Annotated in this window: 61 protein-coding genes and 1 tRNA gene (2 of these 62 only partly in view); 33 read left to right on the forward strand and 29 right to left on the reverse strand. The window is 68.1% G+C overall.

Going from position 1 to position 54,240, the window contains the following annotated elements; translation table 11 throughout:
• Positions 1 to 78, forward strand: partial view of a prephenate/arogenate dehydrogenase family protein gene (locus H1343_RS15475; protein ID WP_185983726.1) — the 3' end only. The gene continues 870 nt to the left of window position 1, outside the view; 78 of the gene's 948 nt are visible here — the last part of the coding sequence; its start codon lies off the left edge, out of view; its stop codon occupies positions 76 to 78.
• Between the two features lie 2 nt (positions 79 to 80).
• Here the strand turns inward: H1343_RS15475 and H1343_RS15480 are convergent, their stop codons facing one another.
• Positions 81 to 1,106: a DUF2125 domain-containing protein gene (locus H1343_RS15480; protein WP_185983727.1), complete on the reverse strand. Its 1,026-nt coding sequence runs from the start codon at positions 1,104 to 1,106 to the stop codon at positions 81 to 83.
• Positions 1,107 to 1,178: 72 nt separating this feature from the next.
• On the opposite strand from H1343_RS15480, the gene H1343_RS15485 reads away from it, so the two are divergent.
• Positions 1,179 to 1,691 carry a gamma-glutamylcyclotransferase gene (locus tag H1343_RS15485; RefSeq protein WP_185983728.1) on the forward strand — a complete coding sequence of 171 codons (513 nt, stop codon included), beginning with the start codon at positions 1,179 to 1,181 and terminating at the stop codon, positions 1,689 to 1,691.
• Between the two features lie 3 nt (positions 1,692 to 1,694).
• Here the strand turns inward: H1343_RS15485 and H1343_RS15490 are convergent, their stop codons facing one another.
• From H1343_RS15490 to ftsE, 4 genes are all read right to left on the reverse strand, one after another.
• Positions 1,695 to 2,468: a lysophospholipid acyltransferase family protein gene (locus H1343_RS15490; RefSeq protein ID WP_185983729.1), complete on the reverse strand. Its 774-nt coding sequence runs from the start codon at positions 2,466 to 2,468 to the stop codon at positions 1,695 to 1,697.
• 105 nt (positions 2,469 to 2,573) lie between these two features.
• Positions 2,574 to 3,278 carry a YdcF family protein gene (locus tag H1343_RS15495; protein WP_185983730.1) on the reverse strand — a complete coding sequence of 235 codons (705 nt, stop codon included), beginning with the start codon at positions 3,276 to 3,278 and terminating at the stop codon, positions 2,574 to 2,576.
• An 89-nt stretch (positions 3,279 to 3,367) separates the two neighbouring features.
• Positions 3,368 to 4,363 carry a cell division protein FtsX gene (locus H1343_RS15500; RefSeq protein ID WP_185983731.1) on the reverse strand — a complete coding sequence of 332 codons (996 nt, stop codon included), beginning with the start codon at positions 4,361 to 4,363 and terminating at the stop codon, positions 3,368 to 3,370.
• On the reverse strand, positions 4,356 to 5,015 hold the full coding sequence (gene ftsE, locus H1343_RS15505) for a cell division ATP-binding protein FtsE (RefSeq protein WP_185983732.1): 660 nt from the start codon (positions 5,013 to 5,015) through the stop codon (positions 4,356 to 4,358). Before ftsE ends, H1343_RS15500 begins: the two co-directional genes overlap by 8 nt.
• Positions 5,016 to 5,238: 223 nt before the next feature.
• On the opposite strand from ftsE, the gene H1343_RS15510 reads away from it, so the two are divergent.
• The 3 genes from H1343_RS15510 (at position 5,239) to H1343_RS15520 (ending at position 6,568) form a co-directional block, all read left to right on the forward strand.
• On the forward strand, positions 5,239 to 5,490 hold the full coding sequence (locus H1343_RS15510) for a hypothetical protein (RefSeq protein WP_185983733.1): 252 nt from the start codon (positions 5,239 to 5,241) through the stop codon (positions 5,488 to 5,490).
• Positions 5,491 to 5,508: 18 nt separating this feature from the next.
• A complete protein-coding gene (gene hpt / locus H1343_RS15515) occupies positions 5,509 to 6,051 on the forward strand; it encodes a hypoxanthine phosphoribosyltransferase (protein WP_185983734.1) in 543 nt (180 codons plus the stop codon).
• 73 nt (positions 6,052 to 6,124) lie between these two features.
• The gene (locus tag H1343_RS15520; protein WP_185983735.1) at positions 6,125 to 6,568 is read left to right on the forward strand and encodes a response regulator; all 444 of its coding nucleotides are present in this window, start codon (positions 6,125 to 6,127) and stop codon (positions 6,566 to 6,568) included.
• Positions 6,569 to 6,574: 6 nt separating this feature from the next.
• Here H1343_RS15520 and tam read toward each other — a convergent pair whose 3' ends face one another.
• The 5 genes from tam to argH all read right to left on the reverse strand — a co-directional run bounded on the left by tam (position 6,575) and on the right by argH (position 13,197).
• Complete coding sequence (gene tam / locus H1343_RS15525; protein ID WP_185983736.1) at positions 6,575 to 7,366, reverse strand: trans-aconitate 2-methyltransferase; 792 nt, start codon at positions 7,364 to 7,366, stop codon at positions 6,575 to 6,577.
• Positions 7,367 to 7,517: 151 nt separating this feature from the next.
• Entirely contained in the window at positions 7,518 to 10,067 is a 2,550-nt protein-coding gene (locus H1343_RS15530; RefSeq protein WP_185983737.1) for a TIGR02302 family protein, read from the reverse strand.
• Positions 10,068 to 10,153: 86 nt separating this feature from the next.
• Positions 10,154 to 11,416 carry a diaminopimelate decarboxylase gene (gene lysA / locus H1343_RS15535; RefSeq protein ID WP_185983738.1) on the reverse strand — a complete coding sequence of 421 codons (1,263 nt, stop codon included), beginning with the start codon at positions 11,414 to 11,416 and terminating at the stop codon, positions 10,154 to 10,156.
• A 40-nt stretch (positions 11,417 to 11,456) separates the two neighbouring features.
• Positions 11,457 to 11,696, reverse strand: a complete 240-nt coding sequence (locus H1343_RS15540) for a hypothetical protein (RefSeq protein WP_185983739.1) — start codon at positions 11,694 to 11,696, stop codon at positions 11,457 to 11,459.
• A gap of 88 nt (positions 11,697 to 11,784) precedes the next feature.
• A complete protein-coding gene (gene argH, locus H1343_RS15545) occupies positions 11,785 to 13,197 on the reverse strand; it encodes an argininosuccinate lyase (protein WP_246333154.1) in 1,413 nt (470 codons plus the stop codon).
• Positions 13,198 to 13,224: 27 nt separating this feature from the next.
• On the opposite strand from argH, the gene tlpA reads away from it, so the two are divergent.
• The gene (tlpA, locus tag H1343_RS15550) at positions 13,225 to 13,890 is read left to right on the forward strand and encodes a thiol:disulfide interchange protein TlpA (RefSeq protein ID WP_185983740.1); all 666 of its coding nucleotides are present in this window, start codon (positions 13,225 to 13,227) and stop codon (positions 13,888 to 13,890) included.
• Between the two features lie 26 nt (positions 13,891 to 13,916).
• Positions 13,917 to 14,387 carry a hypothetical protein gene (locus H1343_RS15555; protein ID WP_185983741.1) on the forward strand — a complete coding sequence of 157 codons (471 nt, stop codon included), beginning with the start codon at positions 13,917 to 13,919 and terminating at the stop codon, positions 14,385 to 14,387.
• A 6-nt stretch (positions 14,388 to 14,393) separates the two neighbouring features.
• Here the strand turns inward: H1343_RS15555 and H1343_RS15560 are convergent, their stop codons facing one another.
• The 8 genes from H1343_RS15560 to H1343_RS15595 all read right to left on the reverse strand — a co-directional run bounded on the left by H1343_RS15560 (position 14,394) and on the right by H1343_RS15595 (position 20,862).
• The gene (locus H1343_RS15560; protein ID WP_185983742.1) at positions 14,394 to 15,896 is read right to left on the reverse strand and encodes a putative bifunctional diguanylate cyclase/phosphodiesterase; all 1,503 of its coding nucleotides are present in this window, start codon (positions 15,894 to 15,896) and stop codon (positions 14,394 to 14,396) included.
• A gap of 133 nt (positions 15,897 to 16,029) precedes the next feature.
• A complete protein-coding gene (locus H1343_RS15565; protein WP_185983743.1) occupies positions 16,030 to 16,776 on the reverse strand; it encodes a L,D-transpeptidase in 747 nt (248 codons plus the stop codon).
• A 54-nt stretch (positions 16,777 to 16,830) separates the two neighbouring features.
• Positions 16,831 to 17,187: a hypothetical protein gene (locus H1343_RS15570; protein ID WP_185983744.1), complete on the reverse strand. Its 357-nt coding sequence runs from the start codon at positions 17,185 to 17,187 to the stop codon at positions 16,831 to 16,833.
• Between the two features lie 36 nt (positions 17,188 to 17,223).
• Positions 17,224 to 18,102: a 3-hydroxybutyryl-CoA dehydrogenase gene (locus H1343_RS15575; RefSeq protein WP_185983745.1), complete on the reverse strand. Its 879-nt coding sequence runs from the start codon at positions 18,100 to 18,102 to the stop codon at positions 17,224 to 17,226.
• 72 nt (positions 18,103 to 18,174) lie between these two features.
• Positions 18,175 to 19,104 carry an electron transfer flavoprotein subunit alpha/FixB family protein gene (locus tag H1343_RS15580; protein ID WP_185983746.1) on the reverse strand — a complete coding sequence of 310 codons (930 nt, stop codon included), beginning with the start codon at positions 19,102 to 19,104 and terminating at the stop codon, positions 18,175 to 18,177.
• A gap of 24 nt (positions 19,105 to 19,128) precedes the next feature.
• Positions 19,129 to 19,878 carry an electron transfer flavoprotein subunit beta/FixA family protein gene (locus tag H1343_RS15585; RefSeq protein ID WP_185983747.1) on the reverse strand — a complete coding sequence of 250 codons (750 nt, stop codon included), beginning with the start codon at positions 19,876 to 19,878 and terminating at the stop codon, positions 19,129 to 19,131.
• Between the two features lie 207 nt (positions 19,879 to 20,085).
• Positions 20,086 to 20,652 carry a cob(I)yrinic acid a,c-diamide adenosyltransferase gene (locus H1343_RS15590; protein WP_185983748.1) on the reverse strand — a complete coding sequence of 189 codons (567 nt, stop codon included), beginning with the start codon at positions 20,650 to 20,652 and terminating at the stop codon, positions 20,086 to 20,088.
• A gap of 21 nt (positions 20,653 to 20,673) precedes the next feature.
• Complete coding sequence (locus tag H1343_RS15595; protein WP_185983749.1) at positions 20,674 to 20,862, reverse strand: twin transmembrane helix small protein; 189 nt, start codon at positions 20,860 to 20,862, stop codon at positions 20,674 to 20,676.
• Between the two features lie 213 nt (positions 20,863 to 21,075).
• On the opposite strand from H1343_RS15595, the gene H1343_RS15600 reads away from it, so the two are divergent.
• Positions 21,076 to 22,041, forward strand: coding sequence for an AEC family transporter (locus H1343_RS15600; protein ID WP_185983750.1), 966 nt, complete (start codon positions 21,076 to 21,078; stop codon positions 22,039 to 22,041).
• A gap of 3 nt (positions 22,042 to 22,044) precedes the next feature.
• Here H1343_RS15600 and gluQRS read toward each other — a convergent pair whose 3' ends face one another.
• Positions 22,045 to 22,926: a tRNA glutamyl-Q(34) synthetase GluQRS gene (gene gluQRS / locus H1343_RS15605; RefSeq protein WP_185983751.1), complete on the reverse strand. Its 882-nt coding sequence runs from the start codon at positions 22,924 to 22,926 to the stop codon at positions 22,045 to 22,047.
• A gap of 58 nt (positions 22,927 to 22,984) precedes the next feature.
• On the opposite strand from gluQRS, the gene H1343_RS15610 reads away from it, so the two are divergent.
• Together H1343_RS15610 and H1343_RS15615 are read left to right on the forward strand one after the other, a co-directional pair.
• Positions 22,985 to 23,710, forward strand: coding sequence for a DNA-3-methyladenine glycosylase family protein (locus H1343_RS15610; RefSeq protein WP_185983752.1), 726 nt, complete (start codon positions 22,985 to 22,987; stop codon positions 23,708 to 23,710).
• Between the two features lie 95 nt (positions 23,711 to 23,805).
• A complete protein-coding gene (locus H1343_RS15615) occupies positions 23,806 to 24,366 on the forward strand; it encodes an HNH endonuclease (RefSeq protein ID WP_185983753.1) in 561 nt (186 codons plus the stop codon).
• A gap of 15 nt (positions 24,367 to 24,381) precedes the next feature.
• Here H1343_RS15615 and H1343_RS15620 read toward each other — a convergent pair whose 3' ends face one another.
• Positions 24,382 to 24,918, reverse strand: a complete 537-nt coding sequence (locus H1343_RS15620; RefSeq protein WP_185983754.1) for a disulfide bond formation protein B — start codon at positions 24,916 to 24,918, stop codon at positions 24,382 to 24,384.
• A 96-nt stretch (positions 24,919 to 25,014) separates the two neighbouring features.
• Entirely contained in the window at positions 25,015 to 25,737 is a 723-nt protein-coding gene (locus H1343_RS15625) for a superoxide dismutase (protein ID WP_185983755.1), read from the reverse strand.
• A 144-nt stretch (positions 25,738 to 25,881) separates the two neighbouring features.
• Here H1343_RS15625 and H1343_RS15630 point away from each other — a divergent pair, with 144 nt between their 5' ends.
• The 3 genes from H1343_RS15630 (at position 25,882) to H1343_RS15640 (ending at position 27,454) form a co-directional block, all read left to right on the forward strand.
• Positions 25,882 to 26,295, forward strand: a complete 414-nt coding sequence (locus H1343_RS15630; protein WP_185983756.1) for a hypothetical protein — start codon at positions 25,882 to 25,884, stop codon at positions 26,293 to 26,295.
• 68 nt (positions 26,296 to 26,363) lie between these two features.
• Positions 26,364 to 26,843: a copper chaperone PCu(A)C gene (locus H1343_RS15635; protein ID WP_246333155.1), complete on the forward strand. Its 480-nt coding sequence runs from the start codon at positions 26,364 to 26,366 to the stop codon at positions 26,841 to 26,843.
• The gene (locus H1343_RS15640) at positions 26,843 to 27,454 is read left to right on the forward strand and encodes an SCO family protein (protein WP_185983758.1); all 612 of its coding nucleotides are present in this window, start codon (positions 26,843 to 26,845) and stop codon (positions 27,452 to 27,454) included. Before H1343_RS15635 ends, H1343_RS15640 begins: the two co-directional genes overlap by 1 nt.
• Positions 27,455 to 27,458: 4 nt before the next feature.
• Here the strand turns inward: H1343_RS15640 and H1343_RS15645 are convergent, their stop codons facing one another.
• Entirely contained in the window at positions 27,459 to 28,202 is a 744-nt protein-coding gene (locus H1343_RS15645; RefSeq protein ID WP_185983759.1) for a sulfite exporter TauE/SafE family protein, read from the reverse strand.
• Between the two features lie 110 nt (positions 28,203 to 28,312).
• On the opposite strand from H1343_RS15645, the gene H1343_RS15650 reads away from it, so the two are divergent.
• Entirely contained in the window at positions 28,313 to 29,233 is a 921-nt protein-coding gene (locus H1343_RS15650; protein WP_185983760.1) for a LysR family transcriptional regulator, read from the forward strand.
• A gap of 32 nt (positions 29,234 to 29,265) precedes the next feature.
• Positions 29,266 to 29,349, forward strand: a tRNA-Leu gene (locus H1343_RS15655).
• An 88-nt stretch (positions 29,350 to 29,437) separates the two neighbouring features.
• Here H1343_RS15655 and H1343_RS15660 read toward each other — a convergent pair.
• From H1343_RS15660 to H1343_RS15685, 6 genes are all read right to left on the reverse strand, one after another.
• Entirely contained in the window at positions 29,438 to 30,124 is a 687-nt protein-coding gene (locus H1343_RS15660) for a class I SAM-dependent methyltransferase (RefSeq protein ID WP_185983761.1), read from the reverse strand.
• Positions 30,125 to 30,128: 4 nt separating this feature from the next.
• On the reverse strand, positions 30,129 to 31,016 hold the full coding sequence (locus H1343_RS15665; protein ID WP_185983762.1) for an NAD(P)/FAD-dependent oxidoreductase: 888 nt from the start codon (positions 31,014 to 31,016) through the stop codon (positions 30,129 to 30,131).
• A 101-nt stretch (positions 31,017 to 31,117) separates the two neighbouring features.
• Positions 31,118 to 31,588 (reverse strand): Rrf2 family transcriptional regulator, encoded by a 471-nt coding sequence (locus H1343_RS15670; protein WP_185983763.1) that lies wholly within the window; start codon positions 31,586 to 31,588, stop codon positions 31,118 to 31,120.
• Between the two features lie 31 nt (positions 31,589 to 31,619).
• Positions 31,620 to 32,747, reverse strand: coding sequence for a class II histone deacetylase (locus H1343_RS15675; protein WP_185983764.1), 1,128 nt, complete (start codon positions 32,745 to 32,747; stop codon positions 31,620 to 31,622).
• Positions 32,748 to 32,807: 60 nt separating this feature from the next.
• A complete protein-coding gene (locus H1343_RS15680) occupies positions 32,808 to 33,593 on the reverse strand; it encodes an SDR family oxidoreductase (protein WP_185983765.1) in 786 nt (261 codons plus the stop codon).
• A 4-nt stretch (positions 33,594 to 33,597) separates the two neighbouring features.
• On the reverse strand, positions 33,598 to 34,542 hold the full coding sequence (locus H1343_RS15685; protein WP_185983766.1) for a dihydrodipicolinate synthase family protein: 945 nt from the start codon (positions 34,540 to 34,542) through the stop codon (positions 33,598 to 33,600).
• A gap of 299 nt (positions 34,543 to 34,841) precedes the next feature.
• On the opposite strand from H1343_RS15685, the gene H1343_RS15690 reads away from it, so the two are divergent.
• From H1343_RS15690 to H1343_RS15730, 9 genes are read left to right on the forward strand one after another with little or no spacing between them, the layout of a single operon-like run.
• Complete coding sequence (locus H1343_RS15690; protein ID WP_210270047.1) at positions 34,842 to 35,696, forward strand: transporter substrate-binding domain-containing protein; 855 nt, start codon at positions 34,842 to 34,844, stop codon at positions 35,694 to 35,696.
• Positions 35,697 to 35,718: 22 nt separating this feature from the next.
• On the forward strand, positions 35,719 to 36,471 hold the full coding sequence (locus H1343_RS15695) for an amino acid ABC transporter ATP-binding protein (protein ID WP_185983767.1): 753 nt from the start codon (positions 35,719 to 35,721) through the stop codon (positions 36,469 to 36,471).
• A gap of 4 nt (positions 36,472 to 36,475) precedes the next feature.
• Positions 36,476 to 37,147, forward strand: a complete 672-nt coding sequence (locus H1343_RS15700) for an amino acid ABC transporter permease (protein ID WP_185983768.1) — start codon at positions 36,476 to 36,478, stop codon at positions 37,145 to 37,147.
• Positions 37,148 to 37,159: 12 nt separating this feature from the next.
• On the forward strand, positions 37,160 to 37,825 hold the full coding sequence (locus H1343_RS15705) for an amino acid ABC transporter permease (RefSeq protein WP_185983769.1): 666 nt from the start codon (positions 37,160 to 37,162) through the stop codon (positions 37,823 to 37,825).
• Positions 37,826 to 37,860: 35 nt separating this feature from the next.
• Complete coding sequence (locus H1343_RS15710; RefSeq protein WP_185983770.1) at positions 37,861 to 38,787, forward strand: N-carbamoyl-D-amino-acid hydrolase; 927 nt, start codon at positions 37,861 to 37,863, stop codon at positions 38,785 to 38,787.
• 22 nt (positions 38,788 to 38,809) lie between these two features.
• Positions 38,810 to 40,273 carry a dihydropyrimidinase gene (gene hydA / locus H1343_RS15715; protein WP_185983771.1) on the forward strand — a complete coding sequence of 488 codons (1,464 nt, stop codon included), beginning with the start codon at positions 38,810 to 38,812 and terminating at the stop codon, positions 40,271 to 40,273.
• Positions 40,270 to 40,953, forward strand: a complete 684-nt coding sequence (locus tag H1343_RS15720) for an aspartate/glutamate racemase family protein (protein WP_185983772.1) — start codon at positions 40,270 to 40,272, stop codon at positions 40,951 to 40,953. The genes hydA and H1343_RS15720 overlap by 4 nt, the downstream gene beginning before the upstream one ends.
• Complete coding sequence (locus H1343_RS15725) at positions 40,950 to 41,909, forward strand: LysR family transcriptional regulator (RefSeq protein WP_210270048.1); 960 nt, start codon at positions 40,950 to 40,952, stop codon at positions 41,907 to 41,909. Before H1343_RS15720 ends, H1343_RS15725 begins: the two co-directional genes overlap by 4 nt.
• 20 nt (positions 41,910 to 41,929) lie before the next feature.
• Positions 41,930 to 42,571 (forward strand): flavin reductase family protein, encoded by a 642-nt coding sequence (locus H1343_RS15730; protein WP_185985710.1) that lies wholly within the window; start codon positions 41,930 to 41,932, stop codon positions 42,569 to 42,571.
• A gap of 17 nt (positions 42,572 to 42,588) precedes the next feature.
• On the opposite strand, the gene H1343_RS15735 is transcribed toward H1343_RS15730, so the two are convergent.
• Positions 42,589 to 43,134 carry a cupin domain-containing protein gene (locus H1343_RS15735; protein WP_246333635.1) on the reverse strand — a complete coding sequence of 182 codons (546 nt, stop codon included), beginning with the start codon at positions 43,132 to 43,134 and terminating at the stop codon, positions 42,589 to 42,591.
• A gap of 254 nt (positions 43,135 to 43,388) precedes the next feature.
• Between H1343_RS15735 and H1343_RS15740 the strand changes: the two genes are divergently transcribed.
• The 9 genes from H1343_RS15740 to H1343_RS15780 all read left to right on the forward strand — a co-directional run.
• Entirely contained in the window at positions 43,389 to 45,035 is a 1,647-nt protein-coding gene (locus H1343_RS15740) for an amidohydrolase (RefSeq protein WP_185983773.1), read from the forward strand.
• A gap of 11 nt (positions 45,036 to 45,046) precedes the next feature.
• Positions 45,047 to 45,988 (forward strand): ABC transporter permease, encoded by a 942-nt coding sequence (locus H1343_RS15745; protein ID WP_185983774.1) that lies wholly within the window; start codon positions 45,047 to 45,049, stop codon positions 45,986 to 45,988.
• Positions 45,985 to 46,875: an ABC transporter permease gene (locus tag H1343_RS15750; protein ID WP_185983775.1), complete on the forward strand. Its 891-nt coding sequence runs from the start codon at positions 45,985 to 45,987 to the stop codon at positions 46,873 to 46,875. Before H1343_RS15745 ends, H1343_RS15750 begins: the two co-directional genes overlap by 4 nt.
• 49 nt (positions 46,876 to 46,924) lie before the next feature.
• The gene (locus H1343_RS15755; protein WP_210270049.1) at positions 46,925 to 48,523 is read left to right on the forward strand and encodes an ABC transporter substrate-binding protein; all 1,599 of its coding nucleotides are present in this window, start codon (positions 46,925 to 46,927) and stop codon (positions 48,521 to 48,523) included.
• Positions 48,524 to 48,593: 70 nt separating this feature from the next.
• The gene (locus tag H1343_RS15760) at positions 48,594 to 50,039 is read left to right on the forward strand and encodes an amidohydrolase family protein (protein ID WP_185983776.1); all 1,446 of its coding nucleotides are present in this window, start codon (positions 48,594 to 48,596) and stop codon (positions 50,037 to 50,039) included.
• Positions 50,036 to 51,016, forward strand: a complete 981-nt coding sequence (locus H1343_RS15765) for an ABC transporter ATP-binding protein (RefSeq protein ID WP_185983777.1) — start codon at positions 50,036 to 50,038, stop codon at positions 51,014 to 51,016. Before H1343_RS15760 ends, H1343_RS15765 begins: the two co-directional genes overlap by 4 nt.
• Entirely contained in the window at positions 51,013 to 52,107 is a 1,095-nt protein-coding gene (locus tag H1343_RS15770; RefSeq protein WP_185983778.1) for an ABC transporter ATP-binding protein, read from the forward strand. The genes H1343_RS15765 and H1343_RS15770 overlap by 4 nt, the downstream gene beginning before the upstream one ends.
• Before the next feature lie 49 nt (positions 52,108 to 52,156).
• Positions 52,157 to 53,704: an acetolactate synthase large subunit gene (locus H1343_RS15775; RefSeq protein ID WP_185983779.1), complete on the forward strand. Its 1,548-nt coding sequence runs from the start codon at positions 52,157 to 52,159 to the stop codon at positions 53,702 to 53,704.
• A 64-nt stretch (positions 53,705 to 53,768) separates the two neighbouring features.
• On the forward strand, positions 53,769 to 54,240 hold the start of the coding sequence (locus H1343_RS15780; protein WP_185983780.1) for an aspartate aminotransferase family protein. It continues 917 nt past the right edge of the window; the window shows 472 of its 1,389 coding nt (coding positions 1–472); its start codon is at positions 53,769 to 53,771; its stop codon lies beyond the right edge, outside the window.

Consider the following 54,240-nt stretch of genomic DNA (forward strand, 5'->3'; position numbering starts at 1 on the left):
GCCGGCCAGGACACGGCGGAAGCCAATTTCGGCCGCCAGCCGCCACGCAAGGACGCCTGGAACGAACCCGGCGAATAGGATCAGATCGGCGGGATGCGCCCGAGCGGGATGAAGCCGAGCTGCGCGCGCCCGTTCTGAACCTGGATCTCGACGATCGTGCGCCCGTCCTCCTGGCGACCGACGAGGTTGAGTGCCCCCACAAGCGTTCCCGCGATCGCCTCCGAGCCGGGAATCAGCCGCCCGACGAGCGCGGCGATGGCTTCCGGCTGCCCGAGGGAAAGCGTGAAGTCGCCCGAGATTTCCCCCGTGTCCGCGATCGAGAAGGGCCCGCTCGCCTCGGCGACGGCGCCGCCCGGGACCACCAGATAAAGCGAATGCACCGTGCCCGAACGGCCCCGTAGCGCCGTTTCGATCCGCCCGCCCGGCAGGCCGTCGGAGAGCCACGAGGCCGCGCCCGCGACCGTCATGTTCGCGGAAGCGGTGAAGGTCGGCAGTTCGCCGATGCCGGGCGTCGTCACCGTGACCCCCCAATCCTCGACGTAAAGGTCGAGATCGTCGCCGTTGCGGCGCGAATGAATCTCCAGCGCGTCGGAGCGTGCGAACTCCGCACCCGCGCCGCCCTCGGGCGTGCGCAGCGCCATCGACGGGGCCTCGATGGCGACGGAGAGCTGCGAGAGCCCGTCGTTTTCGAAGCGCGCCGAGGCCTGGCCGAGCGTCCAGTCGAGAAGGAGCGGCGGCAGGTCCGGCGCGTCGACCGCCACCGGTGCGGTGAACTCGCCGACGATATGGCGCGGATCGTAGACCTGCGCCGCGGTGCGCAGCGAACCGCCGCTGGCGCGCACGCCACTCTCTGGCGCATCCACCGCGACGGTGTCGCAGGCGAGGCCGATGCGGAACGGATAGCCGAAGACCTCGCGATTCTCGCAGGTGACCGCGACACCGTCGCCCGCGGCCGCCTCGATGGCCGCGACGACACGCCGGTCGAGTTCGCCGGCGAGATAGTACCATGCCACCGTGAGCGCGGCGGCGAGCAGCACGACGACGAGGATGACGCCGATGAAGACGCGACTTGCGCCCGAGCGCCGCTTGGTGCTTGACCCTGCCATCCTGTTGCCCTTTCCCGGCGGTTCGTCACGAGCGACCGTGTTGACCAGCAGAGCCCGAGGAACACAAGCTTCATGACCGATCTATGGGTGTTCGGATACGGATCGCTGATCTGGCGCCCCGGCTTCGAATACGAGGAGCGGGCCAAGGCGCGCCTGTCCGGCTACCACCGCTCCCTGTGCGTGCGCTCCCACGTCCATCGCGGCACGCCGGAGCGTCCCGGCCTCGTCTTCGGGCTGGATCGCGGCGGCTCCTGCGTCGGCATGGCGTTCCGTGTGGCGGGAGCGAGAGCCGAAGAGACGATCGACTATCTGCGCGGGCGCGAGCTCGTCACCCATGTCTATCGTGAAACGACGCTGCCGGTTCGCCTTCTCGACGGACGCGGCGTCAGGGCGCTGGTCTACATCGTTGATCGCGGCCATGCGCAATATGCCGGGCGTCTCTCGGCGAGCGACGCAGCGGCGATGGTGGCGCGCTCGCACGGGCAGTCCGGGTCGAACGACGAGTACGTCACCGCCGCACTGACCGAGATTCATCGAATGGGGCTTAAAGACCGCTGGCTGGAGGATGTCGTCGCCAGGCTTTGACGTTCAGCCCTCTGCAAGGCGGTCGCGCACGAGTTCGCTCATCGGCAGATCCGGTCTTTCCGCGTAGGCTTGGCGCATCAGATCGTTCGAGCCGGCCTCGATCTCCTCGCGCAGTTGCGCGATGAAGGGCTCGCGCGGCAGGCCTGGCCCGATCGCCGGCATGAAGCGGGCGCGGATGGTGCCCGGTTCGCGCTTGAAGGCCTTGCGGGGCCAGAAAAGACCCGAATTGACGGCCACGGGCACGATCGTCAGGTCGAGCTGCGAATAAAGGTAGTGGACGCCCGGTCGGTAGTTCGGCGCGGCGCCCGGCGCCACGCGGGTGCCTTCGGGGAAGATGACGATGTGCCGTCCCTGCTCAACGGCTGCGTGCACGGAACCTAGAAGCGAGGGCAGCACTGCGCCGCGCTTGGAACGGTCTACCGGGATCATTCGCATCCGCTTGGCGTACCAGCCGAAGATCGGGATCGCCATCAACTCCTTCTTCAGGATGAAGGCCGGCCTCGTCAGTTCCGGGATGAGCGCGAACGTCTCCCAGAAGGACTGGTGCTTGGAAGCGATGATCGCCCCGCCCGCCGGGATGTTCTCCTGCCCGCCGATTTCCGTGCGCGTACCGGCGACGACGCGCAGGATCCACAGGCTGGAGCGCGCCCAGTTGCTAACGATACGCCAGCAGACCCGCTCGGGGACGACGAAGAACACCGGCAGAAAGAACAGCATCTGGCCGACGAGATTGGCGTAGAAGGCCAGATGGAATGCGAGCGATCGCAGGATGATCATGCCGGTCGTGCTTGTCTCCGCAGTGAAGGCGGGCCGAAGGGCCGCCCCCGCGAGGGCGCCTTCTACAGCATTGGCCGGCAAACCGGAATCGCTTTTCCGGGCGGCCTACGGTTCCGGCGTGCCTGCATGCCCCGCGCTGCTGTGCTGGGCGATCTGGCGCGCGCGCATATGGGCATAGTCGACGCCGAGCGCGATCCGCGCCTTCACCGCCAGCACCTTGGCATATTCGGTGGCCAGAAGCCGCAGCCCTAGTCGCGTCGGGGCACCGTCCGGCCGCCACAGCTTCTCCAGCGAGACCGGATAGGGCACCACGGCCGGCGCGTCCGGCACGCTCGCCAGCTCGATCATCGAGCGCGGCATGTGATAGTCGGAGGTCACGAGGATGAGGCGCCGCAGCCCATGCTCGCGCGCCCAACTCACCGTCGCCTCTGCGTTGCCGACCGTATCGAGCGCGGCGTAGTCGAGATCGACGCAGCACTCGAAGAGAGCCGGATCGGCAGAGGTCAGGCGCGAGAGGCTCAGCGGGCCGGTGCCCGGATTGACTCCGCTGATGAGGAGCCGCTGGCCCTCGCCGCGCTCCAGAAGACGAACGGCGCGCTCCACGCGTTGCGATCCGCCGGTTAGGACGACGATCCCGTCCGCCCCGCTGATCGAGGCCGGGGTGCTGAGCGCCGCCACCTCCTGTGCGAAGCGCATGAAGCCGCCGGCGAGATAAGCGCCGCCGGCCACGAGCACCAGAAGGGCGAGTACAAGGGCGAGCTTCGCGCGCCCGCGCCTCTTCCCGCCTGTCTTGCCGCCACTCTTGCGCATTTGCCGTTTCGTCCAGACCCGTGCTGCCGAAGGCGCCCTTTCGCATGCCGAGGATGCCCCGGCCTTGAACGGGCGAGCCGAAGGTTCGTTCATCGCTCCACAGGCGACAGCATGTCGATGGCCGCAAGCTGGCGCATCACCGTCAGGCGCGAGGTCAGCGCCGTCACGAGCCCGATCGCGAGAACCAGCGCGAAGATCGAGAGATAGCCTGTCCAGCCAACAGCGAAGGAGCCGAAAAGCGCGGTGATCTGGTCGGCCTGCGGCGTCGCGCTGTTAGCGCTCGCCCACCAGCCGACGCCGGCGAAGACGAGGAGCGCCGCCGCACCGCCCGCGAGCGAGCCGGCGAGCCCGAGCCGCAGGAAATGGCGCTGGAACTCGCCCGCGATGAACCCCGAGCGTGCGCCGACGAAATGCAGCACCTCGATGATCTGCCGGTTGCCGGACATCGCGCCACGCGTGGCGAAGACGACCGTCAGGATCGTCGCCACGAGGACCAGCGAGAGGATCGCGACGCCGGCCACCACCGTGGCGCGCGCCATCGAGACGAGCCGCGAAATCCAGGCGCGGTGATCGTCGAGGCTCGCCTGCGGCACCGCGTTCTCGATGTCGGCACGAAGGGCCGCGAAGTCGGGCGGCGCCTCCTCGTCGATCCCGAGGATCAGGAGCCGAGGCACCGGGAGTTCCGACAGGTCCGTGCCGGCGCCGAGCCAGGGCTCGAGGAGGCGGCTCGTCGCGTCGTCACCAAGGACATCGACCGAGACGACGCCCGGCATCCCGGAGAGCCGATCGCGCAGGAGCGCAAGGGCCCCCGCCATGTCGAAGCCCTCCTCCGGCTCGACCTGCACGGTGATCTCGCGCGAAATCTCGCTCTCCCAGTCGGACGCCGTGTCGGAGACGAGGATGACGGCGCCGAGCGTCAGGGCGGCGAGGAAGGTCATGATGGCGATCACCGTCATCAGCGCGCGGCCCGCGACGTTGCCGGGCGGCACGATCGGCGTCAGCCGCCGGCGCTCGGCGCGGCGCTCGAGGATCGCTGCAAGACGCGCAGGAAGGCGCGCGCGAAGGCGTGCGGCGAGCTCAGTCATAGATCTGAAGCCGCCCGTCGGCGAGGATGAGCCGGCGCGCCTCCACCTGATCCATCAGGGCGAGGTCGTGCGTGGCGATGACGACGGCAGTACCGGTGCGGTTCAGCTCCATGAACAGGCGTAGAAGGCGGCGGGCGAGCGGCGGATCGACATTGCCGGTCGGCTCATCGGCGAGGAGAATGTCGGGCCGGTCGATCAGCGCGCGGGCGATCGCGGCGCGCTGCTTCTCGCCGCCCGAAAGAACGACCGGCGGCGCGTTCATGCGCTCGCCCAGGCCCACCCAGCGGATGAGGTCCACGACGTCCTGGCGGTAGGTGGTCTCCTCGAGGCCGCGCACGCGCAGCGGCAGCGCGACGTTCTCGTAGGTGGAGAGATGGTCGAGCAGGCGGAAGTCCTGGAAGACGACACCGATGCGCCGGCGAATGGCCGGCAGATCGGTGCGCGAGAGCGTCGAGGCGTCCTTGCCGAGCACGGTGATGAGGCCGCGCGTCGGCTTGATCGCGAGGAACAGCATGCGCAGGAGGCTCGTCTTGCCGGCGCCCGAAGGCCCCGTCAGGAACTGGAAGGACTGGCGCCCGATCTCGAAGGACAGGTCTCGCAACACTTCCGGGCCCATGTCGTAGCGCAGGCCGACATTCTCGAATCGAATCACAGCCGTCCCCCGGCCACAGTACCGCGCTCCCGTCCGATGCCGCGCCCGTCGCGGCCCACCCTGATGGATACGCCTTTGTGTCGCTTTGATGCCCGCGTCCCGTCAACCAAAGCCCTTGCCGGGTCTTCGCATGGGCTTCATCCTTCGTTAACCATGAAGACCTTACCCATTCCTGAACAGGCAGACAGAGGCCTGGACAGGCAGAGAATGAAAGGACGGCCGCATGACGCATCCGGCGGATTTTGAGCGACGGACCATGCGACGCAGCGCACCGCGCGGCCTCATCATCGAGGGCGTAGCCCATTCTGACCGCCGCCCGTCCGGCATTGACAGTGCTGCGCCGGCGCCGCTCACCGACCTTGCCGCGCGCGCCAACACGCGCCCCTACCAGTCGCTCCTCGACGATGCGGTGCGCCTCGCGCGCCGCTGCGGGCCGGACGCCGCCTCGCTCCTGCGCGCGCTGCCCTCCTCCTGACGCCGGTATCCTGACCCCATGATCACCGTGCGCGGCCGCAGCATCGAGACGCTCTATTCGCGCGAGGAGATCGCAGAGACAGTCTCGCGCCTTGCGGCCGAGATCGCCAGGACGGCGCGAGAGGACATCCTCGTCGTCGCCGTCCTCAAGGGCTCCTTCGTCTTCGCCGCGGACCTGATCCGCGCCATGCACGCGGTCGGCCTTGCGCCAGAGGTCGAGTTCATCTCGCTGTCGAGCTACGGGGCGGGCACGGAGGGTGGCGAGGTTCGCATCCTGCGCGACGTGGAGAGCGACGTTTCGGGCCGCCAGGTGCTTCTCGTCGACGACATCCTCGAATCGGGCCGCACGCTGCTCTTTGCGCGCGACCTGATGCTGGAGCGCGGTGCCGCCCGCGCCGAGGTCGCCGTCCTTCTCGACAAGGCGATGCGCCGCAAGGCGAAGATCGAGGCCGACCATGTCGGCTTTGACTGCCCGGATCATTTCGTCGTCGGCTACGGCATGGATGTCGGCCACGCCTTCCGGGAACTGCCTTTCGTCGGCCGGGTGATCGACGGCGTGTAAAGCTCCGCGAAAGGATTGGCGGTCAGACTGGCGACAGGCCGGCTCTTTATGCTGGCCGAAGGAGTTTGAGGCGATGGCCAGGATTCTCGTTGCGGAGGACGATGCAGGCGTGCGGCTTCTGACCGCGCGGGCCTTACGCCTCGACGGGCATCAGGTGGACGTCGCCGAGGACGGCGAGGACGCGCTCGAGCGCATCGTCGAGGCTGACGGCGCCTACGATCTGGTCCTGTCCGATATCCGCATGCCGGCCATGACCGGCATCGAGCTCGCCCATGCCGCCCATGCCGGCTTCCCCGGCCTGCCAGTGCTCCTCATGACGGGCTTTGCCGAGCAGCGCGAGGCGGCTGACGATCTTGTCTCGATCATCTGCGGCGTCGTCGATAAGCCATTCACGGTCGCCGACATCCGCCTTCGTGTCGCGCAGGCGCTCCTGTCCGCTGCGAACCGGCCGCACCCGCAGGGTGAGCCGCGCTCCGAGGCCAGCCCCCAGCCCGAGCGGCTTCGCCGCTACGGCTGATCCTGATCAGGCAGGCTGGCGCGCGACGAAGAACAGCCGCGGAAAGGCCAGAAGACGCTTGCCGTCGGCCCGCTCGGGATAGCCCGTTTCCATCGCCTGCGTGTAGCGCTCAAGGAAAAGCGGCTTCAGATCGTCCGGCAACGGGTCGACGAAGGGCTTGAGCCCTGTCGAGCGGAACCAGTCGGTGATCGCGGCGGCGTCCGTCATCGGGTGCTGGTAGTGCGTCATCCAGATCTCGACGGCAGCGCCCGCACCGGCCAGCCAATCATAATATTGCGCCAGCGGGGCGATGGGCTCGCGCGCTTCGCCCGCGCCGGTCAGATGCTTCGCGAAAGGGGCTTCGCGGGCGATATCATGCATCGCGGTCTGGCTCGGATCGGCGAGGTTGTCGGGCACCTGCGCCGCGAGCAGGCCGCCCGGCACAACGGCATCGAGAAGGCGCGGGATCAGCGTCTCGTGGCCGCGCACCCATTGCAGCGCGGCGTTGGAATAGACGAGGTCGAAGGGCCGTGCGGGCCGGAAGTCGGCAATGTCGGCCGTCTCGAAGCGCGCGCCCGGCACGCGGCGCCGCGCCTCCTCCAGCATGGCCGGAGACAGATCGAAGCCGGTGATCTCAGCCTTCGGAAAGCGCTCAACCAGAAGCTCGGTCGAATTACCGGGCCCGCAACCGAGATCGGCGATGCGCAACGCCTCGCCCTCGGGGCGACCGGGAAAGCTGCACCGCGCGAGGAGATCGCGCGCGGGGCGCGTCCGCTCGTCCTCGAAGCGAGTGTAGAGCGTGGGGTTCCAGTCGGCCATCGGCGTCGTTCCTCCATCGGACGCCGCCTGCATAACGCGCTCCGCACGCCTTGTCAGGGCGTGCGGAGCAGGCACTTCAACACTTTGGATCTGCGCATCAGGCTTTCCGAAAACCGATGACGGTCTTCGGGCCGATGCTGGGCGCGCCTTGTCAGGGCGTGCGCAGGAGGCGTTCGAGATAGTCGCGCTCGAGCTGCGGCGAGAGGCTGTCGCCCAGCCGCTCACGAATCTCGTCGAGAATGCGTCGAGCGCGCTGGACGTCGATCTCATCCGGAACTTCGACGTCCTGCCCGAAGTCGGGACCCTGCGTCTGACGCTGGCGGCCGAGCGGGTCACGCCCGGAATTGCGCTGGCCGGGGCCGAAGCCGGGTCCCGGCTGGCCCATGCCGGGCTGCGGCTGGCCGCCCTGCCCCTCGCCCATCGCCTGCTGGAGCTGCTGCATCATCTCGCCGGCACCGCGACGAAGCGCCTCCATCGCCTGCCCCTGCCGTCCGACGGCCTCGCCGTCCTGCCCTTCGCCGAGCGCCTCGGCGGCGCCACCCATCGCCTCGCCGGCCTCGCCGAGCCCTTCGCTCGGCTCCAGCCCCATACCTTCCATCGCCTCCTGCAGCGCCTGCAGGCGCTCCTGCAAAGCGTTCTGCTCGCCCTGCAGGCCTTCCATCGCCTCGCGCAGTTCCTCCTCGGTCATGGTCGAGGGCTCTCCTGGCGAGCCGGGCATGCCCTCCTCACCCATCTGGCGGCGCGCCTGCTCGCGGCCGAGCGCGAAGGTCTGGTCCATCAGCTCCTGCTGGCGCTGGAGCATCTCGCCCAGCTCGTTCATCTGGCGCTGGGCCTCGCTCTCGCCCTGCTGTTGCTGGCCGCCGCCCTGCTGCTGCATAGCCTGAAGGTTGTTCATCATCGACTGAAGTTCGGAGAGGAGCTGCTGCGCCGCCTCGCGCGAGCCCGAGCGCGCAAGGTCCTCGATCCGGTCGAGCATGCGGTCGAGGTCCTGCGGGCGCAGCTCCTGCGCGTCGCCCATCTGCATCTGGTTCTGCGGCGGCGCATTGCGCATCGCCTCGGCCATCGCCTGCATGAACTCCTGCATGGCGGCGCGAAGCTCGTCCATCAGTTCGGCGATCTCCTCCTCGGAAGCGCCATCACGAAGCGCTTCGGCAAGGTTCTCCTGCGCATCGCGCAGCCGCCGCTCGGCGAGCGAGAGATTGCCGTCCTCGATGCCAAGCGCGATTTCCCAGAGGAAATCCACCGCCGACAAAAGTGCCGCGTCGTCGTAGGCGCCCGCGATGCGCTCGCGCACCGCGCGAAGGGCGAGATAGTCGCCGGAGCGCTCGATGAAGCGATCACCGTGGAGCGTGACGGCGTCGAGCATGTCGACGACGCGTGGCGCGGCGTTGGCGTCGAGCGCGAGAATGCGGCGCTGCTCCACGACGGCGCGCGCGAGCGGGTTGGTGAAACGCCGCTCCGGCAGCGTCATTTCCAACGGATCGGACGCGCTCTCGCGGCCTGCGTCGTCCCGCGCGTGGAGCGTCATCGCCACACGCGCCCCGGCGTAGGGACTCTCGACGAGGTTGACGGTGGTCCGCCCGCGCGCCTCGCCCCGTGCACGGCGCGGCAGCGTCAGATCGAAGGCGGGCGCGGCGACGAGCGGGCGCGCATCGCCCGGCCCCTGGCCCGGAATGGATATCGTGGCACGGGCCTGCGCCACGCCGTAATCGTCGGTGACGACGAAGGGAATTTCGAGAGCGCCGTTGCGGGCCTCGGCCGGCTCGCCGTCGAACTCGATCGTCGGCGCAAGATCAGGCACGACGGCAAATTCCCACGCTCCGAGATCGCGCAGCCGCGTCCCAAGCGTGACGATGCCGCTCGCCTCCAGCGGCAGCTCGTACTCCGCCGCCCCCTCGGCGATGGCTTCCTCGCCCTCGCCGCTCGGCGCGATCTCGCGTTGGGGCTCGCCGCTGGAGGGCGTGAAGAGGAGGCTGGCGCCCGCGCGGTCCGAGATGCGCACGGACACGACGCTGCCCTCAGGCACCTGATGCGGCCCCGGCGCCGACGCGCCCGCTTCCGTCAGGTAGACCGGGGCGCGGCCGGTGTAGCCAGGCGGCGTCACCCACGCATCGACGCGGGCGGAAGCGACCTGAACGGCTTCCGGCGCGCGGAATGCATCGGCGATCCGGCCGCCGTTCGGGCCATGTGAGAAGGCGAAGGCCGTGACGAGGAGCATGGCGACGAGCGCGCGCAGCCCCTTCGGGTCCAGCCGTTCGGTATGCCCGGACGGCCGACCGCCGCGCAGGGCACGCAGTCGTTCGGCCATACGGCGCTGGTGCGCACGCCACAGGGCCGCCGCCATTGGGTCCGCGCCGAGCTGACGCTCGTCCTGCACGGCGAGCGGCTGATGGGCGAGATGGCTCTCGGCCTCCACGCGGGCGGTGATCTCCCCGCGCGTCGGCAGGACGATCCGGCCGAACCGCCAGACGATGAAGGCGAGCGCGGCGACGAAGACCCCGAGGATCGCAAAACGCACCAGGCCTGGAACGGCCGCGAAGATGCCGAACCAGGAGACGGCTAAAAAAAGCGCGGCCAGACCGGCGATGTAGAAGAGCGGCGGCCAGCAGCGTTCGGCGAGGATCGACAGGAAGGCGGTGGCGCGCACGCGGCGCAGCCGCATGCCGTTCATCCCGCCGCCGGGCGCCGCGCTGTCTGCCATGAGGTCGCCGATCCGCTTCAAGTCGCCACGAACCTTACCGGCTTTTGCGGCGAAGGCGAGACGGGGTGCCCCACCTCACCGTTTCGTCAAAGCCAGGGCGGCAGCTTGTCGAGGGCGATGAGCTCCTCGATCGTCTGGCGCGGACGCACGGCGAAGAAGGCATCGTCCTTGACCATCACCTCGGCGATCAGCGGCCGGGAGTTGTAGGTGCCGGACTGCACCGCGCCATAGGCACCCGCGGAGGCGACGGCGATCAGATCACCGGCCTTCAACGGCGGCAGCGCCCTGTCCTTGGCCAGATAGTCGCCGCTCTCGCAGACCGGCCCGACGACGTCGGCGACGACGCGCGCTGGCTCGGCCGCTTCCACAACCGGGCGGATGTCGTGCCAGGCTTCATAAAGCGTCGGGCGGATGAGATCGTTCATCGCGGCATCCACGATCACGAAGGTGCGGCCCGCCTCCTCCTTCACGTAGAGGACGCGCGAGACGAGGATGCCGGCGTTCGCCGCGATGAGGCGGCCCGGCTCGAAGACGACCTTGCAGCCGAGGTCGCGCACGTGCCGCTTGACGATCTGCGCATAGGCCGGCGGTTCGGGCGGCGCGTCCATGTCTGAGCGATAGGGCACGCCGAGGCCCCCGCCGAGATCCACGTGGTCGATGCGGTGCCCGGCCGCGCGAAGCCGGCCGACCAGCTCGGCGAGCTTGGCGAAGGCGAGATCGAAGGGCTCCAGATCGGTGATCTGCGAGCCGATATGCATGTCGATGCCCGTCACTGCGATGCCCGGCAGCGCCGCGCCCCGCGCATAGATCTCCTCGGCGCGCGCGAAGGCGACGCCGAACTTGTCGCCCTTCTTGCCGGTCGAGATCTTGGCGTGCGTGCGCGCGTCGACATCCGGGTTGATGCGAAAGGAGACATGCGCGGTGCGGCCGAGTGCGACGGCGCGCGCCGAAACGGCTTCCAGCTCGGGCTCCGATTCGACGTTGAAGCAGAAGATGCCGGCTTCGAGCGCGGCGTCGATCTCCTGCGCCGTCTTGCCGACGCCGGAGAACATGATCTTCTGCGCCGGGATGCCGGCGCTAAGCGCACGCGCGAGCTCACCGCCCGAGACGACATCGGCGCCCGCGCCGAGCGCGGCCAGCGTCGACAGGACGGCCTGATTGGAGTTCGCCTTCATCGCATAGCAGACGAGCGCGTCGATATCGGCGAAGGCCTCCGCGAACACGCGGTAGTGGCGCGTCAGCGTGGCGGTCGAATAGCAGTAGAACGGTGTGCCGACAGCTTCGGCGATCCGCGCGATGTCGACGCCTTCAGCGTGGAGGCGGCCGTCGACATACTGGAAGTGGTTCATGAAAGCGGCTCGGCGAAAGGCGCGGCGGCACCGGAACGGTTCAGTTGAGCAGGCCGTCGAGGATGAAGGGTCGCGGCTCGGCCCGCGGATTGGTGGTGATCTCGGCCGGCGAGACGTCCGTGTTGCCACCGGTGATGCCTGTCACGCGACCGAGCGCGGCGTCCTGCGGCTCGATGGCCGCCGGTCGCGGCTCCTGGCCCTCGGGCGTCGGCGGCACCGGCAGGTTCTTGCGACCGCACCCGGCCAGCGCCAGCGCGCCGGCGAGCACAATGACCATCATCCGCATCGTTCGCATGGAACCCCCGAGCAGTCCGGACAGGCCGCCCGGCGACCGTCCCGCAATTCCATAGACGCCTTTGGGGGCGAAATCACCCCTTCGCGCCGGCCTCGCGCGAAAGGCGTTCCCGCCAGTCGGCGACCTGGGCGCGCACATTGGCAGGCGCCGTGCCGCCGAAGGAGGTGCGGCTGGCGACCGAGGCATCGACCGACAGGACCGAATAGACCGCGTCGGTCAGGCGCGAATCGACGGCCTGGAGGTCGGCGAGCGGCAGGTCCTCCAGCGCCACGCGCCGCTCCTCGGCCAGCGCCACGATGCGGCCGGTGACGTGATGGGCCTCGCGGAAGGGCAGGCCCGCCTCGCGCACCAGGAAATCGGCGAGGTCGGTGGCGGTGGAGAAGCCGGCGCCGGCGGCGGCGCGCATCTTCGACGCGTTGACCTCTAGGTCACGCACCATGCCGGTGATCGCGGCGAGCGCCAAAGCCAGGCTGTCCACCGCGTCGAAGACCTGTTCCTTGTCCTCCTGCATGTCCTTCGAATAGGACAGCGGAAGCCCCTTCATCACCGTCAGCAAGGCGACCAGCGAGCCGTTCACGCGGCCTGTCTTGGCGCGCACGAGTTCGGCCGCATCCGGGTTCTTCTTCTGCGGCATGATGGAGGAGCCGGTGGAAAACGAATCGGACAGGCGCACGAAGTCGAACTGCGGCGTCGACCAGATGACGATCTCTTCGGCGAGGCGTGAAAGATGGGTCGCGCAGATCGAGGCGGTGGCGAGGAAGTCGAGCGCGAAGTCGCGGTCCGACACCGAATCGAGCGAGTTGCGCGTCGGGCCGGAGAAGCCGAGCGCGGCGGCCGTCGCGTGCCGGTCGATCGCAAAGCCCGTGCCGGCGAGCGCCGCAGCCCCGAGCGGGCACTCGTCGAGGCGCTCCAGCGCGCCCTTCACGCGCGAGCGGTCGCGTCCCGCCATCTCGGCATAGGCGAGGCAATGGTGCCCGAAGGTGACGGGCTGTGCGGCCTGCAGATGTGTGAAGCCCGGCATCACTGTGTCGGCGTGCTCCTCGGCACGCGCCACCAGTGCCTCGACCAGCCCCAGGAGCGCGCGGTCGAGATCGTTCAGCGCCGAGCGCACATACATGCGGAAGTCGACGGCCACCTGGTCGTTGCGCGAGCGCGCGGTGTGCAGGCGCCCGGCCGCCGGGCCGATCAGTTCGGCGAGGCGCGCCTCCACGTTCATGTGGATGTCCTCGCGGTCGCGGCGGAACTCGAAACGGCCCGCCTCGATCTCCTCACGGATGGTTGCGAGACCCTGCCTTATCTTGGCCGCGTCCTCCGCCGACAAGATGCCGGTATCGGCCAGCATGGTTGCGTGGGCGATCGAGCCTTCGATATCCTGGGCGTAGAGGCGCTTGTCGAAATCGATCGAGGCGTTGATCGCCTCCATCACCGCATCGGGGCCGCTGGCGAACCGGCCGCCCCACATTTCGTTGCCCGCACTCTTGTCCATGCTGTTCCCCGAAAGGTCTGTCCGCCAATGTCCGAGCCGCAGCGAAAGCCCGCCCGCCCCCTCGCCCGCCTGGCGGCGCTGGTCGCGGCAGGCGCCGTGGCGGGCGTTGTCGGCGTATACGTGATGGAGACGCGCTCTGGCAACGAAGCCTCGGCGCAGGGCGCGAGCTGTCCGGCGAGCGCCACCTACGCGGCGGCCGTCAGCGAGAACGCCCGCGGCGAAGTGGCGGCGATCGCGCCGCTGGACCGGCCCTTCGCGATGGGCTCGCTTTCCTTCACCGACACGGACGGCCAGCCCGCGAGCTTCGCAGACTTCACGGGCCGCACCATGCTGGTGAACCTCTGGGCGACATGGTGTGCGCCATGCCGCGCGGAAATGCCGGCGCTCGACGAACTGGAGCGGGAGGCCGGCGGCGAGGACTTCGCCGTGGTTCCCGTCAGCGTCGACATGGGCGAGGACGAAAAGCCCAAGGCCTTCTACGAGGAAATCGGCCTCACGGACCTGCCCTTCTTCCACGACGGGTCGATGGCTCTCTTCAACGATCTGAAGCGGGAGGGGCTGGCCTTCGGCCTGCCCGTGACCATCCTCGTGGACGAGGCGGGGTGCGCGCGCGCGGTGATGAACGGGCCGGCCGAGTGGGCGAGCCCGGACGCGCTGCGCCTCATCGACGCCGTCAAGGGCGCGAGCGTTTGAAACGAGACAACTTCCGAGGAACGATCATGATCCCGCAGGCCAGGCCCGCGACCCTTCCCGTTCTCTTCGGCTTGTGCGCCACCATCGTGACCGCGGGCTGTGTCGGCATGGAGAACGAGACCGACGCCTCCGCGTCTCTGGCACCCTTGACAGCCGAGGACGTCCAGTCGGCCGCGTTGCCGGGCGAACTCGGCTGCAGTTTCTCGACGCCTCAGGAAGGTCCTTTCCTTCTGGCGATGGGCGTCGTCGCATCCGACGAGCCGGCTGCCGGGCTCATCAAACCAGGGGAGACGGCAACGCGGATCTCGGCGCCGGGCGGTTTCGACGCCATGCTCGGCGGCGCCGCCTTCTCGGGCGAAGCAGGGACTGTGCGCGTGGTGCTTTCGGGGCCGGCGACGGGCGGCGGCGAATCGCCGCCGCGCCCCGCGAGCCTCACCTACGAGCCGGCGGGCGGCGCGCCGCAGACACTCGCTGGCCGCTGGGAATGCGGGCCGTAAGGCCGCTCACGCGGCGACATCGGCGAGTTCCGCCAACGGCTTCGGCTTGGCGAAGTGATAGCCCTGGAACAGCTTGCACCCGGCGGCGCGGGCGAGCACCCATTCTTCTTCCGTCTCGATACCCTCCGCCAGAATGGGGAGATCGAGAAGCCGGCCCGTCTGGGCGATCGCGCTGACGAAGACGTTGGCGACGGGGTCGACCGCAAGGCTCGATATGTAGCTGCGATCGACCTTGATGACGTCCACCGGCAGCTCGCGAAGCGCGCTGAACGAACAATGCCCTGTCCCGAAGTCATCGAGCGCGACGCGGAAGCCCATCGCCCGCAGCGTCTTCAGACGTTCCATCACCTCCACGCTCGCGCCGACGGCGAGATTCTCGGTGATCTCGATCACGAAGCTGGATGCGTCGAGCCCATGTTCGACGATCGCCTCGCGCAGCATTTCGACCAGTTCGTTGCGGCGAAGCTGGGCTGCCGAGACGTTGAACGACACATACTCGCCGGGAAGGCTCTCGAAGTCGCGGCAGATACGCCGGAACACCCACTTCCCGAGAAGATCGATCAGGGTCGATGCCTCGGCGACCGGGATGAAGTCGCCCGGCGGGATCATGCCGAGGCTCGGATGACGCCAGCGCGCCAGGGCCTCGACGCCGACACAGGTGCCGTTGGCATCGACCAGCGGCTGGTAATGCACGTCGAGATGATCGAGCAGGATCGCGGCACGGAGCTCGCGTTCGATGAAGCGGCGGTGCCGCTCTTCCTTGAGAAGCGCATCGTCGAAGATGGTCACGCGAGCGCGGCCGTTGCGCTTGCTCTCGTACAAAGCGAGATCTGCGAGAAGGATCAGGTCCTCAGCGAAGACGCTGTGCTCGGGCGAACGCGCGATGCCGATCGACACCGAAAGGTGGATCTGGCGCTCGAAGGCCTGCGCTGGGTGGCGCAGCGAAGTCAGAAGCATCTCGGCGCGCTCGACGCAGCGCCGAGCGCTGTCGTCGCGCACAAGGACGGCGAACTCGTCGCCGCCGAGCCGGCCGACCGTCGCGCCCGGAAAGATCGTCTCGACAGTCGAGACGAGATGCGTCAGCGCATAGTCACCGACATTGTGGCCGTAGCTGTCGTTCAGCTTCTTGAAATGGTCGAGGTCGATCAAGAGCAGCGCGACGGGTCGCGCCTTCTCGCTCGGCAGGCGCTGGTTGAGACGCATGGCCTGCTTCAGCTCGTCCACGAAGAAGCGCCGGGCAAGCGCGCCCGTCAACGCATCGCGCTGGAGGTCGGCGAAGCGCGCATCGTGCGCCAGAGCGTTCAAGGCAATACCGGCGACCATGCGGTCCCGGCTCCAGACGAGAAGGGCCAGCGATGCGATCGTCGCTACGGCGAGGATCGCGGCCGTCGTCGCCGAACTGATTGGCCGAGCCTCCGGCGGGAGAACCCAGAGCATCAGCGACAGAAGTAAAACGGTCGCCTGACATAAAACTGTCACGCGAAACCAGTGCGACGTATTCTCGATCATCGATCCCGGCTGAGACACGAAACTATCCTGCGCGACGTGACAGCGCGGTTTTAGGCAGCGGCTCTTAAGAAAGCTTCTCCGCCTACTGAATTTCCGGGCGTCTACCCCGAGGGAAGGCGCCCGGAAAGAAAGGTCAGACGGCGATCGCGCCCTGCCCCTCGTGCATTACGACGATGGGGCTTCCGTCACGAACATTGGCGTGGAGGTGAATCACGTCGTGGTTGAGGAGGCGGATGCAGCCTGACGAGACTTCGCGCCCAATCGACCAGGGTTGGTGCGTGCCGTGAACGCGATAGAGCGTGTCGACATTGCCCTGATGGATGTAGTGGGCGCGCGCACCGAGTGGATTGGTCGCGCTCGGTGCCATCCCGCCATTGGCGATGGAGTAGGGCTCGAGCTCGGGCTGGCGCGCGACCATGGAGTCCGGCGGTGTCCAGCGAGGCCACTCGCGCTTGTAGGCGACGCGCGCGCGACCCTGCCAGGCGAAGCCCTCGCGGCCGACGCCGATGCCGTAGCGCGTCGCCGTGTCGGGCCCAGTCACATGGTAGAGATACTTCGCCGCCGTATCGACGACGAGCGTGCCGGGCTGTTCGCCGCCTGAATAGAACACGCCCTCCTCGCGCCAGAAGGCCGGGTCTACCTCCCCCGGCTCGATCGCCGGGATCGGGAAGGGCTCGTCGTAGATGGCCTGGTACATCAGCGGCACGGCCGGTGGCGGCGGTGGCGCGGGTGGCTGGACGGGCACGGGCTCGGGCCGCGTCGAGACGCAGCCGGTGAGCGCGAGAGCGCCCAGACCGGCGATGAAGCCGCGGCGCGGCAGGAAGGGCCCGGATGCGGCGGCACGGCGCGCCCCGCTGTCCGGTCTGTCGATGACTGTCATGGCGATCCCCTCGGCGCGGGGCTCGCAATCAAGCGGAGATGGCCCGGCGCCTTGTCAGGCGTTGGTTCGGAAGATGGAGGACGTGCGGAGCATCGGCTTCGGCGGCTCGTCTATGCCGAGGATGCGCCAGAAGCCGCGATCAGCGTCCCTCACCCTGGTCAGCGAACGTTGTGCCGTGGGCGCGGAGAGGTCGTGGTCGACACCGTCGACGGAGACCATGGACTTGCAGGAGGGCCATGGCGTTTCCGGTGTGAGGACGCCGGCACTGCCTTCGGCCTCGCTCGAGAGGGTAACACAGACCTTCTGCCATCCGCCGAACTTGACGGCGGATGCAGCCGAGGTCGCGATACCGGCCTGGAAGCCGAGCGCGATGAAAAAGACCACGAAGAGATAGAGTCCGCCCCTCATCATCTCGCGACTAGCTCATGAACCGGGCGTAAATGGGGCTCAACGCGTCGGCACCGGCGTCTCCCCGCGATAGTCGTAGAAGCCGCGGCCGGCCTTTCGCCCGAGCCAGCCGGCCTCGACATACTTCACCAGGAGCGGGCACGGCCGATACTTGGAATCCGACAGCCCGTCATGCAGCACCTGCATGATCGAAAGACACGTATCGAGGCCGATGAAGTCGGCGAGTTGAAGCGGGCCCATCGGATGGTTGGCGCCGAGCTTCATCGCCGTATCGATGTTATCGACCGAGCCGACGCCCTCGTAGAGCGTGTAGATCGCCTCGTTGATCATCGGCATCAGGATGCGGTTGACGATGAAGGCGGGGAAATCCTCCGAGACGGTCATCGCCTTGCCGAGCCGCTCGACATAGGCGCGGGCGGCTTCGTAGGTTTCGTCGGAGGTCGCAATGCCGCGCACGAGCTCGACGAGCTTCATCACCGGCACCGGGTTCATGAAGTGGATGCCGAGGAAGCGCTCCGGCCGGTCGGTGGAGGCCGCGAGCCGGGTGATCGAGATCGACGACGTGTTGGTGGCGAGAAGTGCGTCGGGCCGCAGGACCGCGCAGATCTGCGCGAAGATGCGCCGCTTGATCGCCTCGTCTTCGTTCGCCGCCTCGATGACGAGATCGGCGTCGCCGAGGGCGCCCGCTCCGTCCGCCGCGATGATGCGCGAGAGGGCCGCTTCCTTGTCGGCCTCGGCGATCTTTCCCCCGGCAAGCTGGCGGTCGAGATTGGCCGCGATCGTTTCGACGCCCTTCTGGGCGCGCTCGTGGCTGACGTCGAAGATCGTCACCTCGTATCCAGCGAGCGCGGATACATGGGCGATGCCCGCCCCCATCTGCCCTGCACCGACGACGCCGATCTTCCTGATCTCGACCATGCCGTTTCCTCCCCGCTGTCCGTCAAACGGAAAGGGCGGCCAACGCCGCCCTTTCGATCTTCGCTGTCGTTCTCAGAGCTTGCCCTGCATCTCCGGCAGGATGGCAAAGAGATCGCCGACGAGCGAGTAGTCCGCGATCTGGAAGATCGGGGCGTCCTCGTCCTTGTTGATCGCGACGATGACCCTCGAATCCTTCATGCCCGCGAGGTGCTGGATCGCGCCGGAGATGCCGACCGCGATGTAGAGGTCCGGTGCGACGACCTTGCCGGTCTGTCCGACCTGCCAGTCGTTCGGCGCGTAGCCCGCGTCCACCGCCGCGCGCGAGGCGCCGACCGCCGCGCCGATCTTGTCGGCGAAGGGCAGGATCACCTCCTCGAACTTCTCCTTCGAGCCGAGCGCGCGACCGCCCGAGACGATGATCTTCGCGCCCGCCAGTTCCGGACGCTCGGAGGCCGCGACCTCCTCGCCGACGAAGCTCGACAGGCCGGGATCGCCGGCCGCCTCGACCGTCTCGACCGGTGCCGAACCGCCCTCGCCGGCCGCCTGGAAAGAGGCGGTTCGCACGGTGACGACCTTCTTGGCGTCGTTCGACTTCACCGTCTGCACGGCATTGCCGGCATAGATCGGCCGCGTGAAGGTGTCGGCGCCCTCCACCGCGATGACGTCAGAGATCTGCATGACATCGAGGAGCGCGGCGACGCGCGGCATGATGTTCTTGCCGTTGGTGGTCGAGGGGGCGACGATCGCGTCGTAGCCGCCCGCGAGCTTCACGACGAGGTCGGCCACCGGCTCTGCGAGCTGATGCGCATAGGCCTCGCCGTCGGCGAGAAGCACCTTGGCGACGCCCTCGAGCTTGGCGGCCGCATCGGCCGCGGACTGCGCGCCGTGGCCGGCGACCAGCACATGCACCTCGCCGCCCATGGCGGTCGCGGCCGAGAGCGCCTTGGCCGTCTGCTCGTTCAGAGTGGAATTGTCGTGTTCGGCCAGAAGAAGAGTGGTCATGATCGTAATCTCCCTTTCGGCCCTTTAGAGGACACCCGCTTCGTTCTTCAGCTTGCCGATGAGGTCATCGACGCTCGCGACCTTCACGCCGGCCTGGCGCTTGGCCGGCTCGGCGGTCTTGAGCACCTCCAGGCGCGGCGCTGTATCGACGCCGTAGTCGCCGGCCGCCTTCTCGTCGAGCGGCTTCTTCTTGGCCTTCATGATGTTGGGCAGCGAGGCGTAGCGCGGCTCGTTGAGGCGCAGGTCCGTGGTCACGATAGCCGGCATCTTGAGGTCCACGGTCTGCAACCCGCCATCGACCTCGCGCGTGACCTTGGCGCGCCCATCGGCGAGTTCCAGCTTCGAGGCGAAGGTACCCTGCGACCAGCCGAGAAGCGCGGCCAGCATCTGACCTGTCTGGTTCGCGTCGTCGTCGATCGCCTGCTTGCCGAGAATCACGAGGTCCGGGCTCTCGGCCTCGACGACGCCCTTGAGGATCTTGGCGACGGCCAGCGGCTCGACGGTGCCTTCGGCCTTCACGAGAATGCCGCGATCCGCGCCCATCGCGAGGGCCGTGCGGATGGTCTCGGCGGCCTGCGCCGGCCCGACCGAGACGACGACGATCTCCTCGACGCCGCCCTTTTCCTTCAGACGCAGGGCTTCCTCGACCGCGATCTCGTCGAACGGGTTCATGCTCATCTTGACGTTGGCAAGATCGACGCCCGTGCCGTCCGGCTTCACCCGGATCTTCACGTTGTAGTCGACCACCCGCTTGACTGCGACAAGGATCTTCATGCTCGCTCCCTTGCGGGCCGCACTTCGGACGCGGCCCCTGCTTCAACTCACCGGCCGGCAGGACGCCAGCCCGCAAACGGTTTTCAGCCTGCAAGGTGTTTTGCGCGCCGCGCCCTCAGATGCAAGCGGCCGCGTCATGAAATCATCGCACGCTCCGCCAAATCCCATCCGCCACAGGAAAGAGAGGCGACAGCCAGCACCCTGCGATCAGCGGTTCTGGCCCGGCACCCAGAGCACCTCGGCCTCCCCGCGGCCGTTGGCGTGGCGCGCGGCCACGAAGAGGAAGTCCGAGAGCCGATTGACGTAGCGCAGCGCCGGTGTCGCGACGGACTCCTGGCGAGCGAGCGTCACCATCACGCGCTCGGCGCGCCGGGCGACGGTGCGCGCCAGATGCAGATGGCTCGACAGGGGCGAGCCGGCCGGCAGCACAAAGGAGCGCAAGGGCGAAAGCTCCGCGTTCAGCGCATCGATCCGGGCCTCAAGCCAGTCCACCTGGGAGGGCGCCACGGTCAGAGGCTCGAAGGGCAGCGGCTCGTCGCCGGCGGGCGTTGCGAGTTCGGCCCCGAGATCGAAGAGATCGTTCTGGATGCGCGAGAGCGAGGTGTCCATCGCGTCGTCGGCGTAGAGCCGGGCGAGGCCGATCGCGGCATTCAGCTCGTCCACCGTGCCCACCGCCTCGAGGCGCGGATCGTCCTTCGGGCGCCGCTCACCGGTGACGAGCCCCGTCGTGCCGCCATCGCCCGTGCGGGTGTAGATCTTGTTGAGCTTGACCAATGCGCGCCTCCCAGCGGTCGCTCAACGCGAGAAGTAGAGGACGGCGACGATGACGGCGACGGCGATCGCCTGGAGCATGATGCGCATGCGCATCAGCTTCTGCGAGGTGTTGCCCGGTCCCCCGACCATCATGTTGCGCAGGCCCGCAAGGAGCACGCCTGCGGTTGCGATCATGAAGATGACGGCGAGGATAGAGAGGAAGGTCGACATGGCGTCCATCGCATTCGTGACGGCCGGAACGGGCCGCCGACACCGTTTCATATAACGACGCGCGAGCCCGCAGGCGAGGCCGGAAGCGGCGGCGGCTGGTCGCAAGTCCTTGTCTGAAGCCCTTCTCCCAAGCGCTCGTAACCTTTTCGTTCGCGCCGCAACTTCGTAGAAGCGGGAGACGCCATTGCCGGCATCAGACGGCGGAAGCTTCTCTTGCAGACCATCCTTCTCATCATCGCCCCGATCTTCGGCCTCATCGCGCTCGGTTACGCGGCTGCGAAGTCCGGCTACCTGCCCGCGTCGAGCGCCGACGGCCTCGCGCAGTTCGTCTTCGGCATCGCGATGCCGGCGCTCCTCTTACGCACAGTCGCCACGGCCGACTTCGGCGGCGTACAGCCGGCACCGCTCTGGCTGGCCTACTTCGCCGGCGTCATCGTCACCTACGGGCTCGCCATGATCCTCACCCGGCGCCTCGGGCGCGTCGACAGGCGATCGAGCGTCGTCGCCGGAGTGGCGACCAGCTTCTCCAACCTTGTCTTCATCACCATCCCCGTGGTCGATCGCATCTACGGTACGGCCGGGCTCGGCGTCCTCGCACTCCTGTTGACGATCCACCTGCCGATCATGGTGACGGCCTCCACCCTCCTGATCGAGCGCGCCGCGCTGCAGGATACGCGTGACGGCCTCGTCACAGGGGGTGCGGCCTTCGACATGCACGCCGCGCTGCGCCGTATCTGGCGCTCCCTGTCGCGCAACGCCCTCATCATCGGCATCCTGTGCGGCAGCATCTTCCAGGTGCTGGGCCTGCCGGTCGCGGGGCCGTTCGGCGAGATCGTCAATACCGTCGCAAGCACTGCCGGACCCCTCGCGCTCATTGCGCTCGGCCTCTCGCTGCCGCGCTACAAGATTGGCAGCGACCTCAAGCTGCCGCTCGTCCTCGCCTCACTCACCCTCGTGCTGCAGCCGGCGATCGTCTGGCTGGCAGGCCAGGCCCTCGGCCTGTCGCCGCTCTGGCTCCAGGTCGCCGTTCTCGGGGCCGCCGCGCCCCCCGGCGTCAACGCCTATCTCCTGGCGGTCCACTTCAAGTCCGGGGAGCACCTCGCCGCGACGCTGACGGTTGTCGCGACAGTTATCTCGGCCGTGACGCTCAGCCTCTGGATCCTCGTCCTCGTTCCCTGAGCTTCAGAGCCCGACCATGCGCCGAATGTCGCGCGGGCTCATGCCGGCAGCGCGTGCGGTCGCGAGGGACGTGTCCCCCGCGCTTTTGGAGAGCTTGCGCCCGTCGCCTCCGAGCACGAGACGGTGGTGATGATAGACCGGCGCGGGCAGGCCGAGGAGGAATTGGAGGACGCGGTGGACGGATGTGGCGGGCAGGAGATCCCGTCCGCGCACGACGTCCGTGATGCCCTGCAAGGCATCGTCGACGACGACGGCGAGATGATAGCTCGTCGGCACGTCCTTGCGCCCGAGGACGACGTCGCCCCACAAGGCGGGCTCCGCCGCGACATCGACGACGCCGCCTTCGTCGCCGCCCGCCTCGGTCCAGACGAGATCGCCGGTCCGCCCGAGGGCGCGTTCCATGTCGAGACGCCATGCGAAGGGCTCGCCGCCGGCGATCCGTGCAGCGCGCTCGCCTTCCGGAAGATTGCGGTCGAGCGCGGGATAAAGGAGCGCGCCGTCCGGGTCTCGAGGCCAGGGCGTGCCCGTCGCCTCCTCGTGACGCGCGGCATAGGCCCGAACCTCGCCGCGCGTCATAAAGCCCGGATAGACGAGCCCCTCGCCCGCCAGTGCCTCGATGACCTCGAGATAATCCTCGAAATGCTCCGACTGCCGTCGCACCGACCGGGCATATTCGACGCCGAGCCACTCGAGATCCTGCACGATAGCCGTCTCGAAGGCGCGCGAGCAGCGCGCGCGGTCGATGTCCTCCATGCGTAGAAGAAGGCGCCCGCCCGCTTCGCGGGAGAGATCATGGTTGAGAAGCGCGGAATAGGCGTGGCCGAGATGCAGCGCGCCGTTCGGGCTTGGCGCGAACCGGAAGACGCGGTTGCCGGGCTCGGTCATCGTCTCTCCTTTCGACGCGTGAGCTATAGTGATTCGATGAGCCGATGACGAGGACCGCATGATCGAGACCGAGGACGACATCGAGCGCGCGCTCGACGCGCTACGGGCCGCCGACCCGCGCCTCGTGAAGGTCGTCGAAATTGCCGGAATCGTCCCTCTGCGCCGATCCGAGGCGGGCCTGCCCGGCTTCGTGTCCACCATCGTCGCCCAGCAGGTATCGAGGGCGAGCGCGGCCGCGATCTTCGGCCGGCTGGCCGCCCTCGTTGCGCTCGACGACGCCGCCGCACTCCTCGCCGCCACCGACGATGACTTCCGCATCGCCGGCCTCTCGCGCCCGAAGCAACGGACGATCCGCGCCATCGCGGCCGCCATCGCCGATGGACGGCTCGATCTGGGGCGAATCGCCCGCGCTGATGCCCCCGAAGCGATCGCGGAGATGACTGCCGTCCACGGCATCGGCGTCTGGACGGCCGAATGCCATCTCCTCTTCGCGCACGGTCACGAGGACGTCTTTCCAGCCGGCGATCTCGCCCTGCAGGTGGCCGTCGCGCACGCATTCGACATGCCAGAACGTCCAAAGGAGAAGGCGCTGCGGGCCATCGCCGCGCTCTGGTCGCCGCATCGTGCCGTCGCGGCACGTCTCTTCTGGGCCTACTATCACGCGATCACCAGACGCGACGCGGCCCCTGCGCAGCCCAAGGTCGCGCCCGGCACGCAAGCTGTGGGTGAAAAAGTCGCGGGCGCTCGAGCATCTTCACAAAGGCGACGTGATAGCGGAAGATAAGGAACTGCAAGCATTGGACTGTACGGAAGCTTCGCCTTCGTCTGGACCGATCACGATCCTCGCGCAGGCACCGCTTTCGGATAAGGAGACGCTCCTTGACGATCGCAGTGCATTCCGGGTTGTCGCCTGCGCTCGTGCTGAACGCGGACTTCAGGCCCCTCAGCTACTATCCCCTGTCGCTCTGGTCGTGGCAGGACGCCATCAAGGCCGTGTTCCTCGACCGGGTCACCATTCTCGCCGAATACGACCACGCGGTCCGCTCGCCGTCCTTTTCCATGCGGCTGCCCTCGGTGGTCTGCCTGAAGGCCTACGTGAAGCCGGCCAAATATCCGGCGTTCACGCGCTTCAACGTCTTCCTGCGGGATCGGTTCGAATGCCAGTACTGCGGCTCGCCGCACGACCTCACCTTCGACCACGTGGTCCCGCGCTCGCGCGGCGGCCTGACGACGTGGGAGAACGTCGTGGCAGCCTGCTCACCCTGCAACCTCAAGAAGGGTGGGCTAATGCCGAAGGCGGCGGGCATGATCCCGCACCAGACTCCCTACCAGCCGTCGATGCACGATCTGCACAATAACGGCCGGCTCTTCCCGCCGAACTACCTGCACGAGAGCTGGCTCGACTATCTCTACTGGGACAGCGAGCTCGACCCCGAATAGGTCCTCGCCGGCGGATCAGTGCGCGGAGAACCGGTCTCCGCGCGACAGGCCGGCCCGCAGCGAGATCCCCGCGAGGATCAGTGCCGCGATGGCGTTCCAGCCGGCAAGCGAGACGCCGAAGATCCGCAGCGCCGCATCCTCGCAGGACGGCCCACGCACCGTATCGAGCTGCGAGAGAAGATCGCCGCCCATGTCGAAGCCCGCGACGGCGCCGCAATCGGTCGGCCCCGCCCACCAGCGCCATTCGACGCCCGCATGGAAGATGCCGAGATAGGCCGCGTAGAGCATCGCTACGCCGACCGCGACGAGAAGCAGGCGCGTGAGGATCGCGGGCCCGCTTCGCAGAGCCGAGATGAGCGCAACGAAGGCGATCGGGATCGCCACGTAGTAAGGGGTGCGCTGTTCGAGGCAGAGCGCGCAAGGGATGTATCCGCCGATATGCTGGAAGGCGAGTGCGCCACCCACCGTCGCCGCCATGCCGACCATGGAAAGCGCCGCGCCGAGGGTTTGCCGGCCGCCGGTCGGTTGCTTGAGTACGAAGGTATCGGGCATGGCAGTGCGTCTCGTTGGATGCGTCGGCTGGCGATAGCACGGATCGCGCAGCCGACGCTCGCTCTTTCGAGAGGGAAAAAGCCGACGCTGTCGCCGTTAGTTGGCCTCCACCGCTGCAGCGTAGTTCTGCGAGACCTGCTCCCAGTTCACCACGTCCCACCACGCCGACAGATAGTCCGGCCGCGCGTTGCGATAGGTGATGTAATAGGCATGCTCCCACACGTCGTTGCCCATGATCGGCGTGCCGGGTTCCTCGGCCACGTCCATCAGCGGATTGTCCTGGTTGGGCGTCGAAGTGACGGCGAGATTTCCGTCCGGATCGACGATCAACCACGCCCAGCCCGAGCCGAACTGCCCGGCGCCCGCCTCCTCGAAGGCGGTCTGGAACTCCTCCATCGAGCCGAAGGCGGTGTCGATCGCCTCTGCGAGTTCGGGCGAGGCTTCGCCCCGTTCGCCCTCGGGCGCCATGAGCTGCCAGAAGAAGCTGTGGTTCCAATGGCCGCCGGCATTGTTGCGCACCGCGTCCGGCAGCGTGCCGGCACCGGCGACCAGTTCCTCCAGCGTCATTGCGGAGAGCGCGTCATCGGTCTCGACGGCCTCGTTGAGATTGTCGACATAGGCCTGATGGTGGCGGCCGTGATGGATCTCCATCGTCTCCGCGTCGATCGCCGGGACGAGCGCGTCCGTGGCGTAGGGCAGGTCCGGCAGGGTGAAAGGCGCCGTGGTCGCGCCGACATCCTCGGCCTCCTGCGCGGAGGCGGGCGCGGCCGTGAGGGCGGCGGTGGCGAAAAGCGCCGAGAGCGCTGCTTTGCGGAACATCGGGTGTCCTTCCTTGTACCGATCGTCTCCGCCCCAATGCGCGAGAGGCCGGGACGTATCCCTGACGCTCGCGTGATCGAGGCATGCGCTGCGCTTCGCTGGCGGGTGGTGACAGCGAAACGGTTTCCTGCCATTGGCATGGAGATGAAGGTCATTCGGCAGATTTTGGGAGACAGGCTTTCCGGAGGCGCCGCCGCCGCCCTCGCCGGCTACTTCCTGCTGCTGCAGGCCTTCCTCGCCGCCTTCACCTGCGGCATGACGATGGACGCGGTTGCCGCTCCGCATTTCGTCTTCTGCCAGCCGGGCACGCCCGAGGCGGCCGCGTCCACTCAGACGGACGGCACCACAAACGATCCGTTGTGCCGTGACTGCCCCTGCATCGTGACGCATGGCGCCGAGTTCGAAGCTCCGCCAGTCGTATTCGGCGGGGACATCGGCCCGGCCTTCGCAAGGGACGACCCGCATTTTGCGCTGACGTCCCTCGATCCTCGACGCGAGGACGACTTCCATCTGCGTGATCCCGCCCGCACGCGCGGCCCGCCGCCCCTCTCCGTCTGACGCCCAGCATCCCCGAGGCACACGCGACACGTCGCGCCCTCATGATCACGGACATCCGGAGAGATTCCATGCGTATTCTTCACGCGGCCTCGCTTGCCGCCGCCCTCCTCACCGCCGGCTCGGCCCTCGCGCACGATTATCGCGCGGGCTCCGTCGAGATCGACCATCCCTGGTCGCGCGCGACGCCGCCCAACGCCAATGTCGGCGGCGGCTATCTGACCCTTCGCAACGACGGCGAGGAACCCGATCGCCTGATCGGCGGCTCGAGCCCGGCGGCCGAGCGCGTCGAGATCCACACGATGGAGATGGAAGGCGACGTCATGCGCATGCGCCAGCTTCCCGACGGCGTGGAGATTCCTGCCGGCGGCACCGCCGAGCTCGCGCCCGGCGGCATGCATTTGATGCTGATCGGGCTAGCCGCGCCGCTGGTCGAGGGCGAGCGCGTGCCGTTGACCCTCGAGTTCGAGAAGGCCGGCTCGGTCGAGGTCGAGCTCGCCATCGATGCGATAGGTGCGGGCGGGGCGGCCGACGCCCATTCGGGCCACTGATGCGCCGCGCGCGCATCGTGCTTCTGGCGGGGGCCGCGATCGCGGTCCTCGCCTCCGCCTATGCGGCTTCGCTGGTCGTCTCGCGCGGGCCGGTAGCCGGCAGCGGAGGGCTTGTTTCCTCCACCGGGACGGCTGCGATCGGCGGGCCATTCTCGATGATCGACGACCGGGGCGAGCGCGTGACGGAGGCCGACCTGACCGGGAAGCCCTCGGTGATCTTCTTCGGCTTCACCTACTGTCCGGACGTCTGCCCCACGACACTGTTCGAGCTGACGGCACTAATGGAGCGGCTCGGAAGCTCCGCCGACGACGTCAACTTCGTGATGGTCAGCGTCGATCCCGAGCGCGATACGCCCGAGATCCTGCACGAATACGTCAAGGCGTTCGACCAGCGTTTCCGCGGCTTCACCGGAACGCAGGAAGAGGTCGATCGCATCACCGAGGCCTACAAGGTGCAGGTGGAGCGCGTGGAGACCGAGCAGAGCTACACAATGAACCACACGGCATCCGTCTACCTGATGGACTCAGACAACCGGTTCTTCGGCACGATCAGCTACCACGAGGATCAGAATGCGGCCCTCGCCAAGCTGGAACGGCTCGCAGGCGCTTAAGGCTTCAAGACCAGAGCGGGCGCGAAGCCATCTCCGCACCGAGCAGAAGAAGACCGACGAGGAAGACGCGCCGGAAGGCGGCGGGCGAGATGCGATTTCGGATCGCCTGCCCCGCTGCCATCCCTGCGAGGGCGGGTGCGACGAGAAGCAGGGACGCGACCATCTGGTCCTGCGGAATCGCACCGCGCCCGGCGAGCCCGGCGGCCAGCGCCAGCGTCGAGACCGTGAAGGAAAGGCCGAGCGCCTGCACCAGCTCGTCCCGCTCCAGCCGCAAAGCCTGAAGGTAAGGCACGGCCGGGATCACGAAGACGCCTGTCGCGCCCGTCACGAGACCCGTCACGAGGCCGACGAGGGGCGAAGCCCAGCGTTCCCACGCGCCGGGCACGGCGAAGGGGCGCGCTGCCAGCGTGTAGCCCGCGTAGATCACCAGCGCGATGCCGAGCGCCGTCGTCGTCAATGCGCCGTCACCGCTTGCAAGGAGGCCGGTGCCGGCGAGCGTCCCGGCGACGAGCGCGGCCATCATCGGCCAGAGGCGCCTCGCCAGAAGGCCGAAGGACGGCCCTGCCAAAAGCTGCCAGACGTTGGTGACGAAGGACGGCACAAGCAGGAGCGCCGCGGCGGCGAGCGGCGCGATGAGCGCGCCGAGAATGCCCATGGCGACCGTCGGCAGGCCCATGCCGGTGACGCCCTTCACCAGCCCTGCGAGGACGAAGGTAGCCGCAACGAGGATGATTTGAGCGGTGTCCATCCGGCCATCGCAACCCATCGCGCGCGCCAAGGCAATGCGGAAGCGCCGTTCTCAGCCTTCGGTCAGGCCGAACGCTGGCATGTCTTCGTCGGCTGCCTTACCATCGCGCAATGCGCTACGACCTGCCCGACCTGCGCCTCTTCCTCGCCGTCGTGGATGCCGGCAGCATCACGCATGGCGCGAGCGCCATGAACCTCTCGCTCGGGGCGGCCAGCGAACGCCTGCGCGAGATGGAGATTTCGGGCGGCGCGCCGCTTCTGGAACGACACAGGCGCGGCGCGCGCCCCACCCGCGCCGGCGACGCGCTTGCCCATCATGCGCGGTTGATCCTGCGACAGGTGGGCGCCATGCAGGCCGAGCTCGCCGAACACATGCGCGGATTTCGCGGCTCGGTACGCCTCCTTGCCAATTCGGCGGCGATGACGCAGGTGCTGCCCGAACGTCTCGGGTGTTTCCTCGCGGCCCATCCGACGATCGACATCGATCTCGGGGAGCGCGAGAGCACCGAGATCGTCAAGGCGGTGGCCGGCGATCTGGCGGAAATCGGGATCGTGGCCGATACCGTCGCCACGGGTGAGCTCGAGACGCTCCCCTTCGCGGATGACGCGCTGGTCGTGGTGATGGCGCGCGATCATGTCCTGGCCGGCACGCGCCGCCTGTCCTTCGCACAGATCGCCGGCGAGCCGCAGATCGGGTTCGACGGCGCGCTTCAACGGCATCTCGCCGAGCACGCCGCACGCGCCGGCCTTCGGCTTCGCCCGCGCCTCGTCCTTCGCAGCTTCGAGGCCGTCTGCCGGGCCGCCTCGACGGGAGCGGGCGTCGGTATCGTGCCGAAGGCGGCCGCGCGACATGCCGCACGGACTGCGCGGCTTGCGGCGGTGCCCCTGACCGACCCGTGGGCGCAGCGGCGGCTCATGATCTGCGTCAAGGACCCGGCGACGCTCGCGCCGACCGCCCGCCTTCTGTTCGACCACCTGAGCACGCAATCGGCACACGAGCGATCTGGCGCTCGCCTCGCTTCGCCTTTATAGGAGCGGCAGGCGAGACCGAGCGTCTTGCCGATGCGGGCGTGGTGGAATGGTAGACGCGGCGGCCTCAAAAGCCGCTTCCGCAAGGAGTGTCGGTTCGAGTCCGACCGCCCGCACCACCGACTGACACAGATCTCAAAATCCGGTTCCGCAAGGAGTGTCGGTTCGAGCCCGACCGCCCGCACCACCGTTCGGCCTTCCGCCAACCTATGGGGTTTGCGGGCGCACCGCCACCCAGCCGCGGAAGCTGAACCCTGCGTAGAAGAGGTCCACGTCTTCGAACCCCGCAGCTCTCAGGAGAGCTTCGTCCTCGTCCGGCGATAGCACGGGCAGCGCGAGCATGCCGTGCGGGTACGGGACGCCGGCATAGGCTGCGTAACGCGCGAGCCATGTCGAAGCCTCTCCGCGATCGAAGCTGTGATGGACCAGAACGAGGCGCGCGCCCGGTCGAAGGCGCGCATGGACGCCGGCGAGCGTTTCGCGGCGCGTGTCCTCGTCGAGAAAATGCATGACGAGGATGCAAGTGGCGCCATCGAACGGCTCGAGCGGCAATTCTTCGACGGTGCCGTGGACGAGATCGACAGCACGGGGACCCTCGCCCAGTGTCTTGCGCGCCAGGTCCAGCATGACGGCGGATGGATCGACACCAGTCATCCGCCACGCCGGCTGCAGTTCCGCGAGCGCCTTCAGTTCCAGCCCGCCGCCTGCCCCGACGATGAGGACGCGTCCGTCCGGCGGTGCGTGCTCGGCGAGCAGAAGCGCTGCCATGCGGTGGAGATCGGCAAAGCCCGGCACCTGTCGCGGTGGCCGCTCGGCATAGCCGGCGACACTTGCAGCGTCCGCGAAGGGATCGCACGGAGCGGGCCGCGCCGCCTTCCTGAAACGGTCCTCCATCGGATCAACCGAAAACGAGGCTGCGGTGAGCGGCCGTACCGGCGGTGACGCCGTCGGCGACAGCCCAGCTCACACTGTGCGGGGCGCGCGCGATGTCACCGGCCGCGAAGACGCCGGACACCGTCGTCATCCGGTCGGCGTCGGTACGGATCACCGGCCCCATCGGCCCCTCGTCGACGATGCAGCCGAGTTGCGCGGCAAGCGGGCTCGAGAGCGTGGAACGCGGTGCGACGTAGAGCGCGTCGATCGGCACCGTCCGGCCTTCGAGCCGCACTGCTTCGAGGGACCGATCCGCGCCCCCGAGAGCAACGACAGGCTCAGGCTCGATCGCGATGCCGAGCGCGGCAAGGGCCGCGCGTTCCGCGTCGTCGATGGGATGGCCGTTGAGAAAGAGTGTCACCGGGCCCCATTCACGCACGATCCGCGCCTGGTGAAGCGATCCGGGTGCGCTGTAAAGGACGCCCAATTCGCGATCGGAGAACTCGAAGCCGTGGCAATAGGGGCAATGGATCACGCTTCGACCCCAGCGCTCTGCAAGACCCGGCACCTGCGGCAGCGTATCGTTAAGGCCGAAGGCAAGGATGAGACGCCGTGCCGTTGCTTCCGTCCCATCGGCCGCGCGCACGAAGAATCCGCCTTCAGTCGTTCCGGCCTCGATGGCGTTGCTGGTCGAGAGCGCGACCGTCGGATAACTCGCGAGCTGTTCGCGCGCGGCAGCGAGGATGGCCAGCGGCGGCTTTCCGTCGTGGCCGAGAAAGCCATGCGAAGTCTGCGCGAAGCGGTTGCGCGGGGCGCCGGTGTCGAAAACCAGCACGTCGGCCCGCGCCCGTCCGAGATAGGTCGCGGCGGCCAGTCCGGCGAAGCCGCCTCCCACGATGATCGCGTCATGCATCTGCGCTCTCCTACAAAGTCCAGTTAGGTAACTTCATATGTTACTTATTGGACCGCCGATCAAGCGGCGGTGGCGCGCGGGGGCAGATTGGCAGATCAGTTTCAGCGCGTCGGCGCATGGACCTTTTCGAGATCGGCGGCTCCACCTCCGGCGCCGAGCTTGCGGCGTGCATCGGCCAGAAGCTCTTCCAGCGTGACCTCGCCGAAACGTTCGAGGAGAAGGGCTTCGGCCGCGTCGAAGGCACCGTCGAGCGTGGTGTTCACTGCCTGCTCGACAAGGCATTCCGGTGCTTCCACGCGGTTGCCGATCGCCAGAAGCCGCGGCTCGCCGACGGCTCGGTAGATGTCGAGGAGGGTGACGCGGGAGAAGTCGCAGGCGATCGACCAGCCGCCGCCAGGCCCTTTGCCAGCCGCGACGTAGCCGCGTTCGCGCAGGCCCGCCATGATGCGGCGCACGACCACCGGGTTTGTCTGCATGGCGAGCGCCAGCCTCTCCGAGGTGACAGGTTCCTTCCGGTCGGCCAGATGAAGCAGAACGTGGAGGACGCCGGACAGGCGGCTGTCGGTTCTCATGGCTCCGAGGTGTCCTCGCGCACTCCGGCCGTCAAGCGTCGGCGGCGAACCGGCGAAAATCGATCGCGCCTGCCATCTCGTCGATCATGCCGCGATAGACCGCGTTCAGCCGCTCCGAAGGTTGCTGCCCGTCGAGCCGGCGAGTCAGCGGATCCTCGGCGTGGATCGCGCTGCCCGAAAGCACCTCCAGCACGGCATGGCCGCAGAAGGGCACATGCGCCTCCGAGTAGCCGCCCTCGTGGACGAGGACGAGCCGGCCGCCGCACAGGGCTTCGGCCCGCTCCTTCACCATCTGCGCCATCCGCGCGAAGGTCTTCGACGATGCCAGCATGCGCGACAGCGGGTCGACGCCCGAAGCGTCGTAGCCGCAGGCGACGATCACGATGTCCGGCCGATAGGCGTCGAGCGCCGGCAGGACGATGCGCTCCATCGCGTGGAGATAGGCCTCGTGGCCGGCGCCCGGCGCCAGCGGCACGTTGACATTGAAGCCCTCGCCGCCCCCCTCGCCGCGATCGTCGGCGCCGCCCGAATTCAGCGGATAGTTGCGATCCTGATGCAGCGAGATCGTCAGGACATCCGGCCGATCGTAGAAGATCGCTTCCGTGCCGTTGCCGTGATGGACATCCCAGTCCACCACCGCCACGCGCTTCGCCTTGCCGGCGCCAAGCGCCGCTTCGACGGCAATCGCAATGTTGGCGAGGAGGCAGAAGCCCATCGGCGTGTCGCGCGTGCAGTGATGGCCGGGCGGGCGCGAGAGCGCGTATGCGTTGGTCTGCCGCCCGTCGAGCACGGCGAGGACGGCCTCCTTGGCAAGCCCCGCCGAAAGCGCGGCGATGTCGTAGCCACCGGGGCCGAAGGGCGTGCGCTCGCCGAGTTCGCCGCCGCCCGCGGCGCTCATCTCGCGGAACCGCTCCAGATAGTCGGCCGGATGAACGCGCAGGAGATCGTCGTCGCTGGCGGGCGGCGCGGAGGAGACGGCCAGCTCGCCGATCAGCCCGGTGGCTTCGAGAAGGTTCTTGAGCCGCCGCTTGGTCTCCGGGCTCTCCGGCAGGCCACCGCTCGCCAAGGGCTGGACGAGACCGCCGACGGGCAGGAGAAACGTGTAGTTGCCGCCCGTGTGCCAGAAGCAGCGCTCGTCCCACCAGAAGCCCGTCGTCATGCCGCCCCTTCCTTTGTTTCCTTGAGGAGTGTGCGACGCGCAGTACCGCGCTGTCGAGCCTCAGTGCCCCCGGATCAGCCCGCCGTCGATGCGGATCTGCGAGCCGGTGACGTAGCTGGCGCGCTCGCTGGCGAGGAAGGCCACGACATCGGCGAACTCCTGCGGCTCGCCGTAGCGGCCGGCCGGGATCTGCCCGCGCGAGGCCTTGCGCACGGCTTCGATGTCCTGCCCCGTGCGGCTCGCCGCCGCCGCGTCGAGCTGGGCGAGACGGTCGGTCGCGATCCGCCCCGGCAGCACCGAATTCACCGTCACGCCGTCGCCCGCAACCTCGTCGGCCAGCGTCTTGGCGTAGCCGACGATCGAGGCGCGCAGCGCGTTCGACATGCCGAGATTGGGGATCGGCTGCTGGACGCCGGACGAGACGACATTGACGACCCGCCCCCACCCCCGCGCGCGCATCGCAGGCACGAGGCGTGCGGTGATGGCGAAGGTGGCGTTCACCATCGTCTCGAAGCTCCTCGTCCATTCCTCGCCGGAGACTTCCAGCACCGAGCCGGGACGCGGGCCGCCGCCATTGTTGACGAGGATGTCGATGTCGGTCGCGCCGCTCTGCCCGAGTGTTTCGAGCGCCGCGGAGACGCTGGCCGGGTCGGCGAGATCGACAAGGAGAGTGGAAGCGCCACCCGGTCCCGTCATGGCATCGGCAGCCGCCTTCGTGCGCTCGGCGTCGCGTCCGGCGAGGACGACATGCGCGCCCTCTTCGTTGAGGGTGCGGGCGATGGCGGCGCCGATACCGCGTGTGGCGCCGAAGACAAGGGCGCGCTTGCCGTTCAGTCCGAGATCCATGAGGTCAGCCCTTCAGCTTGGTGTCGAGAAGCTTGGCATCGAGGCGGCCCATCAGCTCGTCGAGCTCCTGGAGGTCGCGCGCTGCTAGCTTGGGGCCCGGATGGCGCACATGGGCGGTGGCGATCGCGCCGCGCCGGCGCAGGATTTCCTTGCGCACGGCAAAACCAAAGCCGAGCTGCTGCTCGTGGCGCAGGATCGGGAGATAGAGGTCGAACAGATCCTCCGCCTCCTCGTTGTCGCCGGCCTCAAAGCGTTCGCACACGCCGACCAGCATCTCCGGATAGGCGAAACCGGTCATCGCGCCGTCGACGCCGCGCCGCAGCTCCTGCGGCAGGTGCAGGCCGCCATTGCCGACGAGGATCGAGACGCGACGCCCCTTGCCGGCATCCGAGCGCTCGCGCAGCTTCGTGATCTTGGTCAGGCCCGGCGATTCCTCGTGCTTCAGCATCACGAGGTTGGGGAAATCGTCGATCAGCCGGTGCAGGACCGCAACCGAGGTCGAGACGCCGGTCGTCTGCGGATAATCCTGGTAGCAGACCGGGATGCCCTCAAGGCGCGAAAGCACCGTCTCGAAGTAGCCGTAGACCTGGTCGTCGGTCTTCAGGCCGGGGATCGGCGCGACCATGACGCCCGCCGCGCCCTTGTCCATTGCGTCCCTGGCGAAGCGTACGAGGTTGTCCGTGCCGGGGTTGCTGGCGCCGACGATCACTGGCTTCGTGCCGCTAAGGCGCGAAAGATAGCGCTCCAGAAATTGCGTCGATTCGGCCGGCGTCAACTTCGTCGCCTCGCCTAGAATGCCGAGGATCGTGAAGCCGGTCGCGCCCTTCTCGACGTAAAAATCCACAAGCGTGTCGACGCTTTGGAGGTCGAGCGACCCATCTTCGCCGAAGGGCGTGGGCGAGATGACGTAGACGCCTCTGGTGGTCTCGTCGATGCGCGGCGCACTCATGAGTCTCTTCCTCCTCGTCAGGCAAATTCGGCACCCGCTGCTGTAGGCGGGCCTTCCCCATCGGTGAGTAGGTGATGGTGGAAAGGCTGGCAAGCGCGGGGCGTCCTTCCGCAGAGGCTCGCATTTCCCAGACCCTCAGGCTCCCCAGAGCCTTATGCGCTCGTATATGAATTTCTGATCATTCGATCCAAATTACGTGGCCTTTCGAATATTGCGCCGCGTCAGACGTCATGCACTAATGCCCATCTCCTGCACTTGTTCATTTTTAGAGCAGGCACGGTTTTTCGATGGAGACCTTCATGATGCGCCTTCGTCTTTCGTCTTCCCTTGCCGCATTGGCCGTGATGGCCACCACCGCCGGCGCACCGGCGCAGGAAGCGCTGCGCACCGCGCTCGACGGCACCTTCGCCCCGCATGCGATGCCGACGATGAGCGGCGGCGTCGAGGGTTTCAACGTCGATCTCGCCGCCCTGATCGGCGAGCGCCTCGGCCGCGAGGTCGAGGTGACGGCCGCGCAGTTCTCCGGTCTCATCCCGGCACTGCAGGCCGGCACCTACGACTTCCTCTCCGCGCCCGTCACGGTGAACGAGGAGCGCGCCGCGAACCTTCTCTTCACCGAAGGCTTCATGGACACCAACTTCGCCTTCGTCGTGCCGGATGCGAGCGCGGGCGAGTATGAGACGCTGGACGACTTCCGCGGCAAGACCATCGCCGTCAATCGCGGTTCGGCCTATGACAGCTATCTTGCCGAGAATGCCGCCGAATACGGCTGGACGGTCGAGGCGTTCGGCACCAACACGGACGCCGTGCAGGCCGTTCTTGCCGGCCGCGCGGACGCCAACCTCGCCGGCGCCACGGTTGCCGCCTGGGCCGCGCAGCAGACGCCGGGCCTCGCCCTCTCCTACGAGATCGAGACTGGCCTCGTCTGGGCTCTGTCCTTCCGGCAGGACAGCGAGGAGATGCGCAACCTCGTCGATCGCGCCATCGAGTGCCTGAAGATTGACGGCTCCATGGCCGAGTTGTCGGAGAAGTGGTTCGGCGTCACGCCGACCGAGGGCACGACCATCGTCACCCCGACGCCGGGCTACGGCGTGCCGGGATTCCCCGGCTATGTCGAGGACGACCACCAGCCCTCCTGCGACAACCTCTCGTAACGGGCGGCAGGATCGCGCGACGATGCCTCGCCCCGCCCTCGAAATCGTCTCGCTGTCGAAGAGCTTCGGCAAGGCGCAGGTTCTGCGCGACATCTCGCTGGCGGTGGCGCCGGGCGAACTCGTCTGCCTGATCGGGCCGTCCGGCTCTGGCAAGTCGACGCTCCTGCGCTGTTGCAACAGGCTGGAGGAGCCGACGGGCGGCGACATCGTGATCGAGGGGCGCAACATCCACGGCGGCTCGGCGCGAGACCTGCAGAGGATGCGCGCGCGCACCGGAATGGTGTTCCAGAGCTTCAACCTCTACCCGCATCTCGATGTGATGGGGAACGTCACACTCGCGCAGCGAAAAGCGCTTGGACGAACGCGCGAGGCGGCCGTGGCCAAGGCACGCGAAATGCTGGCGATGGTGGGGCTCGCCGAGAAGGAAAGGGCCTACCCGGCCGAACTTTCGGGCGGACAGCAGCAGCGCGTCGCTATCGCCCGCGCGCTGGCCCTCGACCCGACGGTGATGCTCTTCGACGAGCCGACCTCGGCGCTCGACCCCGAACTCGTCGGCTCGGTGCTGGCCGTCATGCGCGAGTTGAAGACACGCGGCATGACCATGCTGGTCGTCACCCACGAGATGGCTTTCGCGCGCGAAGCGGCCGACCGCGTCGTCTTCATGGATGGCGGCGTGATCGTCGAACAGGGCCCGCCCGAGGCCGTGTTCGGCGCGCCGAAGATGGAGCGCACGAGAGCATTCCTCCAGCGCCTCGGCGGCGTGCGCGCGGAGTAGGCCGGTGGAGCGCTTCCTCGACACCTTCTTCAACCCGGCGACGATCGCAAGGTACACGCCCGCCGTCATCGAGGGCGCGTGGATCACGATCCAGCTCGCGGTCGCCGTCACCGTGGCCGGCACGCTTCTCGGCCTGGCGCTGGCCATGCTGCGGACCTTCCGCCTGCCCGTCGTCAATCTCCTCATCGTGGCCTTCGCCGATATCGGCCGCGCGCTGCCGCCGCTCGTCGTCATCCTTCTGTTCTATTTCGGCCTGCCTGGCGTCGGCATCCGCCTGTCGGGGCCGATGGTGGTCTTCGTTGTCCTCGCGCTGACGCTCGCAGCCTTCGCGGAAGAGGCGTTCTGGGCCGGTTTCACATCCATTCCGCGCGGCCAGTGGGAGGCGGGAAGCGCGACGGGCCTGTCCTTTCCCTCGACGCTCCTCTTCGTGGCGCTGCCGCAGGCCGTGCGCCTCGCCACCCCGCCGCTCGTCAACCGCATTCTCGCCATCTCGAAGATGACCGCGCTCGGCTCGGTCGTCGGCGTGCAGGAAATCCTCGGCGCGGCGAGTGCCGCCCAGAGCCTTTCGGGCTCGGCAACGCCGCTCGCGATGGCCGCGATCGCCTATCTGATCGTTTTCCTGCCGGTCACCGTCGGCGCGCGGCTCCTCGAACGCCGCCTCGCGTGGAAGAGCTGAGGGAGTGGATCGATGGACGACGTGATCCAGCAGTTCTTCAATGTCGAGGTGATGTGGCGCGCCGCTCCGCTGCTCGCGCAGGGCCTGTGGATGACCGCGCAGCTCTGCGTCGCGGTCGTCGGGCTCGGGCTCGTCGGCGGGCTCTTCGTCGCCCTCGCCAGCCTGTCCGCGCACCGCTGGGTCCGGCTTCCCGCCCTCGTCTATGTCGACGTCTTCCGGGCGCTGCCGCCGCTCGTCCTTCTCGTCTTCGTCTATTCCGGGCTGCCCTTCGCCGGCGTCGAGCTTTCGCCCTTCGCGGCCGTGGTGCTGGCCTTCCTCCTCAACAACTCGTCCTATTACGGCGAGGTCTACCGCGCCGGGCTTCTCTCCGTGCCGGCGGGGCAGCGCGAGGCGGCCCGCGCGACGGGGCTCTCCGAAACGCAGACGCTCGCCTTCGTCGTGCTGCCGCAGGCGGTGCGCAACGTCCTGCCGGACCTCCTGTCGAACACGATCGAGGTCGTGAAGCTCACCTCGCTCGCCTCCGTCGTCTCGCTCGCCGAGCTTCTCTACGCGGCGAACATGGCGCGCTCGATCACCTACAACGCCTCGCCGCTGGTGGCGGCGGCGCTCATCTATCTCGTGCTTCTGTGGCCGCTCGTACGCCTCGTCAGCCGCTATCAGCGCCGCCTCGCCATCTGAGGCGCCGCATCCTCGCAAGGGAACAGGACAGACCCATGACCCAACTCGTCGTCGGCGGCGCCCAGATGGGCGCCATCCAGAGGGCCGACAGCCGCAAGGCCGTCGTCGCCCGCATGATCGCGCTGATGGAGGAGGCCGCGTCAAAGGGCGTCGAGATGCTCGTCTATCCGGAGCTGGCGCTGACCACCTTCTTCCCGCGCTGGTACATGGAGGACCAAGCGGAGGTCGACCTCTGGTTCGAGCGCGAGATGCCGGGCCCCGACACCGCGCCCCTGTTCGAGAAAGCCCGCGAACTCGGCATCGCGATGACCTTCGGCTACGCGGAGCTGACGCCGGACGGGCATCATTTCAACACCTCGATCCTGACCAACCGCAAGGCCGAGATCGTCGGCAAGTACCGAAAGATCCACCTGCCGGGCCATGTCGAATACGACACGGAGCGCGCCTTCCAGCATCTGGAGAAACGCTATTTCGAACCTGGCGACCTCGGCTTCCCGGTCTGGCGCAACGAGGGCGTCGTGATGGGTATGGCGATCTGCAACGACCGGCGCTGGCCCGAGACCTACCGCGTCATGGGCCTGCAGGGCGTCGAACTCGTGACCCTCGGCTACAACACCCCTTCGGTGAACAGCCAGATGAGCGACGAGGGCGTCGAGAAGCGCCTCTTCCACTCGGAGCTCTCGCTGCAGGCCGGCGCCTACCAGAACGCCACCTTCGTCGCCGGCATCGCCAAGGCGGGCGTCGAGGACGGACACCCGCTGATGGGCGGCTCGATCATCGTCGATCCCAACGGCTTCATTCTCGCCAAGGCGACGAGCGAGGAGGACGAGCTGATCGTGGCGCCCTGCGACTTCCGCGAATGCGCCTTCGGCAAGGAGACGATCTTCGACTTCGCGCGCCACCGCCGCGTGGAGCATTATGGCCGCATCACCTCGCAGACCGGCGCGGTCGTCGAGGTCTGAGGCGAGCAGGGAGGATATGCCGATGAGCGAGTTCGATACCGTCATCCACGGCGGCACGCTCGTGACCGCCGCCGAGACCTTCGCCGGTGACATCGCCATCCGCGACGGGCGGATCGCGGCCATCGCCGAGCGCATCGAAGGCGGGGCGCGCCGCCTCGACGCAGGGGGACGCCTCGTGATGCCGGGCGGCATCGAGGCGCATTGCCACATCGCGCAGGAAAGCTCGTCCGGCGTGTTGAGCGCCGACGACTACTATACGGGCTCGGTCTCGGCGGCCTTCGGCGGCAATGCCTGCTTCGTGCCCTTCGCCGCGCAGCACCGGGGCCAGACCATCGCCGAGGTCATCGAGACCTATGACGGACGCGCGGCACCCAACTCTGTCCTCGACTATTCCTACCATCTGATCGTCTCCGACCCGACGCCGACCGTCCTGCGCGATGAGCTGCCGCGCGCCTTCGAGCGCGGCATCACCTCCTTCAAGGTCTTCATGACCTACGACCTGATGAATGTCGGCGATGCCGGCCTTCTCGACATCCTGACCGTGGCGAAGACCCACGGCGCGCTGACCATGGTCCATGCCGAGAACAACGACATGGTCAAATGGATGAACGCGCGCCTTGCGGCGGCCGGCGCGATCGAGCCGAAATACCACGCGGTCAGCCGGCCCGAGCTGGCCGAGGAAGAGGCGATCCACCGCGCCGTGTGCCTTGCCAAGCTGGTCGACGCGCCGCTCTTCGTCGTCCACGTCTCGACGCGCGGCGGCGCGGCGATCGTCGCGCGCGAACGCGCGAGCGGCACGCGCCTCTTTTCGGAGACCTGCCCGCAATATCTCGCGCTGACGCGGGCCGACCTGGACCGGCCGGGCCGGGAGGGCGCGAAATACATCTGCTCCCCGCCGCTGCGGGACGAGGCGACGCGGGAGGCGCTCTGGGACCATGTGGCCGCCGGCACCTTCGACAGCGTGTCCTCAGACCACGCGCCCTATCGCTTCGACGAGGGCGGCAAGTTCCTGAACGGGCTCGACGCGCCCTATCCCAAGATCGCCAACGGCATGCCCGGCATCGCCGCGCGCCTGCCCTACCTGTTCTCGGAAGGCGTCGCGGAGGGCCGCATCACGCTGCAGCAGTTCGTCGCGCTGTCGTCGTCGAACGCCGCACGCGTCTTCGGGCTCGACACCAAGGGCTCGCTGATGCCCGGCTTCGACGCCGACATCGCGATCTGGAATCCGGAGACCCGCCGCACGATGCGCCTCGAGGACCAGCACGATGCGATGGACTACACGCCCTTCGAAGGCATGGAACTGACCGGCGTACCCGAGACGGTGATCAACCGCGGCGAGATCGTCGTCGCGGACGGTGAGCTGAAGGCCAAGCGGGGGCGCGGACGCTTCGTCGCCCGCAAGCCCTCGGGGCGCAGCGCGGCACGGGGACATGTCGCGCCCGAATTCGCCGCCGCGCGCGCTTATGGCACGGAGATCGCTCCATGAGCGCGTCGACGGGCCCCGCCCTCCGACCGATCGTCGTCGTCAATCCGAACAGCGACGCGGCTGTAACCGAGGCGCTCTCGCAGGCGCTGGAGGGCTTTCGGCGTCCGGGCGGCCCGGCCGTCGAATGCGTGACCTTCGAGGACGGGCCGATCGGCATCGTCACGGAGCGCGACGTGCAGGAAGCGGCTCTGCGCTTCGGCGAGTACGCCGCGTCCCGGCCGGACGCCGGGGCGCTGATCAGCGCCTGCTATTCGCAGCCTGGCGTCGATCTCGCGCGGTCCCTCACACGCGTGCCTGTGATCGGCATCCAGGACGCCGGCGTCCTCACCGCCATGGCGCGGGCGGACCTCTTCGGCGTCATCGCCGTCGCGCAAGGGTCGATCCCGCGTCACCTTCGTCATCTGCGCCGGCTCGGCGTCGACGGGCGCCTCGCCGGCGAGGTCGCGCTCTCGCAGCCGATGAGCGTCGCGGAAAGCGGTCGCGGCGAGCGCTCATTTGCGCTTCTGATGGAGGCGGGAAGCGCGCTCGCGGCCATGGGTGCCGGCGCCGTCGTCCTCGGCTGCGCGGGCATGTCGGGGCACCGCGCGCGGCTCGAGGCCGAGCTCGGCCTCGCCGTCATTGATCCCACGCAGGCCGCCGTCGCGATGGCGCTCGGAATGCTCGTGGCGGGGACGGCTTGAGCGCCGAGGAGCCGGCGAGCGAGAGCGCGGGCGACATCCCGCTGCGCCTCCTTGCGATCTTCGGCGAGTTGATGGGCGGGGCCACCACCAAGGAGGCGGCCGAACGCCTCAGGATTTCCCAGCCTGCGGTCTCGAACGGCATCCGCCAGCTCGAGGAGAAGCTGGGCGTCAACCTCTTCGAGCGCCTGCACCGCCGACTCCAGCCGACCGAAGAGGCCTTCCAGCTCTTCCAGGAGGTGCAGCCCGTCTTCCCGATCCTGCGCGGCTTCGAGGCGCGCGCCCGCGCCATCCGCCTCGGCCATTCGGGCCGCCTGCGCATCCTCTCCACGCCGCCGCTCGGCCACACCGTGGCGGCAACCGCGCTCGGCGCGCTTCTGGAAAGCCGACCGGACGTCACCGTCTCATACGACGTGCGGCGGCTCGAACACGTCGTGGAGGCGGTTCAGAACGGTTCGGTGGACCTCGGGCTCGGCCTCGGCTTCGACAGCCATCCCGCCCTCAACGTCGAGACGGTGGCGCGCGTCGAGATGGTCTGCCTGATGCCGGCCACGCACGCTCTGGCCGACCGGGCACGTGTCGACGCCTCGGCGCTGGCCGGCCACGACCTGATCGGACTGGAGGCCGAATCGCGGCTCGGGAGCGCCGTGCGCTCCGTCTTCCGCCGCGAGAGGAGCCCCTACGAACCCCGCGTCGAGGTGCGCTACTGCTCGACGGCGGCGGTCCTGTCGCAGGCGGTGAGCGCCGCCACCATCGTCGACCCGTTCACGGCGACGTTGCGCGCGCCCTCGCAGATCGTCAGGCCCTTCGCCCCGGCCTGCCCGGTGCCCGTCGCGATCCTCTCGCGCCGCGGCGTTCCGCGCTCGCGTCTTGTTCAGGCCTACGTCACGCAGCTGCGCAGCGTCCTCAAGGCTTTCGAGGCCGACGACGGCCAAGCCCTGCCGGAGACCGTTCGATGACCGACCAAGCCGCGCACCCGATGGCCGGCGCCTTCGAAACCGCGATGGACGCCCTCACCGGCCCGGAGCGCTACAAGCTTCTGTGCGGCGTCGTCGTGCCCCGGCCGATCGCCCTCGTCACCACACTCGGCGCGGGCGGCGTGACGAACGCGGCGCCGTTCTCCTTCTTCAACGTCTTCTCCGAGACGCCGCCCCTGGTGATCCTCGGCCTTCAGGCGAACCCGGACGGCTCGCACAAGGATACGACGCGCAACGTGCGCGATAACGGGGAATTCGTCGTCAATCTGGTCGACGAGGCACTGGGCGAGGCGATGAACGACTGCGCGGTCGACTTCCCGCCGGAGATCGGTGAACCCAAGATGGTCGGGCTGGCGATCACAGCCTCCACCGCCGTTGCGCCCGGCCGCATCGCCCGCGCGCCTTTCGCGCTGGAATGCCGGCGCCACACGATCCTGTCATTCGGGCCAGGGCGCGAGCTTCTCGTGGGCGAGGTCCTGCATCTCCACGCCGCGCCGGGGCTGATCGACCGGAAGACGCTGCGCGTCGACGTGGAACGCTACCATCCGCTCGGCCGGCTTTTCGGCAATCTCTACGCCCGCCAGAAGGATCGCCTGACACTGGAGCGGCGCTCCTACGCGCAGTTCGGAAGCGACGACCTTTGAGCGATCCGTCCGCCCGCTCAGAGGTAGGGCGGGGAGCAGGCGCTCACGACCTCGCAGGGGCGGTCGTGGACATTGCGGAAACGGTGCGGCGTGCGGCTGTCGAAGAGATAGGCGTCTCCCGCCTTCAGGATCTGGACCTGATCGCCGACCGTCAGCTCCAGTTCGCCCGAGATGACGACGCCGCCCTCGTGCGAGGCGTGCTCCAGCATGGTCGGCCCGGTGTCCGCGCCCGGCTCGTAGTGCTCGTGCAGGATCTGCAGGTTGTGCGAGCGGGCGTGACCGACCTGGCGCAGCGAGATCTTGCCGACCTTGTTGCCGCCGTTTAGCCGGTAGAGCTGCGAGGTCAGGTCGATGAGTTCGCTCGGCCGGAACACGACCTTGGTGTCCTGCGGCCGGTCCGGCTCGAAGAAGTCCGCCATCGTCATGCCGATGCCACCGAGGATGCGGCGCAGCGAGGCGACGGACGGGCTCGACCGGTTCTGCTCGATCATCGAGATCAGCCCGTGGGCGACGCCCGCCCGCGTTGCCAGTTCGCGCTGCGTCAGCCCGTGCTGCGCCCGGATTTCCCGAAGCCGGGAACCGACATCGAAGGAATCGCCGGTCTCGGCCTCGTCCCGCGCCTCGGTCTCGGACTCCGTCTCGGTCGCCCTCGAAATGCTCACGCCGCCCCCATCACGCACACCTTTTGCACACGCTCAAAAACTGCTCTCGAGAAGTATTGCTCAATATCCTGACCTTCGCTAGGCTCCCTTTTGAGCGGACGAGCGAGCCACTTTTGTTCTAACCCGGCCTGACCGGGGAAGCTACGGGAGCGACCATGAGTCAAGCCGATCTGATCCTGTCCGGTGGCCCGATCTTCTGCGGGCTGGCAGAAGGCTTCGCCGAGGCGCTGGCCGTGAAGGACGGCCGTGTGTTGGCCGTCGGCACCGCCGAGGAGATTGCGGCGCTCGGGGGCCCGACCACGGCCCATGTCGATCTGGCGGGCCGCGCCGCCATGCCGGGCCTGAACGATGCTCACATGCATCTCCTGCCCTTCGGCCTCGGCCTCTCCGAGATCAACCTGCGGCCGGAGACAGGCGCGCGCTCGATCGATGAGGTGCTGCGCCGGGTGGCGGAGGCCGCCAAGGGCAAGGCGCCCGGCGAATGGGTCCTCGGCCGCGGCTACGACCACAACGAGCTGGCCGAGAAGCGCCACCCGACGGCCGAGGAGCTCGATCGCGCCGCCCCGAACAACCCGGTGTCGATCAAGCGCACCTGCGGCCACGTCTCGGTCGTGAACACGCTGGCGATGCGCGAGGCCGGCATCGGCCACAACACGCCGGTGCCCGATGGCGGAATGATCGAGAGGCGCGACAACAAGCTGACGGGGCTCCTGGCCGAGCGCGCGCAGCGCCTCGTCATCGACGTGCAGCCCAAGCCCGACGTCGCGACGCTGATCGAGGCGATCGAGCGCGCCGGCGAGCACATGCTGAGCCAGGGCTTCACCAGCGTGATGGACGCCGCCGTCGGCATGTATGCCGGCATGGACGAGATCGCCGCCTACGAAGAAGCCGCCTCCACCGGCCGCCTTCCCGTGCGGACGTGGGTGTGTGTCTACGGCAACCCGGACGGCATCGCCGAGCCCGCTTATGCCGGCGGCTACCGTTTCGGCCGCGAGAATGGCCTTCTGCGCTACGGCGCGATGAAGGTCTTCGGCGACGGCAGCGCGGGCGGGCTGACGGCTGCGATGTCGCAGCCCTACGCCTCCGGCGACCCGGACAATTACGGCATCTTCTGCTTCTCCGATGACGAAATGCACGGCCGGCTCAAACAATATCATGAGCAAGGTTATCAGCTTGCGATCCACGCGATCGGCGATGCGGCGATCGAGCAGGTGCTTTCCGGCATCGAGGCGGCGGACAGCGAGGAGAACCCGATCGCCGGGCGGCGCCACCGCATTGAGCATTGCGGCTTCCTGACGCCCGGGCAACGCACCCGGATGGTCGCGGCCGGCATCGAGCCAGTGCCGCAGCCCGTCTTCGTCTACGAGTTCGGCGATCTCTATGTCGACTGCGTCGGCGAGGAACGTGCCTTCGCGTCCTACCCGATGCGCACCTGGCTCGCCGAAGGTCAGCACCCCGCCGCCTCGTCCGACGCGCCGGTCTCGACGACCGACCCGTTCAAGAACCTCTTCACGATGGTCACGCGGCGCACCAACAAGGGCACCGTCATCAACGCGGACGAGGCGATCACGCTGGAACAGGCGATCCACGCCTACACCTATTGCGGCGCCTACACCCAGTTCGCCGAAAACGAGGTCAGCCGGCTCGTTCCCGGCCAGCTCGCGGACATCTGCGTCGCCTCGCAGGACATCTTCGCCGCCGACCCCGCCGTTCTGGAACACGACGTGCGCTGCGATCTGACCGTGCGGGGCGGCGAGATCGTCTTCGACCGGCTCGGGCAGTTCGCCCAGGCCGCGCAGTAGGGGCGGCGCCGATGCTCCGCCACACGATCCAGCGGCTGCTCCTGGCAATTCCCGTTCTCTTCGGCGTCCTTCTCGTAGGCTTCCTGCTCATGCAGGTGGTGCCGACCGATCCGGCGATCGTGCGAGCGGGGCCGACGGCCACGCAGGACGTCATCGAGCAGATCCGCCGCGAGCTCGGTCTCGACCAGCCGCTCTACGTGCAGTTCGTCCTCTATGTCTGGCGGTTGATGCAGGGCGATCTCGGCGTCTCGCTGATCAACAACGTGCCTGTCACGCGCGAGCTCGGCGCCACGATCGGGCCGACGATCGAGCTGATGGTCGCCTCGCTGTTCTGGTCGATCCCGCTCGGCATCGCGCTCGGAACGATCGGCGCCTACTACCGCGGCACGATCCTCGACCGTGCGATCATGGCGATCTCGGTGGCGGGCGTGTCGATCCCCGTGTTCTTTCTCGGCCTCGTGCTCGTCTGGCTCGTCGGCTTCCACTGGCAACTCCTGCCCTTCACCGGGCGCGGCGGCCCGCTGTGGAGCTGGGAAGGTATTCGCGCCATCATCCTGCCGGCGGTCACGCTCGGCGGCGTCTTCGTCGGCCCCGTCGCACGCATGACGCGAACGTCGGTGCTCGACGTTCTGGGCGCCGACCATGTGCGCACGGCCCGTGCCAAGGGCCTCAGCGAGCGCGTCGTGGTGATGCGCCATGCGCTTCGCAACGCGATGGTCCCCGTCGTCACCCTGATCGGCCTGCAGATCGGCTTCCTCCTCGGCGGGGCGGTCGTGACCGAGACCGTCTTCTCGTGGCCCGGCATCGGCCGTCTCGCCGTCGGCGCCATCCTGTCGAGCGACATGCCGATGGCGCAGGGCACGATCATCGTCCTCTCCCTGGGCTTCATCCTCATCAACCTGACGGTCGACGTCCTCTACGCCGTCCTCGATCCGCGGGTGCGCAACGCATGAGCGACGTGACGACGACCACCGGCGCGGTCCCGCCCGCTGCCGCCGAAGACACTTTCATGCGCGCCTCCGTCTGGCGCGTCCTCACATCCGACACCGGCGCCGTGATCGCGCTCGTCGTCGTCGCGCTGATCATCGCGGCGGCCGCCCTCGCCCCCTGGATCGCGCCCACGGACCCCTATTCGAGCGACCTCGTGAACATGCTGAAGGCGCCGGGCCAGGCCGGACTTCTCGGCACGGACGCGCAGGGACGCGACATGATCACCCGCCTTCTCTTCGGCTTGCGCACGACGCTCCTGATGGGGCTCGCCTCGGTGGTGCTCGGCTGCGGCATCGGCGCGATCGTCGGGTTCGCGGCCGCCTATTACCCGCGCCTGTCGGGAATCCTGATGCGCCTGATGGACGTTCTCCTGTCTTTTCCGGCGATCCTCTTCGGCCTCGCCATCGCGGCGATCTTCGGCCCCGGACTGATGGCGGTGGTGGTCGCGCTGTCGATCGCAACCGTGCCACTGATGGCGCGCGTGGTGCGCAGCGCCGCGCTCGTCGTGATGCACCAGGAATATGTGGAAGGCGCCCGCTCGATCGGCATGAGCGACCGGCGGCTGATCCTGAAATACCTCTTGCCGAACTGCCTGTCGCAGATCTTCGTGTTCCTGTCCCTGCGCTTCGGCCAGGTCATCCTGCTCGGCTCCGCCCTATCCTTCATCGGGCTCGGGGCGCAGCCGCCCACGGCCGAGCTCGGCACGATGGCAGCAGACGGGCGTACCTACCTGTTCTTCGCGCCCCACGTCTCGGCGCTGCCGAGCCTCCTGATCTTCATCGTCGTGCTCGCCTTCAACGTCCTCGGCGACGCCCTGCGCGACGCGCTCGACCCCAAGCTGCGCAAGTAACCGCCCATCGTCACACCGCTCACTGCCGCCCAAGGAGAAGAGGATGCCCATGCGAAACCTGAGATCAGCGCTTGCAATGACGGGCGCCTTTGCGCTCGCAGCCACCGGCGCGGCGCCCGCCCTCGCCCAGCAGCAGCCCGGCCAGCTCACCGTCCTGCGCACGATCGACGCCGACAATTACGACCCGATCCGCTCCACCGCGACGGCTGCGGCCGAGATCGTCTACCTCCTCGCCGACACGCTCGTCAGCGTCGACTACGACATGCAGACGATCCAGCCACTTCTGGCCGAAAGCTGGGAGGTCTCGGACGACGGTCTGACCTACACATTCAACCTGCGCGACGACGTCAAATTCTGCTCGGGCCGGGACATGACGGCCGAGGACGTCGTCTATTCCTTCGAGCGCTGGCTCGGGCCGGACAGCGCCTCCCCCACCAAGTTCCGCGGCGGCAATCTGGCCGAAATCCGCGCGGTGGACGACCACACGGTCGAGTACGTGCTGGAAGAGCCCTATTCCGATCTGATGTTCCAACTCGCTTTGTCCTTCGCCTCGGTTGTCGATCGCGAGGCGGTGGAAGAGCTCGGCGAGAATTTCGGCGTGCAGGGCTTCGGTGGTACCGGCCCCTACTGCTGGAACTCGTGGACGCCGCGCCAGGAGGTCGTTCTCGACAAGAACCCGCATTACACCTGGGGCCCGCCGGCCTACGAGAACGGCACGCCGCAGGTCGAGCGGATGGTCTGGCGCGTGATCCCCGAATCCAACACGTTGATGGCCGCCATGCAGGCAGGCCAGGCCGACCTCACCTACTATATGCCGCCCTTCGCGGTGCCGAGCCTGCAGGCCATTCCGACGATGACCGTGCAGCAGCAGGAGAACTACCTCTACGACAATTTCGTGGGGTTCAAGGTCGACAAGCCGGTGATGAACGATCCGGCCGTTCGCCGGGCGATCAACCAGGCGGTCAACCGCGACGCACTGGCGCAGGCGGCCTTCTTCGGGCTCGGCACGCCGCTGCACTCGCTGCTCAATCCGAAGGTCATCGACTTCGACGCGCAGACCGTGGAGCTGACGCCGGCCTTCGACCGCGACGCGGCGATCGCGACGCTCGAGGAAGCGGGCTGGGAGCCCGGCGCGGACGGCATCCGCGTGAAGGACGGGCAGCGCGCGAGCTTCCTCCTCTACGGCATCCGCAACCAGCAGAACCCGGTGATGGCGGAGGGCATGCAGGCCGACCTGCGCGCGGTCGGCATCGAGATGGAGATCCAGCTCTGGGACGCGACCGCCGCCTGGGGCCGGCTCGCCACTCAAGAGTTCGACGCCTTCATGCTTTCCTATCCGTATGTAACGGCGACCGAGGCGCTTTCCCTCTACTTCCGCTCGACCCAGATGCCGACGCCAAACCGCATGAACTGGGACAACGAGGAGACGGATCGCCTCATCGACGAGGCCCGGCAGGCGACCGACGACGAGACGCGCAAGGCAGCCATCGGCGCCGCCCAGCGGCAACTCGTGGAAGCCGACGTCTGGCTGCCGATCGTCTCGCAGCCGATGATCCTCGTCACCGGACAGCGCGTCGAGGGCGCCCGCCCGCACGGCGTCTACGGGGCGGGCATCTACAAGGGGCTCGACATCTCGCTGACCAACTGACGGTCCGCGCCCGCAAATGATCCGGGCGGCGCACCGCGCGCCGCCCGCAGCCTCCCACAGGAAAGAGCCGATGACGAAGACCATCATCCGCAACGCGGCCTTCGTGGTCGCCTGGGACGACGAGAGCGCCGCGCACGTCTACCACACGGACACCGACGTCGCCTTTTCGGACGGGCGGATCACCGCCCTCGGCTCCGTCGCCGAAGAGCCGGGCGACGAGATCGTCGACGGGGCGGGGATGATGGTGATGCCCGGCCTCGTCAACGTCCACTCCCACCCCTCCAGCGAACCTCTGAACAAGGGCTTTCTCGACGAGCTCGGCTCGCCAGCCCTCTACAATTCCTCCCTCTACGAGTTCATGCCGATCCTTCGGCCCGACGCGGACGCGGTGCCGGACTGCGTCGAGGTCGCCTATTCGGAGCTGTTGCTCTCCGGCGTCACCACGCTCGCCGATCTCTCCGTCGCGCATCCGCGCTGGCTGGACCTTGCCGCGCGAAGCGGCCTGCGCGTCGTCGTCGCGCCGATGTACCGCTCGGCCCGCTGGTTCACCCGCAACGGCCATGTCGTCGACTACGAATGGGACGAAGCCGCCGGCGAAGCGGCAATGGCGCAGGCGCTCGACATCATCGACAAGGCCGAGGCCGATCCGAGCGGGCGCTTGTCCGGCATGGTGTGCCCGGCGCAGATCGACACCTGCTCGGCCGACCTCATCCGCGACAGCTTCGCGGAAGCCGAAAGGCGCGGCCTGCCCTTCCAGATCCACGCCGCGCAGTCCGTCGTCGAGTTCCACGAGATCACGCGGCGGCACGGCGTGACGCCGATCCAGTGGCTGCGCGATCTCGGCGTTCTCTCGGAGCGCTCGATCATCGGTCACTCGATCTTCCTCGACGACCATCCGGCCGCGAACTGGCACACGCGTGAAGACCTCTCGCTTCTCGCCGGGACTCAGACGACCGTCGCCCACTGCCCCACCGTGTTCCTGCGCCGCGGCATCGCTCTGCGTGACGTCGGGCGCTATCTGCGCGCCGGCGTGCGGGTCGCGATGGGCACCGACACGTACCCGCACCACATGCTCGAGGAGATGCGCAACGTCGCCTATGTCGCGCGCCTGATGGCGCAGAACCCGCGCACCCTCAAGACGACGGACGTCTTCAATTTCGCGACCGTCGGCGGCGCCACGGCGCTGGGTCGCGACGACATCGGACGCCTCGCGCCCGGCGCGCGCGCCGATATCGTGATGGTCGACGTGACGCATCCGATGATGCGGCCCGGCCGCGACCCTGTGCGCAGTCTCGTCTACGCCGCCGCCGAGCGGGCGGTGCGCGCCGTCTTCGTGGACGGGCAGAAGGTCGTCGAGGATGGGCGCGTCCTGACGATGGACTATCCGGCGGCGGCCGAGCGGCTGCACGAGGCGCAGAAGCGCACGGAGGAAGCCGCACCGGCGCTCGACTTCGCCGGCCGCGCCGTCACGGACTATTCGCCGCTCACCTTTCCGCTGCGCCAAGAGGCGTCATGAGCGAGCCGGTCCTGAAGATCTCGGATCTCGCGACGACGTTCCGCACCTCGATGGGCGAGGTGCGCGCCGTCGACGGCGTGAACCTGACGGTGGAGCGCGGCCGCACGCTCGGCATCGTCGGGGAATCGGGCTGCGGCAAGAGCATGCTGTCGCTCTCGGTCATGGGCCTCGTGCCCGCGCCCGGAAAGATTTCACGGGGCGAAATCCGCTTCGAGGGCCAGAACCTCGCGGGCCTTTCGCCATCGGCCATGCGCGACATTCGCGGCAACGAGATCGCGATGATCTTCCAGGAGCCGATGACGAGCCTGAACCCCGTCCACACGGTCGGCTTCCAGATCGTCGAGGCGATCCGCGCCCACGAGCGGATGTCGCAGAAAGCGGCGCGCGCCTTGGCGCTCGATGCGCTGAAGAAGGTTCGCATCCCCTCGCCGGAGCGCCGGCTGGACGAGTATCCGCACCAGCTCTCGGGCGGAATGCGCCAGCGCGTGATGATCGCGATGGCGCTCGCCTGCAGACCGACGCTCCTGATCGCCGACGAGCCGACGACCGCGCTGGACGTCACGATCCAGGCGCAGATTCTCAATCTGTTGCGCGATCTTCAGGCCGAGACCGGCATGTCGATCGTCCTCATCACGCACGATCTCGGCGTCGTCGCGGAGGTCGCCGACGACGTGGCCGTGATGTACGCGGGCAAGGTGGTGGAGCGCGGCTCGGTGACGGACATCTTCGATGATCCGCAGCACCCCTACACGCTCGGCCTCATGGGCTCGATGCCGCGCATGGACGAGGAGACGAGCCGGCTCGTCGCGATCGAGGGCATGGTGCCGCCACCCTTCCGCCTTCCGCCCGGCTGCCGCTTCAACCCGCGCTGCCCCTTCGCGGACGACCGGTGCCGCAGCGAGCAGCCGCCGCTCGCCGTCGTTGAGGGCGCCCATCTGGCAGCCTGCTTGAAGGCGCCGCTGGAGCTGAACGCATGACGACGACGCCCCTTCTCGAAGCGCGCGGGCTGCAGAAGCTCTTCCCCATCGCCAAGGGCATCATCCGTCAGAAGGTGGTGGCCGAGGTTCGCGCGGTGGACGGCGTCGACTTCGACATCATGCCGCGCGAGACGCTAGCCGTGGTCGGCGAATCCGGCTGCGGAAAATCCACCATGGCACGCCTCGCCATGCGCCTCATCGAGCCGACGGCCGGCACGCTGCGCTTCGAGGGCCGCGACATCACGCATGCGCAGAAAGGCGACATGCGGCGCCTGCGGCGCGAAATGCAGATCGTCTTCCAGGACCCCTATGCCAGCCTCAATCCGCGCATGACGGTGGCCGAGATCATCGCCGAGCCGATGGTGGTGCATGGCGTCGGCGACGGCCCCTCCCGGCGCGAGCGGGTGAAGGAACTTCTGCGCCGCGTCGACCTCGCACCTTATCATGCGCAGCGCTATCCCCACGAATTCTCCGGCGGGCAGCGCCAGCGCATCGGTGTCGCGCGCGCCCTGGCGCTTTCGCCCAAGCTCATCGTCTGCGACGAGCCGGTCTCCGCGCTCGACGTCTCGATCCAGGCGCAGATCGTCAACCTCCTGCAGGACCTCCAGGACGAACTCGGTCTCAGCTACCTCTTCATCTCGCACGGGCTGGCCGTGGTGAAACACGTCTCCGACCGGGTGGCGGTGATGTATCTCGGCCAGATCGTCGAGATCGGCCCGAAGGCCCGGATCTACGGCAATCCGCGCCACCCCTATACGCAGGCCCTTCTCGCCGCGGCGCCGCAGCCGGACCCGAGCCGTCGCGGCCAGCGCCAGGAACTGGGCGGCGACGTGCCGAGCCCGATGAACCCGCCGCCCGGCTGCCGCTTCCACACGCGCTGCCGCTTCGTCGAGGATCGCTGCCGCACCGAGGCCCCGGTGCTGCGCGAGATGGGAGCGGGCCATCGGGCCGCCTGTCATTTCGCCGAAACGATCCCGGCCTATGCGCCGGCCGACACGATGCGCGCGACGAGCGAGAGGCTGCGCACGCGCCTCGACCTCTATGCAAGCCGCCGCGCGAGCGCCAAGACAGTTGCTGCGGTCGCGCGCTGAGTCGCCTTCGGGCGGGACGGCGGTCGGAAACAGGGAGGAGAAAAAGACGATGAACGGTGCCGACAGCCTTTGTGACACTCTGCTGGCGAACGGGGTGGATGTGTGCTTCGCCAACCCCGGCACGTCGGAAATGCACTTCGTCGCCGCGCTCGACCGCAAGCCGCAGATGCGCTGCGTGCTCGGGCTGTTCGAAGGCGGAGTGACGGGCGCGGCAGACGGCTATGCGCGCATGGCCGACAGGCCGGCCGCGACGCTCCTTCATTGCGGCCCCGGCCTCGCCAACGGTCTCGCCAATCTTCACAACGCACGCCGCGCGCGCACGCCGATGATCAACGTCGTCGGTGACCACGCGACCTACCATCTCGTCCACGACGCGCCGCTGACGAGCGACATCGAAAGCCTCGCGCGGCCGATGTCGCAATGGGTCGGGCGCGCCGAGCGGGCGCAGGACGTCGCGCCGCACGCGGCCGAAGCCTATGAGGCGGCGATGGCCACACCGGGCGTTTCGACGCTGATCCTGCCCGCCGACGCGGCCTGGGGCGATGTCGCGCCCGAGACGCAACCCGTCGTCGCCGGGCCCATCGTGAAACACGCCGTCAACAGCGCGGCCATCAACGCCGCCGCCGCGGCCCTGCGCTCGGGGCGGCGCACGCGGCTGCTCCTCGGCGGACTTGCCCTTCGCGCCGACGCGCTGGAGATCGCGGGCCGCATCGCGGCCGCCACCGGGGCGCGGCTCCTGGCACCCATGTCGAACGGTCGCATCGAGCGCGGCGCGGGCCGCGTGCCGCTGGAGCGCGTGCCCTATCCGATCGATATCTCGCTGGTGGCCCTTGCCGACATCGAATGCCTCGTCACGGTGGGCGCGAGCGTGCCGGTCGCCTTCTTCGCCTATCCCGGCAAGCCGGGCCGGCTGATCCCAGACGGCGCGGAGGTCGTCGAGATGGGCGCGCCGGGCGACGATCTCCTTGCCGCGCTCGAGGCGCTGGCCGACGAACTCGGTGCGACCGGCCCAGCGATCCTCGCAAAGGCGCCCGAGGCGCAGAACGTGACCGACGGCGCGCTCACCGTCGAGAACCTCAACATCCTCCTGGCGGGCGCCATCCCCGAGAACGCCATCGTCTGCGATGAATCCGTCTCGTCAGGCCGGCAGTTCTTCGCGATGTCCCAGGGCGCCCCGCGGCACGACTATCTCCAACTCACCGGCGGCGCGATCGGCATCGGGATTCCGCTGGCGGCCGGGGCCGCCGTCGCCTGCCCGGATCGCAAGGTGCTGCTTCTGCAGGCCGACGGCAGCGGCATGTACACCTGCCAGGCGCTGTGGACCCACGCGCGAGAAAATCTCGACGTCGTCACGGTGATCTTCTCGAACCGCGCCTATGCGATCCTGCAGGGCGAGATGCGCAATGTCGGCGTCAACCATTTCGGCGAGAACGCCCGGCGCATGCTCGACATCGACCGCCCGGCGCTCGACTGGGTGTCGCTGTCGAGAGGCATGGGCGTGGAGGCCGGCCGCGCCGAGACGGTGAGCGCCTTCCGCAAGCTTCTCACCGAAGCGCTCTCGCGCAGGGGACCTTTCCTCATCGAAGCCGTTCTCTAGAAGCATCGGATCATTCGCGCCGGATGAAGTCGGCGCCCAGCATAAAGACGTCGAAGGAACCATCATGTCGTCCCTGCCCAACTCCGTTCACGCCCGCGACGTGGAATATCTCCTGCACCCGGTGACGAACGCGCGTCGCCACGAAGAGGTCGGCCCGATCGTCATCGAGCGCGGCGAGGGCATTCACGTCTATGACGACGAGGGCCGCGAATATATCGAGGGCATGGCGGGGCTGTGGAGCGTCGGGGTCGGCTTCGGCGAGAAGCGCCTCGCGGAAGCGGCCTACAAGCAGATGCTGAAGCTGCCCTACTACCACTCGTTCAGCCATAAATCGAACGAGCCGGCGATCGATCTGGCCGAGAAGCTGGTGCAGATGTCGCCCGAGCGGCTGAAGCGCGCGCACTTCACCAATTCGGGCTCCGAAGCGAACGACACCGTCCTGAAGATGGTTTGGTACTTCAACAATGCGCGCGGCAAGCGGGAGAAGAAGACCTTCATCTCCCGCCAGAACGCCTATCACGGCATTACCATGGTGG

It is taken from the genome of Aureimonas mangrovi (assembly GCF_014058705.1).
GTDB classification, from domain to species: Bacteria; Pseudomonadota; Alphaproteobacteria; order Rhizobiales; family Rhizobiaceae; genus Aureimonas; species Aureimonas mangrovi.

Coding starts and splice junctions, on each gene's coding strand:
- H1343_RS15480 (WP_185983727.1), bottom strand. CDS start 1,106: ATGGCAGGGTCAAGCACCAAGCGGCGCTCGGGCGCAAGTCGCGTCTTC.
- H1343_RS15485 (WP_185983728.1), top strand. CDS start 1,179: ATGACCGATCTATGGGTGTTCGGATACGGATCGCTGATCTGGCGCCCC.
- H1343_RS15490 (WP_185983729.1), bottom strand. CDS start 2,468: ATGATCATCCTGCGATCGCTCGCATTCCATCTGGCCTTCTACGCCAAT.
- H1343_RS15495 (WP_185983730.1), bottom strand. CDS start 3,278: ATGCGCAAGAGTGGCGGCAAGACAGGCGGGAAGAGGCGCGGGCGCGCG.
- H1343_RS15500 (WP_185983731.1), bottom strand. CDS start 4,363: ATGACTGAGCTCGCCGCACGCCTTCGCGCGCGCCTTCCTGCGCGTCTT.
- H1343_RS15510 (WP_185983733.1), top strand. CDS start 5,239: ATGACGCATCCGGCGGATTTTGAGCGACGGACCATGCGACGCAGCGCA.
- hpt (WP_185983734.1), top strand. CDS start 5,509: ATGATCACCGTGCGCGGCCGCAGCATCGAGACGCTCTATTCGCGCGAG.
- H1343_RS15520 (WP_185983735.1), top strand. CDS start 6,125: ATGGCCAGGATTCTCGTTGCGGAGGACGATGCAGGCGTGCGGCTTCTG.
- tam (WP_185983736.1), bottom strand. CDS start 7,366: ATGGCCGACTGGAACCCCACGCTCTACACTCGCTTCGAGGACGAGCGG.
- H1343_RS15530 (WP_185983737.1), bottom strand. CDS start 10,067: ATGGCAGACAGCGCGGCGCCCGGCGGCGGGATGAACGGCATGCGGCTG.
- lysA (WP_185983738.1), bottom strand. CDS start 11,416: ATGAACCACTTCCAGTATGTCGACGGCCGCCTCCACGCTGAAGGCGTC.
- H1343_RS15540 (WP_185983739.1), bottom strand. CDS start 11,696: ATGATGGTCATTGTGCTCGCCGGCGCGCTGGCGCTGGCCGGGTGCGGT.
- argH (WP_246333154.1), bottom strand. CDS start 13,197: ATGGACAAGAGTGCGGGCAACGAAATGTGGGGCGGCCGGTTCGCCAGC.
- tlpA (WP_185983740.1), top strand. CDS start 13,225: ATGTCCGAGCCGCAGCGAAAGCCCGCCCGCCCCCTCGCCCGCCTGGCG.
- H1343_RS15555 (WP_185983741.1), top strand. CDS start 13,917: ATGATCCCGCAGGCCAGGCCCGCGACCCTTCCCGTTCTCTTCGGCTTG.
- H1343_RS15560 (WP_185983742.1), bottom strand. CDS start 15,896: ATGATCGAGAATACGTCGCACTGGTTTCGCGTGACAGTTTTATGTCAG.
- H1343_RS15565 (WP_185983743.1), bottom strand. CDS start 16,776: ATGACAGTCATCGACAGACCGGACAGCGGGGCGCGCCGTGCCGCCGCA.
- H1343_RS15570 (WP_185983744.1), bottom strand. CDS start 17,187: ATGATGAGGGGCGGACTCTATCTCTTCGTGGTCTTTTTCATCGCGCTC.
- H1343_RS15575 (WP_185983745.1), bottom strand. CDS start 18,102: ATGGTCGAGATCAGGAAGATCGGCGTCGTCGGTGCAGGGCAGATGGGG.
- H1343_RS15580 (WP_185983746.1), bottom strand. CDS start 19,104: ATGACCACTCTTCTTCTGGCCGAACACGACAATTCCACTCTGAACGAG.
- H1343_RS15585 (WP_185983747.1), bottom strand. CDS start 19,878: ATGAAGATCCTTGTCGCAGTCAAGCGGGTGGTCGACTACAACGTGAAG.
- H1343_RS15595 (WP_185983749.1), bottom strand. CDS start 20,862: ATGTCGACCTTCCTCTCTATCCTCGCCGTCATCTTCATGATCGCAACC.
- gluQRS (WP_185983751.1), bottom strand. CDS start 22,926: ATGACCGAGCCCGGCAACCGCGTCTTCCGGTTCGCGCCAAGCCCGAAC.
- H1343_RS15610 (WP_185983752.1), top strand. CDS start 22,985: ATGATCGAGACCGAGGACGACATCGAGCGCGCGCTCGACGCGCTACGG.
- H1343_RS15620 (WP_185983754.1), bottom strand. CDS start 24,918: ATGCCCGATACCTTCGTACTCAAGCAACCGACCGGCGGCCGGCAAACC.
- H1343_RS15625 (WP_185983755.1), bottom strand. CDS start 25,737: ATGTTCCGCAAAGCAGCGCTCTCGGCGCTTTTCGCCACCGCCGCCCTC.
- H1343_RS15630 (WP_185983756.1), top strand. CDS start 25,882: ATGAAGGTCATTCGGCAGATTTTGGGAGACAGGCTTTCCGGAGGCGCC.
- H1343_RS15635 (WP_246333155.1), top strand. CDS start 26,364: ATGCGTATTCTTCACGCGGCCTCGCTTGCCGCCGCCCTCCTCACCGCC.
- H1343_RS15640 (WP_185983758.1), top strand. CDS start 26,843: ATGCGCCGCGCGCGCATCGTGCTTCTGGCGGGGGCCGCGATCGCGGTC.
- H1343_RS15645 (WP_185983759.1), bottom strand. CDS start 28,202: ATGGACACCGCTCAAATCATCCTCGTTGCGGCTACCTTCGTCCTCGCA.
- H1343_RS15650 (WP_185983760.1), top strand. CDS start 28,313: ATGCGCTACGACCTGCCCGACCTGCGCCTCTTCCTCGCCGTCGTGGAT.
- H1343_RS15660 (WP_185983761.1), bottom strand. CDS start 30,124: ATGGAGGACCGTTTCAGGAAGGCGGCGCGGCCCGCTCCGTGCGATCCC.
- H1343_RS15665 (WP_185983762.1), bottom strand. CDS start 31,016: ATGCATGACGCGATCATCGTGGGAGGCGGCTTCGCCGGACTGGCCGCC.
- H1343_RS15670 (WP_185983763.1), bottom strand. CDS start 31,588: ATGAGAACCGACAGCCGCCTGTCCGGCGTCCTCCACGTTCTGCTTCAT.
- H1343_RS15675 (WP_185983764.1), bottom strand. CDS start 32,747: ATGACGACGGGCTTCTGGTGGGACGAGCGCTGCTTCTGGCACACGGGC.
- H1343_RS15680 (WP_185983765.1), bottom strand. CDS start 33,593: ATGGATCTCGGACTGAACGGCAAGCGCGCCCTTGTCTTCGGCGCCACA.
- H1343_RS15685 (WP_185983766.1), bottom strand. CDS start 34,542: ATGAGTGCGCCGCGCATCGACGAGACCACCAGAGGCGTCTACGTCATC.
- H1343_RS15690 (WP_210270047.1), top strand. CDS start 34,842: ATGATGCGCCTTCGTCTTTCGTCTTCCCTTGCCGCATTGGCCGTGATG.
- H1343_RS15695 (WP_185983767.1), top strand. CDS start 35,719: ATGCCTCGCCCCGCCCTCGAAATCGTCTCGCTGTCGAAGAGCTTCGGC.
- H1343_RS15705 (WP_185983769.1), top strand. CDS start 37,160: ATGGACGACGTGATCCAGCAGTTCTTCAATGTCGAGGTGATGTGGCGC.
- H1343_RS15710 (WP_185983770.1), top strand. CDS start 37,861: ATGACCCAACTCGTCGTCGGCGGCGCCCAGATGGGCGCCATCCAGAGG.
- hydA (WP_185983771.1), top strand. CDS start 38,810: ATGAGCGAGTTCGATACCGTCATCCACGGCGGCACGCTCGTGACCGCC.
- H1343_RS15720 (WP_185983772.1), top strand. CDS start 40,270: ATGAGCGCGTCGACGGGCCCCGCCCTCCGACCGATCGTCGTCGTCAAT.
- H1343_RS15730 (WP_185985710.1), top strand. CDS start 41,930: ATGGCCGGCGCCTTCGAAACCGCGATGGACGCCCTCACCGGCCCGGAG.
- H1343_RS15740 (WP_185983773.1), top strand. CDS start 43,389: ATGAGTCAAGCCGATCTGATCCTGTCCGGTGGCCCGATCTTCTGCGGG.
- H1343_RS15745 (WP_185983774.1), top strand. CDS start 45,047: ATGCTCCGCCACACGATCCAGCGGCTGCTCCTGGCAATTCCCGTTCTC.
- H1343_RS15750 (WP_185983775.1), top strand. CDS start 45,985: ATGAGCGACGTGACGACGACCACCGGCGCGGTCCCGCCCGCTGCCGCC.
- H1343_RS15755 (WP_210270049.1), top strand. CDS start 46,925: ATGCGAAACCTGAGATCAGCGCTTGCAATGACGGGCGCCTTTGCGCTC.
- H1343_RS15760 (WP_185983776.1), top strand. CDS start 48,594: ATGACGAAGACCATCATCCGCAACGCGGCCTTCGTGGTCGCCTGGGAC.
- H1343_RS15765 (WP_185983777.1), top strand. CDS start 50,036: ATGAGCGAGCCGGTCCTGAAGATCTCGGATCTCGCGACGACGTTCCGC.
- H1343_RS15770 (WP_185983778.1), top strand. CDS start 51,013: ATGACGACGACGCCCCTTCTCGAAGCGCGCGGGCTGCAGAAGCTCTTC.
- H1343_RS15775 (WP_185983779.1), top strand. CDS start 52,157: ATGAACGGTGCCGACAGCCTTTGTGACACTCTGCTGGCGAACGGGGTG.